Source organism: Vibrio sp. 704 (assembly GCF_033339295.1).
Map to the genome: position 1 here is coordinate 57672 of NZ_JAWOUH010000014.1, position 56727 is coordinate 114398.

Genomic DNA, 56727 nt, shown 5'->3' on the forward strand with positions numbered 1-56727 from the left:
CACTTACCACTCCCTTGTGCATTGGTAACGGCCAATGCTTCAAATTCGAAGCTCTATTGTGCTCGAATTTGCTCGTTGTGAGAAGTAAGCGAGTTCAGGAATCGGGGATAAAGCGCAAAAAGAGCGCACAAATGGCGCTCTTTTTTTCTTATGGAGATGAGATTAATCTTCTTCGTCGTGAAGTTCAGACCAGGTTTGTGCACATTTCACTGCACGTTTCCAGCCCTTGTAACGACGATTGCGTTTTTCTTCATCATCGTGTGGCTCAAAGGTGCGATCAAGTACCGCTTTATTCTGCAACTCATCAATGCTATCCCAGTAACCAACTGCGAGGCCGGCAAGGTAGGCTGCACCAAGAGCGGTAACCTCAGTTACTTGAGGGCGGTGTACTTCTGTGTTCAATACATCGGATTGGAATTGCATTAGGAAGTTGTTCGCTACTGCACCACCATCGACGCGAAGGTTCGCAAGCTTAATGCCTGAGTCAGCTTGCATCGCATCCAGTACGTCACGAGTTTGATAAGCGATGCCTTCCAATGTTGCACGGATGATATGGTTTGAATTCACACCGCGAGTAAGGCCGACAATCGTGCCACGTGCGTAGGCATCCCAGTATGGAGCGCCTAAACCAGTAAATGCAGGCACGACATAAACGCCGTTTGATGTATCCACTTTTGTCGCGAAGTATTCAGAGTCTTCTGCACCGTTTAGGATTTTCAATTCATCGCGTAGCCATTGGATAGAAGCTCCACCCATGAATACGGCGCCTTCAAGTGCATAAGCTGGTTCGCCTGCAGGACCACAAGCCAAAGTAGTTAGAAGGCCATGTGTCGAAGTGACTTTTTCTTGGCCCGTATTCATTAGCAAGAAACAACCCGTACCGTAAGTGTTTTTCGCTTGACCCGCTTCAACACACATTTGGCCGTAAAGCGCCGCTTGTTGGTCACCTGCGATTCCAGAAATAGGAATACGAGTACCGCCTTTACCACCGATGTTGGTTTTACCGTAAATTTCCGATGAGCGCTTCACTTCTGGCATCATAGATGCTGGAATGCCAAGCTCATCTAACATTTTTTGATCCCAACATAGATCGTTGATGTTAAACAGCATGGTACGCGATGCATTAGTGTAGTCGGTTACGTGAACGCGACCTTGAGTCATCTTCCAAACTAACCAAGTATCGACAGTACCAAACAACAGCTTGCCTGCTTCTGCGTCTTCTCGTGCGCCTTCAACATTGTCCAGAATCCATTTAACTTTGGTACCTGAGAAGTAAGGGTCAAGCACCAAACCAGTGTTGTCACGTACATAGTTTTCGAGACCGCGTGCTTTTAAATCTTCACAGATATCAGCAGTACGGCGACATTGCCATACGATCGCATTGTAAACGGGTTTACCTGTTTCTTTGTTCCAGACGATGGTCGTTTCACGCTGGTTAGTAATACCGATAGCCGCTAATTGGTCGCTACGGATGCCAGACTTAGCTAGAGCTTCTACTAAAGTAGAGCTTTGTGTTGCCCAGATCTCCATTGGATCATGTTCAACCCAACCAGCTTCTGGATAAATCTGAGTAAATTCGCGTTGCGCGACGCTTACGATGTTCGCATCGTGATCAAGAATCACTGCGCGAGAGCTTGTTGTACCTTGGTCCAGGGCAACAATGTATTTTTGCTCAGTCATGGTAAGAATCCTTTTGTTTCGTTATTTATATTTTAGTAAATGTTCGAGTTACGTCAGTTTTAAGCTCTAGCTTCTTCTGTTTCTTCTTCCGTCTCACATTGGTTTGGAATCGTACAACCGTGGCCTTGTTGTGGAAGGTAAGCGGCAATCGCTTTTGGATACAACCAACCACCAAAACACGCACCTGCAATCGGAGCAAGTAAAGGCACGATAAAGTAAGGAATGTCTTTAGCACCTGTCAGAGCGTAATCCCAACCTGCGAAGTAAGCGAACAGCTTCGGTCCAAAGTCACGAGCAGGGTTCATCGCAAAGCCTGTTAGTGGGCCAAGTGAACCACCGATGACGGCAATCAAAATACCGATCAATAGAGGGTTCATTGCGCCACGTGCTGCGCCGTTATTTTCATCGCCCAGAGCCAGAATCGCAAACATCAGCACAGCAGTGATAACGAATTCCACAGCAAAAGCACCAAAGAAAGAGAGGGAGGCATGCGGATAGGTTGAGAAGATACCAGCAGTTGCTAGTGCATCTTGGCTGCTGCGAACGAAGTTATGAGCGATTTCGTAGTCGGTGAAAAGGTTGCTGTATAAGCTGTATACCAATGCAGCAGAACAGAATGCCCCAAGCATTTGAGCGATAATGTATGGCACCACTTTCGCCTTATCAAAACCATGGAACATAGCAAGTGCGATGGTAACGGCAGGGTTGATGTGTGCACCAGAGACGCCAGCCGTACAGTAAATAGCGATGGCGACACCGAAGCCCCATACAATACTGATTTCCCATTGTCCAAATGATGCGCCTGTTAGAACTAAGGCTGCAACACAGCCTACGCCGAAGAAAATAAGTAGTCCTGTACCGATAAACTCGGCCAAACATTCTCCGAGCAGAGAGGGGTGTTTGTTCGTTGTCATGTTAAAAGTCCTTTGATCATTTTTGCCTGTCTAGCACGATACTATTGTGCATATATAAACGTTTGCGAAAACAAACGAACGTTAAAAATGAGCGTTTGAGCATAAATTTGTTAATCAAAGTCTTCGTTTTTGTTAAATGGCGCATCTTTTAACCGGAAAAGAACACAACGAAAATAATTTATTTGTCACGAGGCCAGTGTTGAGAGCGCTCAAATTACCGATGTGAAAAAGAATGCACAACTGGTAAGAGGAGTTTTGTGAAGCTGCTACGTGCTTGGAGATTTATTACACAGAACTTGTGTAGCAGTTAACCCTAAAGGAGTAGGAGGATGTCAAATGTATCAAGGGCTAGCAGTGATATAAAAATACGCAGTCATGTTTGGACTTTTAGAAAAAATCGTCATCCCATTGATACCAATAGGATGAGTTGAGAAGAGAATAAACGCTGTTAATGTCTTGTGTTTGTGAATCATTGCTTCGGCTTGTATTCAAATAAAAAATTGTTTTTTTTATTTCGTTTGATGCTAAACGTGATCGTTTTTCAGCTTTTTAGTTATTAGTTGGTTCGGAGCGAGTAGGGCAGGCGTAAATCGCCCTTTTTACGGTTAGTTTATGTTCTAATTCGAGCCTTTGTTTCAAAGGTTTCGAATTGGAATGCTAAAGTGAGGGGTTTGAACATCAGTTTAATATTAACGAATCTTGAGTAAAGTTGAACGATGATCTAATTAATGCTCATATAATTTACTGTATTTACTTATATTTAATTCATGTGCAACATTTGTCACAGAAATAAAATCCTAACTCCATACAATTCATGAACTTTCGAACGAAGATTTATTTTGTTTCGTTCGCTCCTTTTGTGTTTTTACCATCGCATACAAAATAATGAGGTTCCTATGTTTGGAATATTCAAACCTAAGGCGCACATTGATCGTCTGTCCCCTGGCAGCATCGATAGCACCTACTCTCGCCTCCGTTGGCAACTCTTTATCGGTATCTTTGTTGGCTACGCCGGTTACTATCTAGTTCGTAAAAACTTCAGTTTGGCGATGCCTTATCTTATCGAGCAAGGCTTTAGCCGCGGAGACTTAGGTGTCGCCTTGGCAGCTGTTTCCATTGCATATGGTCTCTCTAAGTTTCTAATGGGCAGCGTTTCAGACCGCTCCAACCCTCGCTATTTCCTTAGTGGCGGCCTATTGATGTCTGCATTAGTGATGTTTTGCTTTGGCTTTATGCCATGGGCGACTGGTAGCGTCACTGCGATGTTCATTTTGCTTTTCTTGAACGGTTGGTTCCAAGGGATGGGGTGGCCTGCTTGTGGCCGAACCATGGTGCACTGGTGGTCACGTAAAGAGCGTGGTGAGATCGTTTCGGTTTGGAACGTGGCGCACAACGTGGGTGGCGGCTTGATTGGTCCACTATTTATTCTTGGCCTGTGGGCATTTAACGATGATTGGCGCACTGCATTTTATGTTCCTGCATTTTTCGCCACGTTGGTTGCTGTGTTTGTTTGGATGACGGTTCGCGATACCCCTCAGTCTTGTGGTCTGCCTCCTATTGAAGAATACAAAGACGATTACCCAGATGACTATGACAAGTCCCATGAACAAGAAATGACAGCGAAGGAAATCTTCTTCAAATACGTCTTCAATAACAAACTTCTTTGGTCGATTGCAATTGCAAACGCATTTGTTTACCTAATTCGTTACGGCGTACTGGACTGGGCACCTGTTTACCTAAAAGAAGCGAAGGATTTCTCGGTAGATAAATCGTCATGGGCTTATTTCTTATACGAATGGGCTGGCATTCCAGGAACACTATTGTGTGGTTGGATCTCTGACAAATTGTTCAAAGGTCGTCGTGCACCTGCTGGTATCTTATTTATGGTGTTAGTGACAGTTGCAGTGATGGTTTATTGGTTTAACCCTGCGGGCAACCCAACAGTAGATATGATGGCGCTTATTGCAATTGGCTTCCTAATCTATGGTCCGGTTATGCTGATCGGTTTGTACGCACTTGAACTCGCTCCGAAGAAAGCGGCAGGTACTGCCGCTGGTCTTACTGGTTTGTTTGGATACCTAGGTGGGGCAGTTGCCGCAAACGCGATTTTGGGCTACACCGTAGACCACTTTGGCTGGGATGGTGGCTTTATCATCTTAGTGGGTTCTTGTATTACTTCTATCGTGTGTTTGATGTACGCCTTCTTAGGTGAACGTGCGCACCACGAGCAAAAAGAGCGCGAGAAGGAAGCGCTAGCGTAATATTTATTTAAAGAGGCAGTGGAATACTGCCTCTTCGCTTTATCAAGGAAATAACAATGAAAACAAAGTCAGTATGTCTTACTTTTTTAGCACTTAGCCTCTCTGCTGGTGCGATTGCGAAGCCGCTTGTCATTGCGCATCGTGGTGCATCGGGCTACTTGCCTGAGCACACGCTAGAAGCCAAAGCACTTGCTTACGCAATGAAACCTGACTACATAGAGCAAGATGTGGTAATGACGAAAGATGACCAGTTGGTCGTGTTGCATGACCATTATCTCGATCGCGTAACGGATGTTGCGGAGCGTTTTCCTGATCGTGCACGTAAAGATGGTCGTTATTACGCGATTGATTTCACTCTGGCGGAAATCAAATCCTTGCGAGTAACTGAAGGCTTTAATATCGATGAGAAAGGCAACAAAGTAGCGGGCTATCCAACCCGATTCCCTATGTGGAAATCTGATTTCACCGTGCCGACATTTGCTGAAGAGATTGAGCTGATCCAAGGCTTAAACAAAACGCTGGGTTATGACATAGGTATTTACCCAGAAATTAAAGCGCCTTGGTTCCATCGTCATGAAGGTAAGGACATTTCTAAAGCAGTGCTTAAAGTCTTGAAGCAGTACGGTTATGGCTCTCAAGACGACAAAGTCTACCTTCAGTGTTTTGATGCGAATGAACTTCAACGCATCAACAGTGAACTCATGCCTGCAATGGACATGGACTTAAAGCTCGTTCAGCTTATGGCTTACACGGACTGGAACGAAACTATGGTGTACAAAGGCGACAAGGCAACACCATACAGTTATGACTGGATGTTCGAAGCCGACGGAATGAAGAAAGTAGCGAGTTACGCGGAAGGAATTGGACCTTGGAAGCCGATGCTGGTGGATGATAAGTCAACCAAAGATAATATCATCATCAAGCCGTTGATGAAGGCTGCAAAAGACGCTGGCTTGCAAGTGCATCCATACACGTTCCGCGCCGATCCAGGACGCATTCCAGCGTACACTGACAGCTTTGAAGGCATGATGGATGTGTACTACAACCAAGTAAAAGTGGATGGTTTGTTTACTGATTTCCCAGATAAAGCGGTCAGCTTTTTAAATCAGTAATCACGCATTTTGCTGTAAGCTAAAAAATCCCCCAACAGTTTCCTGCTGGGGGATTTTTCGTAGGGCTAATTCACGAATGAATTAGTTGTTTTTATGCAGTTCGCTGTTCAGTTCAACCGCGCTCTTGTTAGCAAGACACTCGATTTGACCTGTTACAGAGTTACGACGGAACAGTAGGTCAGAAACACCTGCAAGATCGCGTGCTTTCACTACTTCTACTTCTTGGCCTGCAGAATCTAGCATGCGCACTTTAGAGCCAGCGGTTACGTATAGACCTGATTCGATAGTACAACGGTCACCCATTGGGAAACCAAGACCTGCGTTTGCGCCTAGTAGCGAGTTTTCACCGATAGAAACTACAACTTTACCGCCGCCAGATAGTGTGCCCATGATAGATGCGCCGCCGCCGATGTCAGAGCCGTTACCAACCACTACGCCAGCAGAGATACGACCTTCAACCATGCTCACGCCTGTTGTACCCGCGTTGAAGTTGATGAAGCCTTCGTGCATTACTGTTGTGCCTTCGCCAACGTGTGCGCCAAGACGTACGCGAGAAGTATCAGCGATACGAACGCCAGTTGGTACCACGTAGTCCACCATTTTAGGGAACTTGTCTACGCAATCTACGCTTAGTGCACGACCCGCTAGGCGAGCTTCGATTTGACGCTCTGCTAGTTCAGGTAGATCGATTGGACCTTCGTTAGTCCATGCGATGTTGTGCAGTAGACCGAAGATCCCGTCTAGTACTGTGCCGTGTGGCTTAACTAGACGGTTAGAGATAAGTTGAAGTTTTAGGAAGCCTTCAGCAACACTTTGTGGCTGCTCGTCAGTGGCAAGGATAACCAGTACAAGTGGTTGTGCTGATTCTGCTGCTTTTGCTGCGAAAGATGCGTTTGCTGCATCGCCGTTTGCTTCAAATGCTGCTGCTAGTTCTGCGCTTTGTGCTGCAGAGATCTCGATAGCTTGGTTGCCTTGCTCGTAACCTGCTACTGCTGCTAGTGCGTTAACAAGCGCTTCGCTTGGGTTAAGAACTGGGTTTGGGAAAAACGCTTCGATGATTTTGCCGTCGCGGTTTTTAGTTGCCGTACCAAAGGCTAGAGAGAAGAAAGCCATAGTTGATCTCCATGTGTTGAGTCTTGTGTCTCGTCTGTTCACTGACAAGAAATAATTAAGTTGTCAGTCATCATAATGAGAGTGCTAGGGAGTTTAAAGAGGGGAAATAGATAAAGTCTGTAGATGGATACCTTTTGTCTTTTTAGAGATATGTTTGTCTGATGAGAAATGTGTCGCAAATCATTGATTAACTATCAAGGCAACAAAAATAAGGGGAGGACCGAAGTCACTCCCCCTACACTGGGTTTGTTGGATTTACTGGCTTTAGATAGTAAAGCGATAAATCGATTTAGAGACTTAGCTCACCGACCTCTACTGCAAGTGCAACCGTTGCACCTACCATTGGGTTATTACCCATGCCGATGAAGCCCATCATCGCTACGTGTGCAGGTACTGAAGAGCTACCCGCGAATTGTGCATCGGCGTGCATGCGACCCATGGTATCGGTCATACCGTAAGAGGCAGGACCTGCCGCCACGTTATCTGGGTGTAGAGTACGACCAGTACCACCACCTGATGCCACAGAGAAGTAAGGCATGCCTTCACGGTTACGTTCCGCTTTGTAGATACCTGCTACAGGGTGTTGGAAGCGAGTCGGGTTGGTTGAGTTACCTGTGATGCTCACATCCACTTGTTCTTTATGCATGATAGCCACGCCTTCACGCACATCGTCTGCACCGTAACAAAGGATCTCACCACGTGGACCTTGCGAGAATCGACGACGTTCTACTTCCACTAACTCACCAGTTTGGTAGTTGTATTGAGTGCGTACGTAAGTGAAACCATTGATGCGTGAGATGAGGTAAGCGGCGTCTTTACCCAAACCATTTAGGATAACTTTCAACGGATTTTTACGTGATTTGTTCACGTTAAGTGCGATTTTGATTGCGCCTTCTGCCGCTGCGAATGACTCATGACCGGCAAGGAAAGCAAAACAGCCACTTTCTTCATTCAATAGACGAGCCGCCAATGCACCGTGACCGATACCCACTTGGCGCTGCTGCGCTACGCTGCCCGGTTTTGTGCAGGCTTGAAGACCTTCACCGATGATGTTTGCCGCTTCTTCTGCTGTTTTTGCACCGCGGAAAATCGCCAAAGCAGTGCCCAGTGTGTAGGCATCGGCAGCGCTTTCAAACGCGATAGGTTGAGTGTCCATCACCAATGCTTTTGGGTCGATACCACGATCCATACAGTATTGGTAAGCCTCTTCCAGAGAAGATAGTTGCATTTCGTCTAATGTGCGACGTACAGATTCAGTAATCGGAGTGTTCATAATCTCTTCCCTCTTGGTGGCAATTATTGTTGGCGTGGGTTGATGGTCGTTACGGCTTCGTCAAAACGACCGTAAGTCCCCGTTGCTTTGTCTGCGGCTTCTGCAGCAGATACGCCTTCGTTGATGGCTTTCATCATCTTGCCGAGGTTGAGATATTGGTAACCAATCACTTCTTTGTTTTCGTCTAGCGCGAGTTTTGTTACGTAGCCTTCAGCTAACTCCATGTAACGCACGCCTTTTGCTTTAGTTGAGTAGCTAGTACCCACTTGGCTGCGTTGAGTTTGACCAAGGTCTTCCAGTGCCGCACCAATTTCCAAGCCGCCTTCAGAGAAAGCAGATTGAGTACGACCGTAAACAAATTGAAGGAAGATTTCGCGCATCGCGACGTTGATAGCATCACATACCAAGTCGGTATTCAGTGCTTCCAGAATAGTTTTGCCTGTTAGGATTTCTGCGGCCATCGCGGCTGATTGAGTCATGCCTGAACAGCCGATCGTTTCGATCAAAGCTTCTTCGATGATGCCGTTTTTGACGTTAAGAGTCAGTTTTGCTGCACCTTGTTGAGGAGCACAAGCACCAACGCCGTGGCTAAGACCAGAAATCGCGATAACGTCTTTTGGATTGATCATTGCGCCTTCGACAGGGATCGGTGCAGATGCATGAAGATCGCCGCGTTGAATCGGGCACATTGATTGGATTTCGTGTGAGTATTGCATAGTGTTTTCCCAGTGTACGATATCCAGCCTATTTGTCAGACTCAACGGCGTTGACTGCTCTTATTCGCTCCATCAAATAGAAAACTATGTTCAGGAGGTTCATGCGTTTGTTGCCTTGTTGAGTTAACAACTATTTTGGATATCTTTTTAATTTTTGAGAAAACAGGAGCGGGGTTGGAGAAGAGTTGAATTGCTCACTACAGAACTCTCGCTTTCACAACATAAGCGAAAGCACTTCCAACAGGGCTGACCTGTTTTCGTTTCTGTAGGAGTCATTAGCTTTAACAGCGGTTCGAATCTTTCGATTCCGGTGGTACCCCATCACCGAACCCATTTAGACTAGATCTAAGTCACACTAATCTGCAACATGAAATTTAGAGCAATTTGGGATATTAAATCGGTTCTTTATATTCTCAGAGATATATGGAGATAAACGGAAGGAATAAAAAAACGCCGCATAATGCGACGTTTTTTCTAAACAAATGAGAGGCTTATGCAGCGTCTTCTTGCTCGCTATCTTCTTCAACAGCTTCAAGCTTCTTTGCTTTTTTTGGTGCAGGTTTACGTTTTGCACCAAGAGCGTAAAGCACTTCTTCTTTGTTTTGCGCAAGGAACATTGCAAGATCTTCTTGCTTACCTTCGTCTTCTAGAAGTTCACTTTTACCCAGCAGTGAGAATAACTCGTCTGCCATATCCAGCATTTTGTCGTATGCGTCAGCTTCCGCTTTAGAGGTAAAAGTCATTTTCTCTTCTCCATTGCGTTCTACCACGTACTTGACGATTACAGCCATGGTTGGTCCCCTAATTTGGTGTATTGATACTGGCTTTTTATACAGTTTTTGACCAATCAAGTCTAGCGACAAGCCTCAGAATGAGAGACACGTACAACTAACTGACTAGCATTTAAACTATCTTGGTTTCACTTTGCGGATTTGTCCGCCAAAGGAAGGTTTGTTGGTCGCTCCCAATCTTGGCAAAATTCGATAAACGTTCTGAGCAATGGGCTTTGATATTTCTCTTTATGAACCAGTAACCAGAAGCGACGTTTCATATCTAAAGGCATGTCGAGCAGTTTTACGCGGCCGTCACGAATAGCAGGTTCTGCAGACAAACGTGACAAGCAACCTAAGCCTAACCCCGCCGATACTGAGTTGATCAACGCTTCGGTGGTATTGAGCTGAAAAGCTTCATGCCAATGTTCCAAGCGCGGTGCGACAACGCGCATAAAAAATTCGCGTGAACCAGATCCTGCCTCTCGCAATATCCATTCACTGTTTTCTAGCTCGGTTAAGTTTACTGGCCCTTCGTGCGCGGCTGGGTAATCGGGCGCGCAAATCACGCACATTTCATCTTCGCTAAACTGGGTAGACTGCAATTCAGGGTGAAGTGTTTTGCCCTCAATGAGGGCTATGTCTAACTCGTAATCGGTCAGCATGTCGCAGATTTGTGCGGAGTTAGAAATGAACAGGCTTTGAGAACGATGGTTCGTTTGCTGACGAAATTCGCTAAGCAAATAGGGCGCGACTTGGTTGCCAATGGTGTCGCTGGCACCAATGCGAAGTTGGCCCGATAGCGCTTGGTCACCATCGAAAATGCTCTCGATGTCTTTGGCTCGGTTGAGTAACTCATCCGCCAGTGGTAGCAGTTTTTGACCTTCTTGGTTCAAAATCAGTCGGTTATTAACACGATCAAACAAGTGATGGCCGATCTGTTTTTCTAATTCTGAGAGTGCCATGCTCACTGCGGCTTTCGATAAAAAGAGACTATCAGAAGCCGCTGTGAGCGTTTTGTGCTGCGTGATCGTCGTAAACACTTTCAGTTGTTTAAGAGAAATGTGACTTGCCATACCCCACCGTTAAGTAATTCTGAACGTTTGTTTTAAATAATTAGATATATCGGAACGAAGTGCAAGCGTATTATACGTCCCATCAAGAGTGAGTCTGGTTGAGGTCATCATGATTCAAAGAACAAAAGCAAAAGTAATGGGAGCGCCAACTCCAATGGCGGGTTTGGCTCTTGGTATTGCAAGCTTGGGCTGGAGTTGGGAAAACTTCGCCGAATTACATGGCTACGGACAGTGGATTAGTGCGGGTATCGCAAGCATATTGTTGGCTATATTGGCAACCAAGTTTTTGCTACATAATCATCTGTTGAGACAAGATCTTGCTCATCCGGTTGTGGGCAGCGTGGTTCCGACATTTGCGATGGGCACTATGGTGGTATCGAACTCTCTCGGCCATTTTTACCCATTAGCTGGCGATGCGCTTTGGCTGATTGCGGTGGTTTTGCACATCGTGTTCTTGGTGAGCTTTGTTTACCATCGCGCCAAAGATTTTGAATTGCACCACATGGTTCCTAGTTGGTTTGTACCGCCAGTGGGTATCATCGTTGCGGATGTGTCTTTCTCTGGCAACCCTATGTTAGCACCAGTGGCACAAGGTGCATTGATGTTTGGTATGGTGGCGTACGCGATCATGTTGCCGATGATGATTTACCGTTTCATGTTTACCCATGAAATTCCGGATGCAGCAAAACCAACCATGGCAATTATGGCGGCGCCAGCAAGTCTATCATTGGCAGGGTACTTAACGGTCACTGCGACACCATCACCAGTGATCATCGCTATGCTATTTGGTATCGCGGTATTGATGACAGCCATCATTTACCTCGCATTCTTTAAATTGCTTAGACTGCCATTTAGCCCAGGCTATGCGGCGTTCACTTTCCCGATGGTGATCGGTGCGACGGCGCTGTTTAAAATGGCGAATTGGATGGAGTTGCAAGGATTGGCTGCGCACTATGTTCAACAAGTGCGAGGCTTAGCTAGTCTTGAGTTGATTGTGGCAACATTTGTTGTCTCTTATGTGGCCTTACAATACATCAACAACTTGTTGATTCAGCCACGCTTGATGCACGCTCATCACGCTTGAATAGCAGATAGGAAAAAGCCTCTTGGTCTTACAACCAAGAGGCTTTTTTATTTCAATCGGCGTCGATGTTGGACGCTAGCCTTTTTTGTAAAATCGCGACATCTCATCCAGAGAATGACGAATGATATCGACAGGAACTTTCTGTTCTTTCTCGACTTTTAACTGGCGATTCAGTTGCTGAGAGTGCCCGCCAGGGTTGACCACAAGCATCAGCTCTTTGCCGACCAATGCATAGTTGTAGTAGCTGCCTGCAATATACCAATCGCGAGAGGCTGAGCTATCAAACAAGTTATGACCAACGCTGTATGAACTCGTTGTGCCTTGAACGTCAAACAGCGTATTCATCATGGTTGGCACGACGTCAAAATGGGTCGTGCGGTAATCAACTTGCTCTGGCTGACGATTTGGCATGTACACGTAAAGAGGCACATGTACTTGAACGTCACTGTAGTTACCCGTGTGGCCCCAATAGTTCATCTTATGGTCATTAAACTCTTCACCATGATCTGATGAAATCACCACAATGGTATTGTCTAAGTCGACGTTTTTCAGCACATCACCAATCAAGCTATCGATGTAGTACAACGAGTTCTTGTATCGATTATGGTAAAGCGAAGCGTCAAAATCGTTGTTGAGCAAAATGTGGTCAACGCGTTCCCAGTATGGTTTGAATTTCGCAAATTCAGGTTCGGGAAATACTGTGCCATGGGCGGCATCGTAGAACAGAAAACCAAAGTACGGCTTGTCGCTATCCTGCTTTTGGAACTCGATGAACTTGTCTGTTATCTGCTGATCGCGCTCGACAGCTGTTTCCCCAGTTTGTTTCAGGGTCAAGTCCGACACTTTTTTGAATACCGTGCGAGAAAGTGGCGGGCTGGTGAGCGGTGCCGAGCCAAAAATGCCCATGCGGTAGCCTTCTGCTTGCAGCGTATCCATAAAAACAGGAGAGCGTTGACTTGCGTAAAAGCTTTCCCAGTAGGTCGCTGGCAAGCTGTAAAACAGGCTGAAAATACCCGCTTGAGTTGAGTTGCCGCCGCTCATATGTTGTGTGAAATTCACTGTTTTTTCGGCGAACTTGCTGACATTTGGCATGACTTCCGGCGTCGCATCACTGTAGCGCCACGCATCAACCAAGATAAACAAGACATTGGGCTGTTTCTCTTTGCTTTGCACTTGAATCGGCGCAAGCGGATAGTTGAGTGAGCTACGTTCAATGTTGGTTAACTCTACGCGGTTCTTCGATGCAATGTTCTCATCCACTAGGTCGTGTTTGTAAATAAATTTACGAGCCGTCAGCGGGTAGTAAAGTGGCCAGTTATTCGAAAACTGACTGACTTCATCGTCGTAAAGTGCGTTTTTGTACGCATGAATCATCTGCGTGCTAAGCAATACAGCAAACCAGACGCTGATCAAAACGAACTTAGCTCGGCTTTGTGCCAGTTGATTACTTACCCAAACGGTACAAGCGAGCCCGATCACCAGAACGGAAATTTCACTGATGAAGATTAGCCAACTCATCCACGAAATATCGAAGACATCACCGCCACCTTCGAAAAACATACGGATTAATAGGGCGTTGATGTGAAGTTTGTATTGCTGAAAAACGAGGATATCGACTTTAAACATGATCAATAGACAGATCGCGATAGCGATCACGATACCTTTGAATGCTCGAGTCGGTAGAAAAGAGAGCAATAAACTCAACAACATAAATGGAAGAGCGATCAAGCCCAGCCAGCCATATTGAGTCGAAACCAAATAGTAACCTTGCAACAAGGTTAGCGGTTCATTCTGATTGTTAGACAACACAAAAGGATAACAAGCGATCGACAGGTACACTGCAAAGCAAGCAAAAAAAGCAATCAGCCAAGCGCTGTTGGAAGACAGTTTGCGAAACATACTTTTTGTTTGTTTATAAATTATGGGTAGAGGGAGTATAAAACAGTGTTTTTTATTATGGAATAGTTGCGACGAATGTCACATTTTGTATGGAAGTGTCAGACTTGATTGACATGTGAAAATTCAGAAGATTCATACTCTATTTGAGTGATATATAACCTTTTGTTTTTTCCGAACGCGAGATCACTGCGGGTTTAAATGGGGCTGTGCTAAGCTAGCTAACAGTTTCAATCGGCGCTCGGTATTCCCAATTTGTTTACTGTTTATCACTCCAACCAAGTTGACGTTCTTAAATCACTCCTTGTCGAACTGATTCGAATCAGTCCGCTGGAAAACCCGTTCGAAAAAGAACAAATTCTGGTTCAAAGTCCGGGCATGTCCCAGTGGCTAAAAATGGAATTGGCCAAAGAGTTTGGTGTTGCCGCGAACATTGATTTTCCGCTCCCTGCTACTTTCATTTGGGAAATGTTTACGCAGGTGTTGCCAGACGTGCCAAAACGCAGTGCGTTTAACAAAGAAGCGATGACGTGGAAGTTGATGCATCTGCTGCCGGGGCTTCTCAACCAAGAGGTGTTTTCGCCGTTAGCGCAGTACCTCAAAGATGACATTGACCACTCTAAGCTGTATCAGCTGGCTGAGAAAATTGCCGATATTTTCGATGGTTACTTGGTGTATCGTCCGGAATGGATCGCAAGTTGGGAAGCTGGGCAGAGTGTGCCAGAGCTGGAAGATGAGCATCCGTGGCAGCCGATCTTATGGCAAGCGTTGTATGATCACACTGTGTCATTAGGGCAGTCTCCTTATCACCGTGCCAACCTTTATGAGCACTTTATCGACACGTTAGAGAGTTTTAACTGCAATTTTGACCATTTACCCAAGCGTTTGTTTGTTTTTGGCATTTCTTCGTTGCCGCCTCGCTATATGGATGCGCTAAAAGCAATTGGTGAACACATCGACGTGCATCTGATGTTCACTAACCCTTGTCGTTATTATTGGGGTGAAGTTCGAGATCGCAAATATCTGGCTCGTTTGGCGGCGAAACATCGTCAGCACGTTGTGTGGCAGGACGATCACTCGGAAGTGCAAGGTGAAACTGAGCAACTGAAAGGTTCATTGGAAGATAATGTGATCGATGAGCTGCACACCGATGTGGTCGGAAACAGTCTGTTGGCGTCCATGGGTAAACTCGGGCGCGACAATATGTATCTGTTGTCTCAGCTGGAATCTCATGAAATCGAAGCCTTTGTTGATGTTGAGCGCGACAGTCTGCTCCATCAATTGCAAGCGGATATTCTCAATCTTGAAGAACATCAAGATGACCAACAGATTGAAAACAGTCATCACAAACAAGTGGTTAGCTTGGGTGATAAATCACTGAGCCTACACGCTTGTCACAGCCCGATGCGCGAAGTGGAAGTGCTGCATGATCAACTATTGGCGATGTTCGATGCTGACCCAACGTTAAAACCGCGCGATATTATCGTGATGGTCGCGGACATCAACGCTTACAGCCCTGCGATTCAGGCGGTCTTTGGTAACGCGCCGGGTGAGCGTTTTATTCCATATTCGATTTCTGACCGAACCGCCGATCAAGAGAGTCCAATTCTGGCCGCATTTATGCAGTTGGTGAACTTACCCAATACGCGCTGTTTGGCATCAGAACTACTCGAACTTCTGGAAACTCCGGCGATATTAAAGCGTTTTGAACTCAGCGAAGATGATTTTTTACAAGCCAAACAATGGGTTGAGGAATCGGGGATTCGCTGGGGATTGGATGCCAATACCGGACGCGAATTTGAACTGCCGGAAACCCGTCAAAACACATGGCAATTTGGTATTCAACGCATGTTGCTTGGCTACGCGATGCCAGAATCCGCAGGTTTGTTTGAAACCGAGCAAGGCAGTTTGTCTCCGTACAACGAAGTGCAAGGCATGGGCGCAGAACTTGCTGGTAAGTTAGCCCATTTTATTCAACAAATTAGCCAATATCGCCGCAAACTTTCTCATGTTCAGTCGATTGATGCATGGCGTGAAACCTTGGTGGTGATGTTGGATGACTTCTTCTCTGTTGAGCTAGAAGGGGAAATGGCGCTTAAGTCGATTCGAGATACCCTGAGCCAACTGAAAGAACAGCTAGCTGATGCGGCATTTGATGATGCGTTATCGCCGTCGATCATCAGCCAATACCTTCAAAATAAATTATCTGGAACACGAGTTAGCCAGCGCTTCCTGGCTGGTCAAGTGAACTTTTGTACCCTGATGCCGATGCGATCTATTCCGTTTAGAACCGTATGTCTGCTGGGGATGAATGACGGCGTGTACCCGCGTTCTATGCCGCCAGAAGGCTTTGACTTGATGACGGGAAGAACCAAGCCGGGCGACCGTTCGCGCCGAGATGATGACCGTTACCTATTCCTCGAAGCAATGCTATCGGCACAGCAAACGCTCTACATCAGTTATGTTGGCCGTTCAATCCAAGACAACACCGAGCGAGTGCCTTCGGTTCTGGTTTCTGAGCTGATGGAATACTGCCACCAAAACTATTGTTTAAGTGGTGATGAAGCGTTGCCCGTTGATGAGTCTGGCGACAACTTATTAAATGCGTTGGTGAATACCCACGCCATGGTGCCGTTTAGCCCAAGTGCGTTCCAAGGCACGCACGCCAGCTACGCGAAAGAGTGGATTCCAGCGGCATTGACTCAAAGTAGTCAATCGCAAGGCTATGTTCGTCGTGATTTTAATCGTGCATTAGACGACTATCTGTTAGGAGCGACGTTCCCACTTGAGCTCGACTTAGTCGAGTTGCAACGTTTCTGGCGCTTACCGGTGCAGTATTTTTTCAATCGTCGCTTAAAAGTAATCTTTGAGCCGCCACTGCCGGTGATGGAAGACGACGAACCCTTTGTTTTAGGTGGTTTGGAAAGTTATCAAATGCGTGATGAGCTGTTAGAAACCTTGCTTGAAACGACATTGATGCAGCCTGAGAAAAAAACAGAGGTGCTTAAACACTTTATGAGTCAACAGCGCGCGCAAGGCAAACTGCCGGTGGGGGCGTTTGGTGATATCGAGTTTGAAACCAACCGAGTTCAGGCGGAAGAGCTGGTGGACAAACTGGCGTTTTTATCTGGTGCGCCTCAAGACGATTTGGAAATCGACCTGACGTTTGACTCCTTATTTGAGCGAAATGAAGGCGAAGAGAAAAACGTTCGCCTGACTGGTTGGCTAACTCAATGCTACCAATCCGGTTTGATTCGCTATCGAAGCGGTAAGATTCGCTCGCAGGATTACCTTGCAGCGTGGATCGATCACCTTGCCATGTCGGCGTCGGGTCATGCTAAGAAAACCCACATCATTGGTTACGATCGTAAAGAAGGCGCGCTGCATTTGATCTACCCAGAAATTGCCGATGTGCATTATGCCAAACATCTACTGACTGAATTAGTTCGCTTATTCTTCGAAGGCATGACTAAGCCTTTGCCTTATTTCCCGAAAACGGCGTTGGCTTGTGTTGAAGCGGGCTTTAGCCGTGGTCAGTGGGTCGATGACGAAGAGAAATCTTTGAAGAAAATGGCTGACGCATTCAATGATGGTTTCATGAGCCCGGGCGAAGGCAATAATGCGTACATCTCTCGAATTTGGCCTGCTTGGAATGATGAGTTGGCCTCAGAAGTTCGTGTGCTGACAGCATTAGTACTGCAAGGTGCGCGCTTAGCGGTTCAAGACGCTGATGATGTAAAAGCGTGATAAAGAAAGTTGGATAAAGAGAAGGAAGAGTAGGGTGGCCGCCAGAAAATCATTATTTTTTGTAGGGCGTTTGCTGTACGGCCACAAGGTCAGAGGGACCATGATACTTTTGTTTAATTCATTTGAGTTGTGCCGCCAAAAAGGTTTGGCTTATCTCGTGGGGCGCATACTAACGGTACGTCTTATGGATAACCGTGAGAAAGATCTCACAAAGCTCTAAATTATCCAACTTGTTAAACATATTAATAGAATTTTTAACTATAGATCACATTTATTAGGTGATACGTCCTAGTAAATAATCCGGAGAGATTCAGCGTTATGGATCAAATGTCAGGTGCAGAGTGTCCTCTACATACGTTAGACCGCACAGAGCAACCTCAACCAACGCCACTAGAACCGATGACGTTTCCTCTGCATGGCGCGAGGTTAATCGAGGCATCAGCAGGTACAGGTAAAACCTTCACTATTGCAGGTTTATATCTGCGCCTTTTGCTTGGTCACGGCTGCGAGGAAACTCGACATCGCGTACCGCTTACAGTCGACCAAATTCTGGTCGTAACCTTTACCGAAGCGGCAACTGCGGAATTACGCGATCGTATCAGGGCAAGGATCCATGACGCGCGAATCGCGTTTGCGCGTGGACAGAGTTCCGATCCGGTGATCCAACCTTTGCTTAATGAGTTTGACGATCACAAGCAAGCCGCAGAAATTTTATTGCAGGCAGAGCGTCAGATGGACGAGGCGGCGGTCTACACCATTCACGGTTTTTGCCAACGTATGCTAACGCAAAATGCGTTTGAATCTGGCAGCCGATTTAATAACGAGTTTGTGACCGATGAAAGTCACCTAAAAGCGCAAGTTGTAGCCGATTACTGGCGCCGCAATTTCTACCCGTTGCCATTTACCTTGGCTGGAGAAATTCGCCAGCTATGGGGCTCTCCATCTGCGTTATTGTCTGACATCAGCAATTACTTAACTGGTGCGCCGTTAAGCCTTTCTGTTCCGGCAATGAAAGGCAGTTTGGCTGATCTTCATACTGAAAATCTGAAAAAAATTGATGAATTAAAAGCACAGTGGCGAGAAAGCCAAGATGACTTCTTAACGCTAATTTCAGATTCAGATATTAACAAACGTAGCTATACCAAAAAGTCTCTGCCGACGTGGTTGGAGGTGGTAAACACTTGGGCGGCAACGGAAACTACAGGTTACGATTATCCAGACAAGCTGGAGAAATTCGCGCAAAACGTCTTGTTGGAAAAAACACCGAAAGGCAGTGCGCCGCAGCATGCGGTATTTGAAGCCATTGAAACATTTCTTACCAATCCAATCAGCTTAAAAGCGCCACTGCTTGCGCATGCGATTGAGCATTGTCGAGTGATGCTGGCCAACGCGAAAAATCAAAAACAGTGGCTCTCTTTCGATGATTTGCTGACGCAACTTTCTGCTTCTATCGATACGGACGAAAGCGAGCTTTTAGCGGCGCGTATTCGTACTTTGTATCCTGTCGCAATGATTGACGAGTTTCAAGATACCGACCCGCTTCAATACAGTATTTTCAGCCGTATTTATCTGAACAACCCGGAATGTGGTTTGTTTATGATCGGTGACCCCAAGCAGGCGATTTATGGCTTTCGTGGCGCAGACATTTTCACCTATATCAAAGCGCGTAACCAAGTAAGTGCCCACTACACGTTAGGAACCAACTGGCGTTCTAGCGCAGATATGGTGCAGGCGGTGAACCAAGTGTTTGCCTTGCCCGATAGTCCATTTATCTATGATTCGGATATTCCGTTCTTACCCGTTAAGTACAGTCCCAATGCCGAAAAACGCATTTGGACTATGGGTGGCCAAAAGCAACCGGCGCTGACTTATTGGTTGCAAGAAGCGGACGATAAACCGCTACCAAAAGGCGAGTATTTGACTCGAATGGCAGAGGCGACCGCAAGCCAAATCCAAACCATTTTGACGCAGGCTCAACAGGGGCAAGCGTGTCTGGTGAATGGCGAAAAACAGAAAGCGGTTCAAGCGGGCGATATCGCGGTGTTGGTTCGAACAGGTAGTGAAGGTCGAATGGTCAAACAAGCCCTGGCAGACCAAGGCATTGCCAGCGTGTACCTGTCTAACCGAGACAGTGTGTTTACCAGTTCAGTGGCGCAGGATTTACAGCGTTTGCTGCAAGCGGTGCTGACTCCAGAAAATGATCGTGCGCTGCGTGCAAGTCTTGCCTCTGAGCTGTTTGCCCTCGATGCAGCAAGTTTGGATGCGCTTAATAACGATGAAGTCGTGTGGGAAAACGCTGTTAACGAATTCAAAGAATATCGCAAACTTTGGGTTCAACGTGGTGTGCTGCCGATGTTGCGCGCGGTGATCAGCAAACGCCATATTGCTGAGCGATTACTAGAAGAGGGTGGAAGCTCACAGGGTGAAAATGGTGAGCGAGTACTTACCGATTTAATGCACATCGGTGAACTGCTTCAACAAGCCAGTAATGAATTGGATAGCGACCACGGTCTGCTGCGTTGGCTCGCTCAGTCTATCAGTGATGCGGAAAACGGTTTGGGTGGCAGTGATGACCAAATCCAACGTTTAGAATCGGAACGTAACTTAGTGCAGATCGTAACTATTCACAAATCAAAAGGCTTGGAGTATGACCTCGTATTTCTGCCGTTTGTGTTCAGCTATCGAGAAGCCAGTGAAGCCAAATATTACGATGCAGCCAATGACTGCACGGTACTGGATATCACTGGCAACGATGCGTCCATGAAGCAAGCGGACAAAGAGCGTTTGGCGGAAGACTTACGCTTGATATACGTGGCACTAACGCGTGCTGTTTATGCGTGTTTTATCGGTGCCTCACCGTTGCGCAATGGCCGTTCGACCAAAGAGCCAACTGGTGTACACCGCAGTGCGATTGGCTATTTGATTCAAAATGGTCAAGAAGGTGGCATTAACGATTTGCACCAAGGTTTAACAAAGCAACAAGACGAGCTTGATTGTGTCGTTGTGGCCGATCCGCCGCAGCAACTCGAAGAGAAGTACGTAGCGCCACAAGAAGAAATATACGATCTTAGCGCGAAAGAACTGCAAAACCCTATCGACAGAAACTGGCGCATCACCAGTTATTCTGGCTTGGTCAAGCAAGGCTCTCATCACGCCGAGCATGATGCCACGATTGAGATTACAGGTTTTGATATCGACTCATCTGAAGAACAAGACGAAGCGGATTTGGTGGAGCCAGAGCGTTCTATTTTTACCTTCCCTCGCGGTGCGCGTCCGGGGACGTTCCTGCACAGCCTGTTTGAGGAAATTGAATTTACTCAGCCAGCCGCGACGGAAGAGAATACACAAATCATCCTTGGCTTGATGGAAAGCGAACAGCTCGATGAAGAGTGGTTGCCCATTTTACAGCAATTGATTGATACCGTACTCGCAACGCCGTTGGATGGTAAGTCTTTGCTGCTAAATCAAAAAGCACCGTCGCAACGTTTGGTGGAGATGGAATTTTTGCTGCCGATTGAAGTTTTGTCTGCACCGGCGTTAAACCGAGTCATTCAACGTCACGATCCGTTGTCGGCGAAAGCGGGGGATTTAGGTTTCCAAACCGTGCAAGGTATGCTCAAAGGTTTTATCGACTTGGTGTTTGAACATCAAGGTAAATACTACGTGCTTGACTGGAAATCGAATCATCTTGGCGACGATGTGACGAGCTACCATGGTGAGGCTCTGAAATCGGCGATGGCGGATCACCGCTACGATTTGCAGTATCAGATTTATGCGTTAGCACTGCATCGTTTCCTAAGCAGCCGATTGGCGAATTATCAATATGATCATCACTTCGGTGGCGTGTATTACTTGTTCTTGCGCGGCATGGATGGGCAGAGTGACCACGGCATTTTTGCCGCGAAACCAACCTTAGACTTCTTACAAGAGATGGATCGTTTGATTGATGGTCAAGCACTTGAAACGCGCTCAACTCAAGCCGGGCAGATGGAGCTACTTTAATGACGACAAATCACAATCTTCATTCTGACCAAGATAGTCTATTGGTAGTGCTGGAACGCTTGGCGCACAAAGGTGCTATTCGTCAGCTCGACTACCAATTCGCCTGTTTTATTGACTCTCAAACGCATGATGAACAGTCGGATAGCCAAGCACTGGCGTTTATCGCGGGTGTTGTCAGTAGTGAGCTCGGCAAAGGACATATCTGTCTGTCTCTGTTCGATGCACAAGGGCAATCTACGGATTTAGCCAGTAAGCTAGGGCTGTTTGGTGAGTCGGCATTGGCGCTCAATACACAGTTGCAAGGCATAGACTGGATTCAAGTATTACAAAATTCCAACTTGGTCGGCGCGCAAGGAGAAGCCTTGCCGCTGATGTTCGATGGCGAGCGTCTGTATCTGCACCGCTATTGGCATTATGAAGTGACACTGGCGGAAAAGCTCAATCAGTTGGGCGCCGCAGTTAACTTGCAACCACAAGAGTTTGTGCGATTATCGGAGTTGCTCAACCATTTGTTTGCACGCCAATACCATTTTCTGTTTAACGCGTTAGGCAAAGCAGTAGAAGCGGGAAGCAGCAACCAAGTGTTGCGCCAGCAATTGGTATGTGATCACCTTGATGTGGTCGCAAGCGAATCGTTGGATTGGCACGCCATTGATGCAGTGCTTAGCAATGCGCGCAAGGTTCAGGACTTGCAAACACTGAATGAACTTGTGCCACTCTCAGCTTGTGTGAACTGGCAAAAAGTCGCGGCGGCGGTTGCGTTAACTCGTCGATTTGCTGTGATTTCTGGTGGCCCAGGTACGGGTAAAACGACGACGGTAACCAAATTGCTTGCTGCTTTGATTGAACAGGCGACACACGAGAAAAATCTAACCATCAAGTTGGTGGCCCCGACGGGGAAAGCGGCGGCGCGATTAACCGAGTCCATTGGTAAAGCAGTGCAAGAACTGCCAGTTTCTCCAGAGCTAAAAGCCAAAATTCCGACTGAATCGAGCACCTTGCATCGATTGCTGGGCGCGATTCCTAATAGCGCAGAATTTCGTCACAACAAACAAAATCCACTGCATTTGGATATTTTGGTTATCGACGAAGCGTCGATGGTCGATTTGCCAATGATGTACAAAGTGGTCGATGCCTTACCGAAACATGCGCGGCTGATTTTGTTAGGTGATAAAGACCAACTTGCCTCAGTTGAAGCAGGGGCTGTGTTGGGTGATATCTGTTCGTTCCATGCATTGGGTTATGGCAAAGAGCAGGCGTCAGCCATCGCAAAACTGACGGGTTTCGATACTTTAGCCCATACGGGGAACAGTGCCTCCAGCATTGCCGATAGCTTATGTATGCTGCAAAAGAGCTACCGATTTGACGCTCGCTCAGGCATTGGTCAGTTGGCAAAAGCGGTTAACTCAGGTTCTGCTGCGAGCGTAGATAACGTCTGGGCGCGTGACTTTTCTGACATCGAACATTTCGCGCTAAGTAGTCAACATTACAACCAAATGATGCAGACGTTGGTGCAGGAATACGGTCGTTACCTCAAACGCATTGGACAACAGGAAACTGATCCTAAAACCGGAGAGCCAGAGTCGCTAACGCACAAAGCCAAAGCGGTGTTAGATACTTTCAACCAATGCCGACTGCTGTGCGCGATCCGTGAAGGTGACTTTGGTGTGGCTGGGCTAAACCAGCGCATCGAGAAAGCGCTCGCGGCGCGCAAGTTCATTCAAGTTCAGGATGAAATTTGGTATCACGGCAGACCCGTCATGGTTACGCGTAATGATCACGGTTTAGGTTTGTATAACGGTGATATTGGTATTTGCATGCGAGATGACAGTGAAGAAGAACCGCGTTTGAAAGTCTTTTTCGAGTTACCTGACGGCAGTGTGAAATCAGTCTTGCCAAGCCGAGTACCTGAACATGAAACGGCTTACGCCATGACCATCCATAAATCGCAAGGCAGTGAATTTGATTACACCCTGATGATTTTGCCACCAGACTTTAGCCCGATATTAACCCGTGAGTTGATTTACACAGGCATTACCCGCGCGAAAAAGCGTTTAGCTCTTTACGCCGAACTTAATGTTCTGAAGCGAGGCATTAAGGTGAAAACCACTCGTGCGAGTGGGTTAGTAAAGCGGCTTACGAATTAATTTTTACTTGTGATTGTGACATTTTCGAAGATGATTCTTTGTGGCGGGTCTTATATTTGCCATTTCGTTTTCATGCAAAATGGATTGTTATTGAGTAAGGCTCTTTCTTAGCGATATATTTCTCCTTTCTCATTCACATATCAAAGGCAGCTGAATATGGGATTGCTCGACTCGTCTTTTCTAACCTTCTTTATCGCCGGAGGAGGCACGTTTTTATGGTTCGTTATTATCGGAGCAATTTTTATATTTTTTATACCACTAAAGGTGAAGCGGTTTGCTTTTAATCCGAAACATTATTCAGAAGTAGAGTTAGCTTTAGTCTCGGGTTTTCACTTTGGTGCTTTAGTACATGGTGTAGGCTTAGTTGCGGCGGTCGCTTTACCAACTTTAGCGAGGAGAAGGGGCTTTGCTGATATTCATCAAGTTTGCTCCGGTCTATTCATCGGAATTTGCCGTATTTATATAAGCGTTTTATTGCTTCTAGCTATGATCACTTTAGGCTCAATGGTGGTTTGGATGTCTATTACTTGAGAGCTGGAATAGAAGGTCGGTGAAGTTTGCAGTTATTAGAAGTTTCTTTTATTACATTTTTTGTTGCAGGTGCTTTGTTAGTTTTTTGGTACCTGATAGTAGGTATTTTGCTTATTGTTATCACGCCGCAAAAAGTAAAGCACTATGCGTATACTAGTGAGCACTATACAGATATTGAGCTTGCTTTAGTTTCTGGATTTCACTTTGGGGCCTTAATACATGGATTAGCTCTTGTTGCCGCAGTTGCATTTCCTAAGTTGGCCAAAAAAAGAAAGCTAACAGATATTCGTAGAGTTTGCCCAAAGTGGTTCATAAGTATTGGGCTAGTGTACTGGACTATTTTAATCTTTATCGTAGTCACTATTTTTGCATCTTTGTTAGCTATGATTTTGTTTTGAATTAATTACGTACGTAAAAGAAGACCGAGCTTATGGCTCGGTCTTCTTTTATGCATGTTTTGCAAACGCATTGGTAAAAGACACGCTGCGTATTTTGTATTGCTGTTGATAAGCAAGAATAAAATCTCGGATAGCGTCATTTACGGGGAAAACACAGTGGACGTCTAGGCCTTCTAAAAACTGATTGTCAGCCATATCCCAGAAGCTTTGAAGCGAATTACAAATGATTGTTCTCATAACAGTGCTCGTCTCGGCTTATTTAAAGTCAGATTAACAACTGTCCTTGGTGTGCAATACGGAGCTAACTAGTTTTTCAATTGCCCAGTATTTTAGGGTGAAGGCTACATTACATCACCTAGATCCATTTCGTATTGGTTAAAAACCAATCACTAGCGAGCAGAGTATAGCCAACCAAATGTATATTTAAAAGATAAAATTGGAACAAAAATCAAGCAATGGTTTGCGCATTTCTAAGTTGGGTTTACATGATGACCCGCTAGTCCGGAGTAGGGTTTATGTGTGGCCTTATTCCTCAACAAACTCGTTCCTAAACAAGCTCGATGTGCAGGGTTGAGCGTGAATGAACTGAATCCCGCACCTTGAGGTTTTGGTATAGCGGAACGTTAAGTTTCGCTCCCTGATTTAAGGTTAAGCTATAAATCTAACGCTAAGATTTTTGACTTACGCTGGAAGTTATATAACCCTTGTTTGGCTCCAGGCAAATAGTCGACACTGACTTCGTAAAAACCTTGCTCTCTAAACCAATGCAAACTGTGTGTCGTGAGGACAAAAATCTGATCAATGGTTTCGGATTTAGAACGATGTTTCATGTAGTTGAGCAGTAACAAACCTCGGTTTCCATCACGATAGTCAGGGTGAATCGCTACGCAAGCCATCTCAGCTTTGCGCTCTTCTGGGTATGGATAAAGGGCAGCACAGCCAATAATCAAGCCGTCTTTTTCGATGATGGTAAATTTTCCAATCTCTTGCTCTAGCTGCTCTCGAGAGCGCCTAACGAGTACACCTTGTTCTTCTAAAGGACGAATGAGGTCTAAGATACCGCCAATATCGTCAATATTAGCTTGCCTCACTTGTTCAGCACTCGCCATAACAACTTGGGTTCCGATGCCATCGAAAGAGAACAACTCCTGAATTAAGGCGCCATCTACTTTATAACTGATCAAGTGGCTACGAGGTACTCCGGCACGGCAAGCGGCAATAGAGCCTTTAAGAAAGCGCAGTGTTCCTGTGTTGTAATCTAGATCAGGAGACGTATTTTCAGAGAGCGTTTTGATGACATGCTCCGCCTCAATTGGCAGTAATTCGGCGACAGCATTGCCGTTGTCATCAATGACACCTTGTTCGGAGCAAAAACCAATCAGCTTATCCGCACCCAGCTTTATCGCCAGTTGTGTCGCGACTTCTTCAGAAAGTAAGTTAAAACACTCGCCAGTCACAGAGCTCGCAATGGGGCCAAGTAGCACAATAGAGCCTTGGTCGAGCGTGCGATTAATCGCGTCGGTGTCAATGCGGCGAATACGTCCACTATGGCAATAGTCCACACCATCATCAACGCCGAGTGGTTGGGCAATGATGTAGTTTCCGCTAACGACATTGAGCTGGGTGCCTGCCATCGGAGTGTTGTTGAGGCTCATTGATAGGCGCGCAGTAATCGCAAGTTGAAGTTGTCCGGCAGCTTGCATAACAACAGATAAAGCCGATTCATCCGTAATGCGGATATTTTTGTGGTAAGGCGTAGTGAGGTCTTGTTTTTCTAGCAGCTGATTAATTTGAGGACGTGCACCATACACCACCACGACTTTGATTCCGAGGCTGTGCATGAGTGCGATATCATTAATAATATTGCCAAAATTTTTGTGTGCGACGGCTTCTCCGCCCAGCATGATCACCATGGTTTTTCCGCGGTGAGCATTGACATAAGGTGTTGATTGACGGAATCCTTTTACGAGAGCAGTACTACGAATTTTCACTACAGCCATTCCTTTGTTTAATTATGTTAAAATAATGCCTTTTTATTCACTTGGTGGCAAGGTGAAATTTTGGAATAAAGCACAAACATATTGAGGTAGGTTCTTGGTCCCGTTAAGAGGGAAGGTTACAATGGTGGCGTCTTTCCTCAATACGTGAACCTCATGTCTTCTGCTGTTAATAAGAATGCTGCGATCACTGCTTCAAATTTGTCAAAAACGTCATCTAAATCAATGCTTCGTAAGTGGCTAGAGCGTTCTCTCATGCTTATAGCGATAGTTGGAACCGTTGTCGTGTGCATGCTGTATAGTGATTTGATTACTCGAACCATTAATCCGCCCATTCCCAAATCGACTATTTATGGTCGCTGGGTTGAGCAAGATGTTGCGCCTTATGCTCGTGAAGAATTTGTGTTGAGTGAGCGCGGTGTTACCGTAAATGGTTCTACAGTGGCGACCAGTTTTGAATTCGATGGGGATTCGTTTTCGTATCGAGTGGGTTCAAATGAGCGGCACTTCAATTTTGTGGGTAAGCAGCATGCAGAAATGAAGCTGGATGCTAATGCACATTATCTACCTGTATTCCGTTTAGAGGGGCGTGCAAGGATTGCGGTAAGATAGTCGTTTTTATCTTTGTCTGTTAAGCAGAGATCTCTTGCGTCTGTGAGTCACATGGATGATCACAATTTCATCTCTCAATCAGTAAATCTTACTTTCAAACATAATCCGGACAATTCCGTAATTCTTCCGCTGCTATCATGTTGCATTAACTGAATGAATTCACAACGAGTAAACGGATTGGCTTAGCGTTGAAACATTTTGTCGTTGCTTTTCAATTGCACCGTATGCATTTGTTTGCCATCCTTTTGCTATTCTCTTTTACGGAAAAGACACGTGTTAAAAAAACTCCTTCCTATTATCTCTTTGAGCCTACTCTTTGGCTGTGCTCAACAAAATGATCGTGCTCAGCAATATCTTGATGGTGAGTTTCCTCAGATCCTCAATAAAGTGGACGTAGTTGAGTCTAACAAACCACGCGATTTTACTGAATTTAACAAGCAAGCTGAGCAAGTGGTGATAAAGTCACCATCCATGGCGAAGATATACCAACCGCTATATCAACGATTAAGTGAGTGGGCGCAACAGAGCGGAGATACCAGTGCGTTGAGTGCGTTTGGCATTCAAGCCGCGCAATTGGGTGGTGGTGATAAAAAAGGTAATGTGCTGTTTACCGGATACTTTTCTCCCGTGATGGAGCTGCGTCATACACCAAACGACATTTTTAAGTACCCAGTTTATGGCAAGCCAAACTGCTCATCAGATTGTCCGACTCGTGCGGAGATCTACAACGGGGCATTAGATGGCCAAGGTTTAGTGCTAGGTTATGCGCCTAACCGTATTGACCCGTTTATGATGGAAGTGCAGGGCAGTGGCTATGTGCATTTTGAAGATGATGATACGTTGGAGTACTTCGCGTACGCAGGGAAAAATAATAAAGCTTACGTTAGTATTGGCCGCATTTTGATTGAACGTGGTGAAGTGCCGCGTGAAAAAATGTCTCTCAAAGCGATTAAAGAGTGGGTAATGGACAACGACGACGCAACAGTACGCGAGTTGTTGGAGCAAAACCCTTCTTACGTCTTCTTTGCGCCAAAAGCGGAAGCGCCAGTAACGGGATCGGCTGGTATTCCTTTGTTACCAATGGCCGCGGTCGCGGGTGACCGTTCTATCTTACCAATGGGCACACCAATCTTGGCGGAAGTACCATTGCTGAATGCGGATGGTACGTGGAGCGGTGCTCATCAACTGCGAATGCTGATCGTTTTAGACACTGGTGGTGCGGTAAAACAGAACCATTTGGATCTGTATCATGGCATTGGTGCGAGAGCAGGAACGGAAGCAGGGCACTACAAGCATTTTGGTCGAGTTTGGAAACTTGGGCTGGAAAACTCACCAACTCAAGCGCCTTGGGCTTTGCCGCCAGAAAAGCTACAATAGCGACCCAAGAAAGAGGAACCGCCTCTTATCTAGACATTTCATCAAAGAGTGCGTATAAATCGCACTCTTTGTTTTTCTATCGATCATCTGGACTTCAATATGCGTGAACTCGATACCCCAGCATCTGACAGCTACAATCAACGCTTTGGCGGCACTCGTCGTCTTTATGGCAACAGTGAAGTGGACATTCTTCGCGCTGCACACGTTTGTGTTATTGGTATTGGTGGCGTGGGTTCATGGGCGGTCGAAGCGCTGGCCCGTACTGGGATCGGTGAGTTGACTCTGATTGATATGGATGATGTTTGTGTCACGAATATTAACCGCCAAATTCATGCGATGACGGGCACCGTTGGCCAAAGCAAAATTGAAGTTATGGCCGAGCGTGTCAAATTGATCAACCCAGAGTGTAAAGTCAATCTGATTGATGATTTCATCACGCCAGACAATCAACATGAGTACTTAAGCAAAGAGTTTGATTACGTGCTAGATGCGATTGACAGCGTAAAAGCGAAGGCGTCTTTGTTGGCGTATTGCCGCAGCAACAAGATCAAAGTGATCACTACGGGGGGCGCTGGTGGTCAGGTTGACCCAACGCAGATCATGGTCGCTGATTTAACGAAAACGATCCAAGATCCTCTAGCGAAGAAAATCAAAGACACCTTGCGTCGTCATCATAACTTCCCTAAGAATCCGGCTCGTAAGTTTGGTATTGATTGCGTGTTTTCAACCGAGCAGCTGAAGTACCCTCAAGCAGACGGTTCAGTGTGTGGTGTGAAGTCGACAGCGGAAGGCCCAAAACGTATGGATTGTGCTAGCGGTTTTGGTGCGGCGACTGTTGTAACTGCAACGTTTGGCTTTGTCGCGGTATCGCGAATCGTTGAGAAGTTGATTTCAAAATATAAGAAGTAAACTAGAAGAAGAGCGCATCATGACAGATTTTCCCGTTTCTCCATTTGGTACAGATATCACCAGCGAAGACATTGTAGCGACTATGCAGCAATTTCAAGGCTGGGAAGATCGCTACCGTCAGGTTATTCAGTGGGGTAAAAAGCTGCCACAAATGCCAGAAGAGCTGAAATCAGAACAAGTTACCGTTTCGGGTTGTGAAAGCTTGGTGTGGTTAGTGAGCCAAGAGCAAGATGGCGTTTGGCATTTTTGTGCGGACTCCGATGCGCGTATCGTCCGTGGATTGATTGCCTTGGTGATGGCGGCTTATGACGGAAAAACGGCCGATCAAGTTCAAGCATTTGATATTGATGCTTATTTTGATCAACTGGGGCTTGTCTCCCATTTAAGCCCGTCACGTGGTAATGGCTTGAAAGCTATTGTAGAGCAGATTAAGCAAACCGCCGTGTAACGAGTCATTTTCCCAATTCTTAAAAACGCCGAATAACCTAGCTGTTTGGCGCTTTTTTGTATCTGAGTTGAGACATTTTTTGCATATGGATAAAAAGTATGCAAATGGTCGACTATTTTAGCGTTAATTAACCTTTCTATTGATCCTGGTTCATTATATTGCCCACTTGGTTTTTATAAACTCAATTGTATTTAAAATTTGTCTATATTAGATAGTAGACATATGCCTCATTCGCTCCTGTTCCCCAATGCTGACACGCATTTGGAGGCGATTGGGATATTTAGGTACAAACGCTAGGAACCTCCCTATATGCAATTCACCTTGGAACATGCGCAAGACGTATTATCCGGAATGCCAGACCCCACTTTTATTCTGAGTGAAGATGGTATCTATATTGATGTTTTTGGAGGAACAGATAAAAAAGCCTATCACGATGGAAGCAATTTGATAGGTAAGACACTTCACAGCGTACTTGAAAAAGATAAAGCCGACTGGTTTATCGAGCAGATCAGTCGATCACTGAAACAAGACAGTATTGTGACGATCGAGTACAAGATGTGCGCCGACAGCATTCAGGGAATAGATGCCAACAGTGGACCAAGAGGCGACCTATACTACGAAGGCAAGATCTGCCCACTCGCTATAAAATACCGGGGTCGTCGCGTTGTCCTTATTCTTACACGCAACATCTCCAATCGCCACCGAGTTGAAACCCTTCTTCGCCATCAAAGCCAAATAGATGCTCTCACCAATATCTACAACCGACGTGTTTTTTTCGAAAAGCTCACAGAAGAAGTTATTAAATCCCAAGCTCCAGATTATCACTCCGCGTTGTTATTGTTTGATTTGGACTTTTTTAAAGTCATCAATGATAAACGTGGTCATGATGCGGGGGATTATGTCTTAGAGACGTTAGCTGATTTGGTTTCTCATTTACTCGTCAAAGACGAAATTTTCGCAAGAGTCGGAGGGGAGGAGTTTGCGATTATTTTGCCAGAAACTTCTCTGTCGGCGGCGAAAGAGGTAGGAGAGGAAGTACGTTCCCACATTCAAAATTGTCAGTTCGAATTTGAAAAGATTGAAATTCCGGTCACGGTGAGTGTAGGCGTGGTGGAAATAGGCAGAAATGAAACCACCAAACGTTTGTATGCGCATGCAGATAAAGCGCTTTATGCTGCGAAAAGAAATGGCAGAAATTGCGTGGCGACTCTGGATAGGCAGATGGAGTAACCTTGTTGGTTACTCCAAATCAAACCGTTGGCGTTATAGCATGTCGACGGCTTTTTCAACGGCGGCGATGAGTCTTTCCACATCGCTCGTCGTGTTATAAATACCAAAAGAGACGCGTACCGTGCCTTTCACATTTAGCGCATCCATCAATGGGTGAGCGCAGTGGTGTCCTGCTCGTACCGCAATGCCTTGTTGATCGAGCAGCGTCGCAATATCTTGGTGATGAACGCCGTCCATTACGAAGGTCAGTACAGAGGCATTCGGTTGATAGCCTAGAATATGGATGTCATCCAAAGCGCTTAGTGCTTGGTAGGCCTTATCCTGAAGCGCATGGAGATGAGTCTCTACTTCGTGATGGTCAAAACCTTGGTACCACTCAATGGCTTTCGCTAGAGCAATCGCGCCCGCAACGTTTGGTGTGCCCGCTTCAAATTTTCCAGGAAGTGCAGAAAACGTCGTTTTTTCGAAAGAAACGCGTTCAACCATTTTACCGCCGCCGTGCCATGGTGGCATGGCTTCCAAAAGTTCAAGCTTGCCGTATAAAACCCCAATGCCTGCTGGTGCATAAAGTTTGTGACCTGAGAAAACGTAGAAATCGATATCTGATGCCGATAAATCAAGTTGCTCATGTACGATGCCTTGCGCGCCATCAACTACAATAACCGCGCCAACGTTGTGCGCCAGTTCAGTGATTTTTTCTATAGGTTGGCGTGTGCCTGTTACGTTGGTTATTTGCGCGCAAGCAACAATTTTACAGCGGTCAGACAGAAGCGCCTCAAATGCACTGATGTCGAACTGGCAATCTGATGTCATCGGAACTTTAATGACTTTAGCACCCGTTTGCTCTGCCACGATTTGCCAGGGCACGATGTTGGCGTGGTGCTCCATCTCGCTAATCAAGATCTCATCACCTGGTTGTAACGTGCTACGGGCGTAGGTTTGAGCAATTAAGTTCAGTGCTTCGGTTGCGCCCCGTGTCCAAATGATCTCTTTAGAGCTGTTTGCACCAATAAAGCTTGCCACTCGTTCTCGTGCCGCTTCAAATTGGCTGGTGGCATTAGCCGTTAAACTATGGCTGCCACGGTGAACATTGGCATTTTGCGCACTGTAGTAATGACTGATGACATTAATCACACATTGCGGTTTTTGCGTTGTCGCTGCGCTATCTAGATACACTAAGGGCGTATCGTTGACGGATTGGTTTAGAGCAGGAAATTGCTCGCGTACAGCATTTACGTCAAACATTATTCCTCACCAAGCTTGTGGTAGTGCAGAGTAGGCAGAGGGATCATTGGTTCAGCAACTGACCATGCGTGTTTTTTACCTGAGAGTTGAATGATTACTTCCATCGCGAACTCTAAAGCTGTACCCGGACCTTGACTGGTGATCAGGTTGTGGTTGATATCAAAGGTCACGCGTTTGCTGCGCCACTTCTCTTCCGGGATATGTGACTGAAAGCTCGGGTGACAGGTCATCAGTGATTGTGGGAAAAGATCATGGTGTTGCAATACCAACGCCGGTGCTGCGCAGATAGCAGCGACCAATTTTCCCTCGTAGATGTGCTGCTTAAGGATTTCTATCATCACCGTGCTATCACGAAAAATTTCTGCACCACCAACACCACCAGAAAGCGCTATGGCGTCAAACTCATCATCAGCGATATCGACTAGCTTACAATCGGCAGTTAGTGTGACTCCGCGAGAAGCTTTCATCGTCAATGAGCCATCAAAAGCAGCACTCGCTACTGTAACGTCATAACCCGCGCGAACCATCATGTCGATAACGGTGACGGCTTCCATTTCTTCGGTGCCTGGAGCTATTGGCACTAAGATTTTCTTACTCATTGTTCTGTCCAGCTTTGTTCTATTTGTTTGATACGTTGGTAAAGTTTTAAATTCTCAGGCGTATTGATACGATGTTTCTCGGCAGCCTTTAACAAGTATCCGGTTATAAAATCAATTTCCGTTCGACGTTGATGGAATACGTCTTGCCTCATTGAAGAATAGTTCTCAGCTGTGGCGTTCACCACTTGCATTACCGTATCGAAAAGAGAGCGAAACTCGATAGCAATACCTTCTTTACTCATTACTTCAACCAGTTCTTGAGTGATGCTTTCGAGTTGTATCTTAAACTCGGGCTGCGCAAGCTCACCATTCTTACACTGGTGAATCGCAGTCAGTGGGTTAATCGCGCAGTTAATTGCTAACTTAGTCCATAACGCAGATTGGATGTGTGGATTCCAAATGACCTCTGGAAGAGCATGATGCATAACATCTTGCAGAAAAGCGCACTGCATTCCTTTGTCATTATAACCACCCGCTTGCGTTGTTCCGTGACCGGTATGCAATACGTGTTGGTTATCTGGTTTGTATGCGCCGTGCGTCGTTGTTGCGAGCACTATCGGATTGTTTGGCACAACCTTCTCCAAGGCAGAGGCAGTACCCATACCATTGTGCATCAGCATGATAATCGTGTCTGTATTGATATGAGGGAGCAAAGGCTGAATGGCGTCTTCCACTTGCCAAGCTTTTACCGTGATCAAAATGAGATCTGCTTTATTTACGGAGGAAATATCTTGATTACTGAATACGATTGCGGGTTTGTCATCCAACTGAAGTGATTGTTGGCTTTCAGAACTTCTTCCCCACAATGAAACATTGTGCCCGGCAAGCTTAAATTTTGTTGCCCAGAGTGAGCCCACCGCACCTGGACCGAGGATAAGGATATTCACCAAACGCTCTCATTAAAAAGGTTTGCTGCAAGGATAATGAGGGAAAAAAGGAAAGCAAATAAAAATGGCGCCGAAAGGCGCCATTTTTGAGCAAACTTAGTGGTTCAATTAGAACTTGTAAGTTACAGCAAGGTAGTGGCCAAAGCCAGTTGACTTGAACCCATCAGTATCTTTGATACCGTACACGTCTTTGTAACCTTTTAGACCGTAACCCACTGCGAAGCGGTCTGAGTGCCAGTAGATACCGTTGAACATTGCACCACCGTTTGACGCGGTTGAACCAAACTTGTTACCAGCATCATCATCCATACCGAATTGGTAATCGATGTAGCCTTGGTAAGAAATGAATGAACCGTTCTCGAAGAAGTAGAATGGTTTGAACCAGTTAGTCGAGATTTGGAAACCGTTCCAATCCTTTTTGTTGCCGTCGTAAGTGCCGTATAGGTTAACACCAACTTTACCAAACCAAGGAACCATTACGTCAGAACCTAGACCGATTTTTTGAGAGTTAACACCAGAGTTACCACCCCACTCGATTAGAGTTGCAACGTATAGCTCTTGAACTGGACCGAAAGATAGGTCTTTACCAGTTACCGCATCTAGAGACATACGTGGAGCGAATTTCATAAAGATCTTCTCTGCGCCAGCTTTGTCGCTACCTGGATCAGAAGTTAGGTTGAATACATCAACGTAGCCGTAAAGGTCGAAGATACCAGAGCGGCCGCCGAATTCCATTTCTAGGTAGTCGTGTGAAGACTCACCTGGAAGTTCGTCAAATGCACCCATTAGGTTAAATTGCATCCACTTGTAATCGTTTTTGTGAATATCGCCGTCAGAGTAATCTGCCGCCATAACTGGAGCTGAAGTAGCCGCTAGAAGGCTAAGAGCTAAAAGTGATTTACGCATAAGGGGACTCTCTATGTTTGTAATGATTCAGAACACGCAATCTGTGCTGCGCTTTCCAATTGGCGGGAATAATAGCGATAAAAATCCCAAATGAAAGTGATAAAGGGTGCAAAATGAAACGTTTTTGGTGAGTTGCATCACGAAATTATCTTTATTTACGGAACTTTTTGTTTGTTGCATTTTATTGCAATAAATGTGTGATTTGGATCGTTTGCGTGAGCGATTTTATGACTTTTTAAGCCAGTCGATTAACCAACATAAATCGTTAGTGATCGGAGTGATAAGGGATTCGTATGTATCCGTGAATCAAAGAGGACGTTTGAATGAAAGAAGTCATGTTATTCCCACTCACTTCAGTTGTACTCCCTGAAGGTAAAATGAATCTGCGCATTTTTGAGCCACGATATAAGCGAATGGTAAAGGAATGCAGCCTACAAAATGTGGGTTTTGGAGTTTGCCTAGTAGGAAGTGAAGGTGACCCTAAAGACGTGGGTAACGTTTCATCTATCGGAACTTTGGTCAGGATTGTTGATTTTGAAACACTCAGTGATGGTCTTCTTGGTATTACAGTCGCTGGTGAGAAACGCTTTGTTGTCAAACGAGTTCGTGCAGATGCGGACGGCTTACGCCATGCAGAGGTCGAATGGTTAGACAATTGGCAACATCCAGACAACTCACCAGATTTCTTCTATTTAAGCCAGCAGTTATCCCATGTTTATGAAGAGTTTCCTCAACTTGGAAACCTCTACCAGCATCGTTTTTACGATGACTCAGCTTGGGTGACCCAGCGCTGGCTTGAATTACTTCCTTTAGACTGCAATCTGTTCGAACAGCTCGTTGGCGCAGAGAACTGCATTCCTGCGTTGCAATTTCTGACAGAAGCCATAGAAGCCCCGACTAACAAAGAGGCAAGGATATGAAAGGATTTGGCAGAGCTGCGCTAACTATGGTGGCGGCATTAGGACTGGCGGCGTGTGGCTCCGACAGTGACACTATCGAGTATTCCAATTTACAAGCAGTGCACGCGTCTTCTGACGCGCCGCTTGCAAATGTGTGGATCAACGATAAACCATCATTAACGAATGTTGATTATGGTGTGGGATCTGGCTACGTTAAATTGCGAGAGGGGATGAATTCGATTCAGGTCGATGTTCAGCTCCCAGGTAATGAAACCGCGACCGTAATACCTAAAACAGAACTAGATCTTGATTCCGACCTCAATTATAACGTGTTCGTTGTTGGCGATGCCGATGGTTCGCCAAACCCAGTTGAGCCTTTAGTTGTGACTCGCAGCGCCGATTCAATGGCTGATGCCAATAGTCTAGATGTTCAAGTTGTTCATGCAGCTTCAGGCGTTCCTGCTGTTGATCTTTATGTCACTGAGCCAGGTGTTGCTCTTGCTAGCGCGACTCCAATAACTAACCTTGCTTACAAAGCTTCTACCGACGTATTGAACATCCCAGCTGGTGAGTATCAAGTTCGACTTGCCGTAGGAGACAGCGTTGCTTTTGACTCCGGCACAGTACCTCTTGCGGCTAATTCCAACTTGACGATTGCCGCTATCGGCACAGGAGATTCGAATAGCACGTCACCTGTCAAACTCTTGGTGTTGGACGGTTCGGGCTCTTCTATAATTGAAGATATGGGCAGCCAAGCTGAAGTAAGAGTCGGACACCTTGTCGATGGAGCGCCAGTCGTCGATGTTAACGTTAACGGGGCGGCCTTCGCTCCTCTTGCCGACTTAGCGTTCAAAGAGATTCGTGGTTATTTGGATCTTGCTGCTGGCGCTTACGATATTGACGTTTACGTGGATGGCACAACAACCAATCCGATCATAGATGTTGACGGGTTAATGGTTGCAGGTGGAATGGATTACAGTGTTTATGCAGTCGGTGTTGTTAGCCCAGCGATTGATATCGAAGCTCTGGTTGTTGAAGATATGAGACGCGCTGTGGCGACTAGCGCGACATTGAATGTGACACACGCTGCGGCTAATCCTATAGCGGAAATGGTGGATATTTACCTCACTACGAGTGCAGGAATAGATGGAAGTGATCCAACTATTGCTAATTTTGCGTATAAAAATAGCGTACAAGGATTATATGTCGCTGAAGGTACATATTATGTAACGGTAACAGTGGCTGGTAACCCAAGTATTGTTGCGGTTGACTCAGCACCAGTCAATGTAATGAACGGTGTTGTGTACCAAGTCGTTGCCATTGATGATGGGAACAACGGTGGTTTCAACTTGTTGGTCGATGACGTGACCGATTAGGACGAATGGGAGGAGGAGACTCCTCCCACAAATTAAGGCCGATTATGATGAGTGATAGCCCGAAAAAACTGGGGCGCAGTGATTGGAACGATTACATGGATAAAGTGAAGGCTCGAGACAAAGATGCGTTCGCTTTTGTATTCCGTTTTTACGCACCCAAGCTGAAGCAATTCGCTTACAAACATGTTGGTAATGAGCAAGTTGCTATGGAGATGGTGCAAGAGACCATGGCGACAGTTTGGCAGAAAGCGCACCTCTATGATGGTGAAAAGAGCGCGTTATCGACTTGGATATATACCATAATCCGAAACCTTTGTTTTGATTTGCTGAGAAAACAGAAAGGTAAGGAATTACACATTCATTCTGATGACATTTGGCCGTCAGAGTATTATCCACCTGATCTTGTTGATCACTATTCACCAGAACAAGATATGTTGAAAGAACAGGTGGTTAAGTTTTTAGATATATTACCGAAAAACCAGAGAGATGTTTTACAAGCGGTATATCTTGAAGAGCTACCTCATCAACAGGTCGCGGAATTATTTGATATACCCCTCGGTACTGTAAAATCCAGGCTGAGGCTTGCAGTAGAAAAGCTAAGGCATTCAATGCATACGGAGCAACTATGAACAAACACCCAGATAACAGCTTGTTAGAAGCATACGCTTCGGGAAGCATTGATGCGGTTTCTGGTCTTGTGGTCGCAACCCATTTAGAAACATGCACCAAGTGCCGAGCTTATGTGAACCAAGTCGAAGCAAGTCAAGCGAACATCGTAAGTGACATACCTTCTGAGTATGTTTCTGAATTTGACGACATGTTTAATGACATCATCAATGCGGAGCCAGCGACTGATAATATCGTGATCCGCGACTCTGCTGCTGTTAATGTCGCAGGAAAAAGTTTCGCTCTTCCTAAAACTCTAGCGCGTTTCTCTGACCTCGTAGGGTCATGGAGAAGTTACGGAGGCAAGGTTTTTAGTGCTCAGATTGACCTAGGGGAAGACGCTCGTGTCAGCTTAATGTACATCGGGGAAGATGTGCAAATTCCTCAACATACGCACAAAGGCCTGGAGTCTACATTGATCCTGCATGGCGGATTTAGTGACGAGGATGGCCAATATGAAGAGGGCGATTTGATGATTAGAGACGCATCAGTGAAGCACAGCCCTTACACTAAGGCCGGAGAAGACTGCTTGTGTTTAACCGTATTGACTGAGCCGATGATCTTTACTCAAGGCGTGGCACGTATATTTAATATGTTTGGTAAAGGGTTATACCCATAGACCTCTTATCTTATATCTCGCAAAACAAAAACCACCGAATTCGGTGGTTTTTTATATGTTTCGTTAATGCTTGTGACGTGCTTTTTCCAATAGAGCATCAAAGTAATGTCGTAGCGAGTACAACATAATCAAGCTTGGCACGACCATGACAGCGGTAAGCACGAAGAATGTGCTCCAATCATTAAGATAATCCACTAGCTCGCCACTGAAAGAAGCAAGAGTCGTCCGTCCGAAGTTTCCTAGAGAAGCAAGCAACGCATACTGAGTTGCCGAAAATGCTTGTCCGGTTAGAATCGTCAAAAATGAAACAAAAGCGACAGTTGAGAAAGCAGTCGTAAAGTTATCGACAATAATCGTGGCTAAGTACAAGTGCTCGTTTGGGCCTACCGAAGCAATCCAAGCAAACATCAAGTTACTGGCAGACATAGCAATACCACCGATCATTAATCCACGTACAATACCAAACCTAACGTTGAACATGCTTCCGACAAAAGTAAAGAAGATGGTGGCTCCCCAACCAATCAGTTTGGAGTAATAGCCAATTTGTTCATTGCTAAAACCAATATCTTTGTAGAACGCGATCGACATCCTGCCCAAAAACGCTTCGCCAATTTTAAATAGGAAAACGAACAGCAACAGAGTAATCGCGACACGGACACCATTGCGATTAAAGAAATCAAGGAAAGGTTCCACAACAGTCACGGTAAACCAAGCTACGACTTTCGAACCAACCACTTCTTTGTGGCGTTGTTCAGCGGCAGACTGAAGTTGTTCGCGTTGAGTCTTAGGTTCACCGACTAAAATCGTAAAGACCATTAGAATGCCGACTATCACCGCCATCCCGTAATACACACCATTCCAACCGACACTGTCAGCATTAACAAACGCTAAATAACCCGGTAGTGAATAACCTGTCCACCAGCCAATGACCGCCATTGCAGAAGCTTGAGGCAGTTTAGACTCTTCTGACTTTGGGAAAGTATCAATACGAAAAGCATCAATTGCGATGTCTTGTGTCGCTGAAGCCGTTGCAATACACAAGGCGAGTAGTGACGCAAACACCAAGTTTTCCGCTGGATTAACACCGGCAATAAATAGGGTAGCGACGAGTACGATACTTTGACAAAAGAAAATCCAGCTACGTCTTTGCCCCAGCAGTCTAAAGAGGACTGGCAGCTTCACGCGGTCAACCAGAGGTGCCCACAGAAAGTTGATCGCATAGACCGCAAAAACGCTACCAAAATAGCCAATTGCGGAGAGGGTCAAGCCGGCATCTTTTAGCCAACCTGACATGTTTGAACCGATAAGAACCCACGGAAAGCCGCTAGAGCAGCCCAGCATGAAAACCCACATGAGTCGTTTATCGAGGTAACTTTTTACCGTTTCCAACCAAGTGATGGAAGGTAATGAAGACATAAATCAATCCAATAAAATGAAGCCGTTGAAAGAGAAAGCCCTTCGATTATTCAAAGGGCTTATCGTTTTGGCTATTTAAGTAGTGTAGCTTTGGTGATGACGATTTGCGTCTCTGGTACATCACGCATTCGGCCTACCGTCGTGGTCGGCTGCTGAGCCATTTTCTGGATAACGTCGAACCCCTCAGTAACCTCACCAAATACAGCATAACCTGGTGGTCGAGCGCCATAGTTGAGAAAGTCATTGTCGACTAAGTTGACGAAAAACTGACGAGTTGCAGAGTTTGGTGCATTGGTTCGTGCCATGGCGATGGTAGCACGGTCATTGTTTAGACCATTATTTCCTTCGTTTTTGATTGGCGCGTATGTTTTCACCATCTGCATATCTTGGTTAAAGCCGCCACCTTGTGCCATGAAGCCTGGGATAATACGATGAAAAATAGTACCCTCGTAGCTCCCATCTTCTACATATTTTAGAAAATTAGCGACAGTGATAGGTGCTTTCTCTTCGTTTAACTCAACCGTAAATGAACCAAGTGTCGTTTCAAACGCTACTTTTGGTCCAGCCCAAACGCTGCAGCTGAGTAGTGCTAAGGACAGAATCGCTTTGCGTAACATTAGAAACGCTCCTGCATGTATTGACGAAGCTCAGGGTCATTGGCAATCTCTTTAAGCGTCAATGTCACCACATCATTCAATGTCTCTTCAATATCGGCATCAGAAGCACTCAATGTGCCAGATCGCTTTGCTGTACCTGTATAAGTTTTGACTAGCTTGCCCTCAGGTGTCTCTGCTGTGATTTCCAGCACAACTTTAGCATCCATCTCATTTTCCATCACCGAATGCTTCACGTTGACCAACGCTTCTTGAACGCTCAATTCAATCGCGTTGTTGCTGTTTAGATCCGCATGGAAACCTTGAGATGAGAATTGCTTCTCTAATGCTTCTTCTAACGCAATACGTAAATTCTGTTTAGCATGAAGAGGAAGAATGTTCGAACGGCCGTTATCCACCAACGCCACGTACTGCGCTGCACGTACATCTTTGCTGGTCAAACTGTAAGTCTTGCCTTGAACAATTGGATTGGTGCTCAATGTGCTTTCTGGCATCAGGTTCAGCTGAGGTTGTTGAGGGGCTGAACACGCAGCAAGCAACGCAACCGAAGCCGCAAGTACCAATTTTCTCATTTTATTATTCCTTTTAACTATTTTGCTAAAGCTTATTTTGCGCTTAATTTAGCAGGATTTTTTGTAGCCTGTAAAATCACAAACTTATTGTTGGAAGCGATAAGTTTCACATTTTTATCGCCAAACAGACGTTTGAGTTTTGCGTCGTACCCGAGGTGACGATTTCCGATAACCAGTAAACGGCCATTTTCACTTAATACTTGTTTAGCATCGCAGAACATTTGCCAAGCAATATGATCGGTGATTGCCTGTTGTTGATGAAACGGTGGATTACACATAACCATAGAGCTGCTGCTGTGTTTAAAACCGTCCAAGCAATTGTTCGCTATGCACTGTATGTCTCTATTTTCACCAAGGTTGTCGCGTAGGTTCTGTTTTGCCGACTCAAGCGCCATAAAGCTTTCATCAACACATGTTAGCCGAGCATTTGGATTCAACTGACCAAATTTAACAGACAGAACACCATTGCCGCAGCCGAGGTCGATGACATTGTCTATTGAAGGGTCTTGAGGCAGGTGCTGCAGCATAAAGCGTGCACCTAAATCTAAACTTTCTCCTGAATAGACATTTGGCATGTTCTTGAGTTCGATATCTTCGCCATCAACGCGCCAAGTCGTGAAAGGCATTACTTCAATCGTAGGCTCAACTGTTGCTTGAGAAAACACCAATCTGTGCTTTTTCCAGGCCAAAGATGTTTTTGTTTCGCCTAAGTATTTTTCAAACAGTTTTAGCGTCGAAGTATGAATGTCTTTCGCTTTATTGACTGCAATGACGGGGCAGGAAGCCGGTAGCGCCTTTCTTAATTGGCTTAGTATCCACACTAGATGGCGGTTACTTTTGGGCAGTTGCAGCAAGACGAGATCAATATTGGCAGGAACGAGGTCCATCGTGGTGGCAAACGCTACTTTATTGCACTGGTTTTGCTCGAGATTTTGCTGTGCACCTTTATGTGAGATGAATGAATCACTCATTAGCGTTACATGGTGCTTTTCCGAAAACCAGCAGGAGAGGGCACCAAAGCTGTCATTAATCACGAGGATGTTTTGATTGTCTGGCAAAGCAAGCTCTTCAACATGATTAATAAGATACTCATCACCGGCATCCCACGCTTGTAGCGTTTCGTTACTACGTTTTGGGAAACGATGAAGTGTTAAGCTTCGCTCGTGAAGGTTCAGTTCGGTTTTCATAGCTAAATGTAAGTTGATTTAGAAATTAAGTGTTATTGTCGCAAATGATGACGTGTCGAGATACAAAAAGCTGTCAAATTTTACGAGTTCAGTGATGGCTGCTCTTTAGACATGTTCGTGGAGTCAAGCGCCTTGAGACAATATGTCTACAAAGTGCGTCAATAATGAGAGTGACGTTTGAGTGATGCATGTCTGCTTTACTTAGGTATATACTTATGGAATTCGCATCAATGAGGAACGAATATGATCCAAGAAATCATAGAGAAGAAACTACACAGTGAGCTGCAACCCAGCTATCTCAAAGTCATTAATGAGAGCTACATGCATAATGTGCCACCAGGCTCAGAGAGTCATTTCAAAGTGATTGTTGTGAGTGATTCGTTCGCGGGACAGCGTTTGATTGGGCGCCATCGTCAAGTTCATCAAATTTTGGCAGATGAACTGGACAACCACATTCATGCATTAGCTATTCATACATACACTGATGAAGAGTGGAAGCGTGAACAAGATGGCGCCCCTGATAGCCCGATGTGTATGGGTGGTGGTCACTAAAAACGCAAGATATAAAGGTGCAGAGAAAAGGTGGCTTAAGGCCATCTTTTTTCGTTTTACATTCTTAAGGGACGTTAACGTGGAACAAATTCTGGTTAAAAAATGTGTTAACAGTGTTTCAACAAATGAATGGAAATTGCAGAATATTTCAGGCGATGAATATCACTTTTCCATAAGATATGTATGGAATATGGCATTTGTGCGATGGGTCAAAGTTATGACTATTCTTTGACCTTTTAGACCTGATTCTACCGAAATAACCCCTCTATTCTAATGATTGATCATGGCATCAAGTTCCTAAAAAATGCTAGACTACGGCACCTGATAAATCTCGCGTATTCCTTGTGACGAGGTTTTTAATAGGATGTTGCGATTTTGATGTTTAAAACAACATCAAAACCGGACACTGATGTCGTGTCTAAAAGTTACGCAATCAAAAGAATCTTTTTCCCGATAAAAGTAGTGCAAGTGCGTATGATTACAATAAAGAAGGGCTTGGATCTTCCTATCGCAGGAACTCCATCCCAGGTGATTAATGATGGTAAGACCATCAAAAAAGTCGCCTTGCTTGGCGAAGAGTACGTTGGCATGCGACCTACCATGCATGTCCGCGTTGGTGATGAAGTGAAAAAAGCGCAAGTTCTTTTTGAAGATAAAAAGAACCCAGGCGTGAAATTTACTGCACCAGCAGCCGGTAAAGTGATCGAAGTTAACCGTGGCGCTAAACGTGTCCTTCAATCTGTAGTGATTGAAGTGGCAGGTGAAGAGCAGGTGACATTTGATAAGTTCGAAGCCGCTCAACTTTCAGGTCTAGATCGTGAAGTGATCAAGACTCAGTTGGTTGACTCTGGCTTATGGACCGCTTTACGTACTCGTCCGTTCAGCAAGGTTCCTGCAATCGAGTCTTCTACTAAGGCTATTTTCGTAACTGCAATGGATACTAATCCACTAGCAGCTAAGCCTGAGTTGATCATTAATGAGCAACAAGAAGCATTCATTGCTGGTCTAGACATTCTTTCAGCCCTGACAGAAGGCAAGGTTTACGTATGTAAATCTGGCACTAGCTTGCCACGCTCTTCACAGTCTAACGTAGAAGAACACGTCTTCGATGGCCCTCACCCAGCAGGTCTTGCTGGCACCCACATGCATTTCCTATACCCAGTAAATGCAGAGAATGTGGCATGGAGCATCAACTACCAAGACGTTATCGCGTTCGGTAAGCTGTTCCTAACTGGTGAGCTATGCACAGATCGTGTTGTGTCTCTAGCTGGCCCAGTTGTGAATAACCCTCGTCTAGTTCGTACCGTAATGGGTGCAAGCTTAGATGACCTAACAGATAACGAGCTGATGCCTGGCGAAGTTCGTGTGATCTCTGGTTCAGTACTAACAGGTACACATGCAACTGGTCCACACGCATACCTTGGCCGTTACCATCAACAGGTTTCTGTATTACGTGAAGGCCGTGAAAAAGAACTATTTGGCTGGGCAATGCCTGGTAAGAATAAGTTCTCGGTAACTCGCTCTTTCCTTGGTCACGTATTCAAAGGTCAGTTGTTCAATATGACAACGACGACCAATGGTAGTGATCGTTCAATGGTTCCAATTGGCAACTACGAACGCGTAATGCCTCTAGATATGGAGCCTACTTTGCTGCTTCGTGATCTATGTGCCGGCGACACAGACAGTGCTCAAGCACTGGGTGCGCTTGAACTGGATGAAGAAGATCTAGCATTGTGTACCTTTGTATGTCCAGGTAAGTACGAGTACGGTACGTTACTTCGTGAATGCCTAGATACTATCGAGAAGGAAGGGTAATTTTCATGGCTCTTAAAAAGTTTCTTGAAGACATCGAGCATCATTTTGAGCCTGGTGGCAAACACGAAAAATGGTTTGCCCTGTACGAAGCTGTAGCAACAGTTTTTTACACGCCAGGTATCGTAACAAATAAAAGCTCGCACGTTCGTGATAGCGTTGACCTAAAACGTATCATGATCATGGTTTGGTTTGCGGTATTCCCAGCAATGTTCTGGGGTATGTACAACGCAGGTGGCCAAGCTATTGCAGCACTTAACCACATGTACGCTGGTGACCAACTAGCGACAGTTATCGCAGGTAACTGGCACTACTGGCTAACAGAAATGCTTGGCGGCACTATCGGTGCGGAAGCGGGTGTTGGCAGTAAGATGCTACTAGGTGCGACTTACTTCCTGCCAATCTACGCAACAGTATTTATTGTTGGTGGCTTCTGGGAAGTGTTGTTCTGTATGGTGCGTAAACACGAAGTTAACGAAGGTTTCTTTGTAACTTCTATCTTATTCGCACTTATCGTTCCACCAACGCTACCTCTATGGCAAGCGGCACTAGGTATCACATTTGGTGTTGTTGTAGCAAAAGAGATCTTCGGTGGTACAGGTCGTAACTTCCTTAACCCTGCACTTGCAGGTCGTGCATTTCTATTCTTCGCTTACCCAGCGCAAATTTCGGGTGACGTAGTATGGACTGCAGCTGACGGCTTCTCTGGTGCAACTGCTCTTAGCCAATGGGCTCAAGGTGGTAACGGTGCTCTAGTTAACACAGTAACTGGCGCTCCTATCACTTGGATGGACGCGTTCATCGGTAACATCCCTGGCTCTATTGGTGAAGTATCGACTCTAGCTCTAATGATCGGTGCAGCGATGATCGTTTACATGCGAATCGCTTCATGGCGCATCATTGCGGGTGTGATGATCGGTATGATCGCAGTATCGACTCTGTTTAACGTGATCGGTTCTGACACTAATCCAATGTTTAATATGCCATGGCACTGGCACCTAGTTCTAGGTGGTTTTGCATTCGGTATGTTCTTCATGGCAACGGACCCAGTATCAGCGTCATTTACTAGCAAAGGTAAATGGTGGTACGGCATCCTGATTGGTGCAATGTGTGTGATGATCCGTGTAGTTAACCCAGCGTACCCAGAAGGTATGATGCTGGCGATTCTATTCGCGAACCTATTCGCACCTCTGTTCGACCATGTAGTGATTGAGAAGAACATCAAGCGGAGACTAGCACGCTATGGCAAGTAATAACGACAGCATTAAAAAGACGCTGGGTGTTGTTATCGGGTTGAGCCTTGTTTGTTCAATCATCGTATCAACAGCAGCAGTAGGTCTGCGTGATAAGCAAAAAGCTAACGCTGTCCTAGATAAGCAATCAAAGATCGTTGAAGTTGCAGGCATTGACGCAAACGGTAAGAAAGTACCAGAGCTATTTGCTGAGTACATCGAACCTCGTCTAGTAGACCTTGAAACAGGTAACTTTACTGAGGGTAATGCATCTACGTACGATCAACGTGAAGCATCAAAAGATGCAGAACGTTCAATCGCATTGACACCAGAAGAAGACGTAGCTGATATCCGTCGTCGCGCGAATACAGCAGTGGTGTACCTTGTAAAAGATCAAGATGAAGTCCAAAAAGTTATCCTGCCTATGCACGGTAAAGGACTATGGTCGATGATGTATGCCTTTGTAGCCGTTGAAACTGATGGTAACACTGTGTCTGCTATTACTTACTACGAGCAAGGTGAAACTCCTGGACTTGGTGGTGAAGTAGAGAACCCTTCATGGCGCGATCAATTCATTGGCAAGAAATTGTACAATGAAGATCACCAGCCAGCGATTAAGGTCGTGAAAGGCGGCGCACCGCAAGGTTCTGAGCACGGTGTTGATGGCCTATCAGGAGCGACGCTCACTAGTAATGGTGTTCAACACACATTTGACTTCTGGTTAGGTGATATGGGCTTTGGTCCTTTCCTAGCAAAAGTTCGTGACGGAGAACTTAACTAATGTCTAGTGCACAAAACGTTAAAAAGAGCATCCTAGCGCCAGTGTTGGATAACAACCCAATCGCGCTACAAGTTCTTGGTGTATGTTCTGCTCTTGCAGTAACAACTAAACTAGAAACAGCTTTTGTAATGACACTAGCGGTAACATTTGTAACTGCGTTGTCTAACTTCTCTGTTTCATTGATCCGTAACCACATTCCTAACAGTGTGCGTATCATCGTTCAGATGGCAATCATCGCATCGTTAGTAATCGTGGTAGACCAAGTGCTAAAAGCTTACCTATACGATATCTCTAAACAGCTATCTGTATTCGTTGGTCTGATTATCACTAACTGTATCGTAATGGGTCGTGCTGAAGCATTCGCAATGAAGTCTGCGCCAGTACCATCTCTTATTGACGGTATTGGTAACGGTCTAGGTTACGGCTTCGTTCTTATCACTGTAGGTTTCTTCCGTGAGCTATTTGGCTCAGGCAAACTATTTGGTCTAGAAGTTCTACCTCTAGTGAGCAACGGTGGTTGGTACCAGCCTAACGGCCTAATGCTACTAGCACCATCAGCATTCTTCCTAATCGGCTTCCTTATCTGGGTAATCCGTATTCTGAAACCAGAACAAGTAGAAGCGAAGGAGTAAGGACGTCATGGAACATTACATTAGTCTGTTAGTTAAATCGATTTTCATCGAAAACATGGCTCTGTCTTTCTTCCTAGGTATGTGTACTTTCCTTGCCGTATCTAAGAAGGTTAAGACCTCTTTCGGCCTAGGTGTTGCAGTTGTGGTAGTTCTGACTATCGCTGTTCCTGTGAACAACCTGGTATACAACCTAGTTCTGAGAGAGAACGCGTTAGTTGAGGGCGTGGACCTTAGCTTCCTAAACTTCATCACCTTTATCGGTGTAATTGCAGCACTTGTACAGATTCTAGAGATGGTCCTAGACCGTTTCTTCCCACCTTTGTACAACGCGCTAGGCATCTTCCTACCGCTGATCACAGTAAACTGTGCAATCTTCGGTGGTGTATCTTTCATGGTACAACGTGACTACAACTTTGCTGAATCGATCGTTTACGGTTTCGGCTCTGGTGTGGGCTGGATGCTAGCAATCGTTGCTCTTGCAGGTATCCGTGAGAAGATGAAGTACTCTGACGTACCTCCAGGTCTACGTGGTCTTGGTATCACATTTATCACTGTAGGTCTTATGGCGTTAGGCTTTATGTCTTTCTCTGGTGTTCAACTGTAAGTCGGGTAAACCGCAACAATTAAGGAATAGTCAATGGACATTATTCTTGGTGTAGTGATGTTTACTCTGATCGTACTAGCACTAGTACTAGTGATTCTTTTCGCTAAGTCTAAGCTTGTACCAACAGGTGACATTACAATTTCTGTGAACGATGACCCTTCTCTGGCGATCGTTACACAACCAGGTGGTAAGCTACTGAGTGCTCTAGCAGGTGCTGGCGTATTCGTATCTTCTGCTTGTGGTGGCGGTGGCTCATGTGGTCAGTGTCGCGTAAAAGTTAAATCAGGTGGTGGCGACATCCTACCAACCGAGCTTGACCATATTACTAAAGGTGAAGCGCGTGAAGGTGAGCGTCTAGCGTGTCAGGTTGCAATGAAAACTGACATGGATATCGAGCTTCCTGAAGAAATCTTCGGCGTTAAGAAGTGGGAATGTACTGTTATCTCTAACGATAACAAAGCGACATTCATCAAAGAGCTTAAGCTACAAATTCCAGATGGCGAATCAGTACCTTTCCGTGCTGGTGGTTACATCCAGATTGAAGCTCCTGCTCACCACGTGAAATACGCAGACTACGATATTCCTGAGGAATACCGTGAAGACTGGGAGAAGTTCAACCTTTTCCGTTACGAGTCTAAAGTTAATGAAGAGACCATTCGTGCATACTCTATGGCTAACTACCCAGAAGAGCACGGTATCATCATGCTTAACGTTCGTATCGCAACTCCGCCGCCGAACAACCCAGACGTACCACCAGGCATCATGTCTTCGTACATCTGGTCTCTAAAAGAAGGCGACAAGTGTACTATTTCTGGTCCATTTGGTGAGTTCTTTGCGAAAGATACAGATGCAGAAATGGTATTCGTTGGTGGTGGTGCTGGTATGGCTCCAATGCGCTCACACATCTTCGACCAACTTAAGCGTCTGCACTCTAAGCGTAAGATGTCTTTCTGGTACGGCGCACGTTCTAAGCGTGAAATGTTCTACGTAGAAGACTTCGATATGCTACAAGCTGAGAATGACAACTTCGTATGGCACTGTGCACTGTCTGATCCACTTCCAGAAGATAACTGGGATGGTTACACTGGCTTTATTCACAACGTTCTTTACGAGAACTACCTACGTGATCACGAAGCGCCAGAAGACTGTGAATACTACATGTGTGGTCCACCTATGATGAACGCTGCTGTAATCGGCATGCTAAAAGATCTAGGTGTAGAGGATGAAAACATCCTACTAGATGACTTCGGTGGTTAATTCCTCCAAGTGATTGAATCTATGGCTAGCTCTCCAAGAGAGCTAGCCATTATTTTTTATAGACATAAAACTGATACTCAACAGTTGATATAGGTAATCGGATTGAAAGGATTGATCCTATTTCCCATATCAATTCAACAACATTGGGAGTTAACAAGTGAAAAAGTGGCTTGTTGCATTTGCTTCTCTATTGATTTTGGCTGGCTGTGAGCAGCCTGCCGATCAAATTCATTTAAGTGGCCCTACCATGGGGACTTCTTACAACATCAAGTATATCGAGCAAGATGGTATTCCAACGCCAAAAGCGATGCAGACAGAAATTGATCGCTTATTGGAAGAGGTTAATGACCAAATGTCGACCTATCGTGACGACTCAGAGTTAAGTCGTTTTAATCAGCATCAAACGAGCGAGCCATTTACAGTTTCGACACAAACTGCAACGGTAGTGAAAGAAGCAATTCGCCTTAACGGTCTTACTTTAGGTGCATTGGATGTGACGGTCGGCCCTCTAGTTAACCTGTGGGGGTTTGGTCCAGAAGCTCGTCCAGATGTAGTTCCAACCGATGAAGAACTCGCTGCTCGCAAAGCAAATACCGGTATTCACCACCTATCTGTTGATGGTAATACACTGTCCAAAGACCTTCCTAACTTGTACGTCGACCTATCGACGATTGCGAAAGGTTGGGGGGTTGACGTGGTTGCTGACTACCTTCAATCTGAAGGGGTACAGAACTTTATGGTCGAAGTTGGCGGTGAAATGCGTCTCAAAGGTGTCAATCGTGAAGGTGTGCCTTGGCGTATCGCAATTGAAAAACCGACCGTTGATGAACGTTCAATTCAAGAAATTATTGAACCAGGCGACATGGCAATTGCAACAAGTGGTGACTATCGTAATTACTTTGAGAGTAATGGTGTGAGATACTCTCATATTATTAATCCACGAACAGGCAAACCAATTCATCATAAAGTGGTGTCTGTAACGGTATTAGATAAATCGTCGATGACTGCTGATGGTCTTGCAACTGGTCTTATGGTGCTAGGTGAAGACAAAGGCATGGCAATTGCGAACGAAAATAATATTCCTGTTTTCATGATTGTGAAAACGGAAGATGGTTTTAAAGAGTTGGCTTCGGAAGCATACAAGCCATTCATGAAGAAATAACAACAGAAGTGAGCATGTTTTTATGAATACATTTCTAATTACCTTTGCTGTGTTTGTCGCGGTAATCACTGCAATGGCTGTCGGATACATTTTCCAAAAGAAAGTCGTGAAAGGTAGCTGTGGTGGCTTAGGGGCAGTTGGCATCGAAAAAGTGTGTAATTGTCCAGAACCCTGCGATGCGCGTAAAAAACGTGAAGCGCGCGAGGCTGCGCGTGCTGAGAAATTGGCTGCGTGGGAAAAAGATAGAATTGCTTAGTATTGGTTAATCGTACTAAGAAAGTGATAAAGCTCAGCGTTCTGCTGAGCTTTATTTTTAGGCAGCTAACCAAAGCTCAGATGTCCGAGAAAGAGCCCAATACCGTGTTTTGTTGTTTCTTTCTCTCATGTTACAGAGCAAGACCACACTGATAGTCATTAGGACGAAGAAATGATTTGGTTACGTCCGTTCTCTTTGGCCATGTAAAGTCGCTCATCCGCCACTTTTATTTGTTGTTCCAGCTCCCCCTCGATGTTGCTTACACCAATACTCGCGGTCACAAGAATGTTTTTGTCCAAATAAGTTATTGGCGTTTTTTCTATGCGCTGTCTCATTTGTTCTAAGCGTGTTAGAAAGCCGTCATAGTCGCCACTGGCTTGAATACAAAACTCCTCGCCACCAAGCCTAGCGACAATATCATTTGGAAAATAGATTTTTAGAATATTCGCTATCATGACTAACACTGCATCGCCGCCCTCATGTCCGTGTGTATCATTTACTTGCTTAAAGAAATCGATATCAAGCATCGCGATGTTTCTTTGAGCGTTTTCTACATGGGGTTGCTCAAACAGAAAGCGGCGGTTCCATAAGCCCGTTAGCGCATCTTGATTTGCCATTTTAAACAGTTCAGATGTTGCGTCTTTGATATCTAACAGTTGGTGAATACGGCAAAAAAATTCTTCTTGATTAAATGGCTTGTATAAAAAGTCATTGGCCCCTGCTTTTAGAAACCTAGCCGTCATGGTCTTAGAGTTACTACCCGACAAGCCGAGAATGGCTAATTGATTTTTATCCCACTTCCGACGTAATTCACGCACCATAGTAATGCCATCTTTAACGGGCATATCATGGTCGGTTAAAACGAGAGTGATATCTGGATTTTGCTCGACAAGCTCTAGGGCTTTTTGCCCATTGTCAGCTTCCAACGTCTGAATATATTGATGCTCCAAAAGTTGGGCAATGTGTCTTCTTACGGTGTGTGAATCATCAACGACTAAACATTTGTGTTGTTGATTGTTGGTTAGTCGCTTGAGGAGTGGTAATAGATAGGAAACGGACGCCATGCTGTCTTTCAAAATATAGTCGAGGACACCTTTTGCAAGCATCTTTTCGCGAGTGTCTTCTTGAAATCGAGCCGTTAAAACAATGACACGATGACCATGTTCCAAAACGAGGTCAATAATCTCGCCATCTTGAGCATCCGGTAAACAATAGTCTAAAACCGCACAGAAGAGGTCCTGTGCTGAAGATAACAAGTTCTTTGCCTCCGCGTAGCTTTCCGCTGCGATGACCTCATAACCAGCTTGGCTTATTGTTTGGCAAAGAAAGTTTTTAAATGCACGACTATCTTCAACAACCAGAATCTTATTACTCAAGCGCAGTCCCCAAAATTAATTGTTTAAAATCAATGATAACTAAAATTAAACTTATCGCCATCAAAAAACACATGTCAACCAAAAGTAGAACAACTACTCAAATGTTTGACACGCATCCGTTAACATCACATCATTATTCCTGTCTTAGTTATATAATTATGTTTAGCTAACGTAGGGAGAAAGTAGTATGGAAATGCATCAACATGGTATGGCTGAGCTATTTCAACAACTGGGCCTCGGTAGCTCTCCTCAAGAAATGAAAGATTTTATTAATCAACATCGACACAAAAGAGATTCTGCGCCTTTACATGAAGCTAGCTTTTGGACGATGTCACAGGCGAACTTTCTAAAACAAGCCATCGAAGAAGATGCAGATTGGGCCGAATTGGTCGATCAATTGGACGTAATGCTTCGAGATTGACGTTCGTTTAAACACGCCCATTTCTCTTAAGGTAGATTTGATTTATACTGTTTTTTTGAACAGTGCTTTGATGGCTATGTCAGATCGAATTAGAAAAATTATTCATGTCGATATGGATTGTTTTTATGCTGCCGTAGAGATGAGAGATAACCCCAGTTACCGTGGCATTGCACTCGCTGTTGGCGGACATGAAAAGCAGCGTGGAGTGATTAGCACCTGTAATTATGATGCGCGTAAATATGGTGTTCGCAGTGCAATGTCAACGGCGCGCGCGCTGCAACTCTGTCCTCATTTGTTGGTTGTGCCCGGTAGAATGCATGTATATAAGCAAGTCTCTCAGCAGATTCGTGCTATTTTTGAGCGTTATACGCCTATCATTGAACCTCTCTCATTGGATGAAGCATACCTCGATGTCACGGACTCGACAGCTTGCCGTGGCTCCGCTACGTTGATCGCAGAGTCAATTCGCCGCGATATCTGGAGTGAACTTGGGTTGACGGCATCGGCGGGCATTGCTCCGATAAAGTTTCTTGCCAAGGTCGCGTCAGACATGAACAAGCCCAACGGTCAGTTTGTGATTCCGCCAGAGAAAGTCCAAGAGGTTATCGATAGTCTTCCGCTAGAGAACATTCCTGGTGTGGGGAAGGTGAGTCTTGAGAAGCTCCACCAAGCCGGTTTTTATCGATGTGAGGACATTAAAAACAGTGACTATCGAGAGTTGTTGAGGCAGTTTGGTCGTCAGGGTGCCTCCTTATGGCAGCGAAGCCATGGAATTGATAATCGAGAAGTCGTTGTTGAGCGCGAGAGAAAGTCCGTCGGTGTGGAAAGGACATTCAGCCAGAACATCGCAACCTATGATGAATGTTGGCAAGTGATTGAGGAGAAACTTTATCCTGAACTCGAGAAACGTTTAGAGCGTGCAAGCCCAGATAAGTCGATTATTAAACAAGGTATTAAAGTCAAATTTGCCGACTTTCAACTGACAACAATTGAGCACATCCATCCGCAATTAGAGCTTGAGGACTTCAAGATCTTGCTAAGAGATATTCTTAAACGCCAAAATGGACGGGAAATTCGCCTTTTAGGCTTGAACGTGATGCTCAAGCCCGAAGACCAAGCGCGTCAATTGAGCTTTTTTTAGGCCCTTACCGTTTCTACCTGCGTTAATACCTGCTCAAAACTTACGTTTGCCATTGCACCATAACCTGCTAGCTTTGAGGCTTTTAGCTGGCTAATCAAAGGAGTGCTGATTCCGCACAAGAAGCGAGCAACGGCATCATTACTGATGGCCGATGGGGAAAGCTGAATAAACTCCTGCGCCCATATCGATACTTGAGATTGTTCAATATCTTCAGGTTCTGGTGCTGTGAATGTGGCGACGTGACCACGACACACGGAGCAGTGACCACATTGCTTTGGTGCATCGTGATCCGCAAAGTAGTTCGCCAATTGTGAGCTCAAACAGTGCTCGGACTGGAACAAGTGCAGCATGGTGTGGATTCTTTCGATATCTTTGCTTTCTTTGGATTGGAACAGTTCAGACAGTTGTTGGATTAAAACATCCGAGCTCTGTTTGGTTGGCATAACTGAGTACACGTCCGTCAGTTGTTTGCTCTCTAGTTCTATCCAGCCGTTCTGGTGAAAATAGTCGAGCGCTGCGACAACTCGGCTGCGTTCCGATTGATAGTTCATCCATAGCGCTTCTAGATCAACTTGGCACCACACTTTGGCTTTTTGTGAGCAGGAAAAAATAGCCTCCACAAATTGACGTCGCTCGCCTTGAAATTGATTCACAATAAATTGCTGATCGTGCAAAAACTTAAACCGATATTCTGCAAAGTAACTGTACTTTGCTTCAATGACGTTATGTAGCTCCAAATAAACCAACAAGGTTTTGAGTGGCAATTGGCGGATATTACTTTCACGCGACAAACGCAGTGGCACTACCTCCCATTGTGGAGCATGTTCTTTCGCTTGCTCGACTACATAGTTAATTGACGCAAATTCTGGTGTGTCACCATAGACAAAATTCTCCAACACCGTTAAGCCGGACGTATTGCCTAGCAGAATGCACTCAGAGCGTTTCCCGTCCCTGCCTGCACGTCCAATCTCTTGTGCGTAGTTCTCGATTGATTTGGGTAAGTCGAAGTGAATGACGCGGCGAATATCAGATTTATCGACCCCCATACCAAATGCAATCGTTGCAACAATACAGTCAATTTGGCCATCCATGAACTGCTGTTGGATTTGTGCACGAACGTCGCTTTTCATGCCAGCGTGGTATGCGTGAGCGTTAATGCCAATATGGATTAATGACTTTGCTACTCGTTCTGCTGTTTGCTGCTGCGTCACGTATACGATGGTCGGAAGCTTAGGTGAAGAGGCGATGATCTCACTGAGCTGTTCTTGTTTCTTTGTTTCCTCACACGGGATCACCGATATATCCAGATTGGGGCGGTAGAAGCCTGTAACGGTAATATGTTCACTGGCAATATCGAACTTTTTTTGCATGTCTTCAATAACTGCAGGCGTTGCCGTTGCGGTGAGAAGTAAAGACTGTGGGATGTTCAGTTCACGTTGATATTGCGGTAGTTTGAGATAATCTGGACGAAAGTTATGCCCCCATTCGGAAATACAGTGCGCTTCATCAATGACCATCAAAGAAATCGGTACTTGGCGAACGAATTCACGAAAACGCTCGTTTTTTAGCCGCTCAACAGAAATCATCAAGATTTTGATTTGTCCATTCTTCACGCCAGCCATGACCTTTTGTGCTTCTTCTCTACTTTGACTGCTATCGATAGAAGCGGCAGCGATTCCTTTACTTTGTAAAAAGCTCAGTTGATCCTTCATTAACGCCAACAACGGAGAGATCACCAACGTAAGGTTGGGTAATATGGTTGCAGGTAGTTGATAACAGAGTGACTTCCCCGAGCCTGTAGGAAAGATAGCCGCAGCAGAGTAACCATTCATAACGGCTTCAATAACGGGTTGCTGACCTTGGCGTAATGAGTCAAAACCAAATACAGATTGAAGTGTTTGATGCAGCGAGTCACTTTGCATAATAGGGAAACCTTTCTTTGATGGTAAACTTGGCTACATTAACACACCCCGAATACTAAACGCGCGTCCTAAAAGTATGAACAAAGCTGACTTAGTCCAAATTATCATCCAACATCTGGAAGAAAAACTTCAAGTTGCCCATTCATCGGCTCAGCGAGCTATCGATGCCGCCACAGATGAAGAAACTGTTCCCGAGCACAAGTACGATACATTGGCACTTGAAGCCGCGTATCTTGCTCATGGACAAGCCATGCGAATTCAAGATAGTGAAGAGGAGTTGCGTCAATATCGTTCTTTAGTGACTCGTAACTTTAAGAATGCGCCTGTTGGTGTTGGTGCTTACGTTGTTCTCGCAGATGAGAATTTGATCGAAAAGCACTTCTTTGTAGGCCCTTGCTCTGGTGGTTTGACTGTTCAATATCAGACTCTGGAAGTCTTTGTCTTAACAGCCAAATCTCCTCTGGGTCGAGCGTTGTTCGGGAAAGAAGAGGGTGATGAGGTTGACGTGAAAATAGGAGATAAAACAACTTGTTACGAAGTCGTGACGATTTGCTGACATCTCATGTATCACTCAGTGTTATGTTTAACACGAGTAATGTTAAATAAAAGAGAATGACATGAAAAAGCTTTTTACACTCTCATTGCTGATGGTCAGTGCTACTGGTTATGCAGCGCAGTGTCGTGTGGACATCAATAATGAAGTCCGTATGGATGGGCAAAGCTTGGAAATTCGCCAAACGACAGGTGATAAAGCTGTCGTGGATGAGGATAACAACCTCTTCATCAAAGGTGAGCTAATTGAACTCAATGCCGACCAAAAAGCGGCAATTGAAGACTATCGCGAAAAAATGAACGCGTATATTCCACAAGCAAAGCAATTGGCGAGTGATGGTTTAGCGCTTGCGAATGATATTATTGATGATGTTGCGGAAAGCCTCGATGCACCTGGTGCGTTTGATAATGTAAAAGTCGCAGTAAAGGACTTTTTCGCTGATGTTGAATCACGTTACTACAAAGATGGTGATTTCATCCTGCCTGCGGAGAGTTTTGAGTCTATGACACAAGGGTGGACTGAAGACTTTGCAAAAGCACAAGAGATCTTCAATAAAGAGTTTTTAGCCAGTTCGTTGGATGCTTTATCGAAAAAAATGAAGGAAGAGGGAGGGATAAACCTCACTGCATTATCAGAGAGTATGGCTGAACTCAGCGCGAAAGTAGAAGAGCGTTTAGCCGAGCATTCAAAAGAGGTAGAACAACAAGCAGAAGACTTGTGCGATTCGCTGGATGACATGGCAGGGCA

Annotated in this window: 51 protein-coding genes and 1 riboswitch (1 of these 52 cut by a window edge); of the genes, 30 read left to right on the forward strand and 21 right to left on the reverse strand. The window is 45.3% G+C overall.

Going from position 1 to position 56727, the window contains the following annotated elements:
* The 3 genes from R7R24_RS17395 to R7R24_RS17405 all read right to left on the reverse strand — a co-directional run.
* Positions 1–3 carry the beginning of a DeoR/GlpR family transcriptional regulator gene (locus R7R24_RS17395; protein WP_005380192.1) on the reverse strand. It extends 789 nt beyond the left edge of the window, so 3 of the gene's 792 nt are visible here — the first part of the coding sequence; the start codon lies at positions 1–3; the stop codon falls past the left edge of the window.
* Positions 4–162: 159 nt separating this feature from the next.
* Positions 163–1680 (reverse strand): glycerol kinase GlpK, encoded by a 1518-nt coding sequence (gene glpK, locus R7R24_RS17400; RefSeq protein ID WP_005380193.1) that lies wholly within the window; start codon positions 1678–1680, stop codon positions 163–165.
* A 59-nt stretch (positions 1681–1739) separates the two neighbouring features.
* Positions 1740–2594: an MIP/aquaporin family protein gene (locus R7R24_RS17405; protein ID WP_005380195.1), complete on the reverse strand. Its 855-nt coding sequence runs from the start codon at positions 2592–2594 to the stop codon at positions 1740–1742.
* Between the two features lie 896 nt (positions 2595–3490).
* On the opposite strand from R7R24_RS17405, the gene glpT reads away from it, so the two are divergent.
* Entirely contained in the window at positions 3491–4855 is a 1365-nt protein-coding gene (gene glpT, locus R7R24_RS17410) for a glycerol-3-phosphate transporter (protein ID WP_005380199.1), read from the forward strand.
* Positions 4856–4911: 56 nt separating this feature from the next.
* A complete protein-coding gene (glpQ, locus tag R7R24_RS17415) occupies positions 4912–5967 on the forward strand; it encodes a glycerophosphodiester phosphodiesterase (protein WP_005380201.1) in 1056 nt (351 codons plus the stop codon).
* Between the two features lie 81 nt (positions 5968–6048).
* On the opposite strand, the gene dapD is transcribed toward glpQ, so the two are convergent.
* From dapD to R7R24_RS17440, 5 genes are all read right to left on the reverse strand, one after another.
* Positions 6049–7080 (reverse strand): 2,3,4,5-tetrahydropyridine-2,6-dicarboxylate N-succinyltransferase, encoded by a 1032-nt coding sequence (gene dapD / locus R7R24_RS17420; protein WP_042521367.1) that lies wholly within the window; start codon positions 7078–7080, stop codon positions 6049–6051.
* A 289-nt stretch (positions 7081–7369) separates the two neighbouring features.
* The gene (locus R7R24_RS17425) at positions 7370–8353 is read right to left on the reverse strand and encodes a GGGtGRT protein (RefSeq protein WP_054577569.1); all 984 of its coding nucleotides are present in this window, start codon (positions 8351–8353) and stop codon (positions 7370–7372) included.
* Between the two features lie 23 nt (positions 8354–8376).
* A complete protein-coding gene (locus tag R7R24_RS17430) occupies positions 8377–9069 on the reverse strand; it encodes an iron-sulfur cluster assembly scaffold protein (protein WP_005386501.1) in 693 nt (230 codons plus the stop codon).
* Positions 9070–9328: 259 nt separating this feature from the next.
* Positions 9329–9404: riboswitch (Fluoride riboswitch) on the reverse strand.
* 156 nt (positions 9405–9560) lie between these two features.
* Complete coding sequence (locus R7R24_RS17435) at positions 9561–9860, reverse strand: YebG family protein (RefSeq protein WP_005380208.1); 300 nt, start codon at positions 9858–9860, stop codon at positions 9561–9563.
* A 128-nt stretch (positions 9861–9988) separates the two neighbouring features.
* A complete protein-coding gene (locus R7R24_RS17440) occupies positions 9989–10915 on the reverse strand; it encodes a LysR substrate-binding domain-containing protein (protein WP_054577570.1) in 927 nt (308 codons plus the stop codon).
* Between the two features lie 109 nt (positions 10916–11024).
* Here R7R24_RS17440 and R7R24_RS17445 point away from each other — a divergent pair, with 109 nt between their 5' ends.
* The gene (locus R7R24_RS17445) at positions 11025–11999 is read left to right on the forward strand and encodes a TDT family transporter (protein WP_005391714.1); all 975 of its coding nucleotides are present in this window, start codon (positions 11025–11027) and stop codon (positions 11997–11999) included.
* A 75-nt stretch (positions 12000–12074) separates the two neighbouring features.
* Here R7R24_RS17445 and R7R24_RS17450 read toward each other — a convergent pair whose 3' ends face one another.
* Positions 12075–13898 carry a DUF3413 domain-containing protein gene (locus R7R24_RS17450; RefSeq protein ID WP_042521370.1) on the reverse strand — a complete coding sequence of 608 codons (1824 nt, stop codon included), beginning with the start codon at positions 13896–13898 and terminating at the stop codon, positions 12075–12077.
* Between the two features lie 252 nt (positions 13899–14150).
* On the opposite strand from R7R24_RS17450, the gene recC reads away from it, so the two are divergent.
* The 5 genes from recC (at position 14151) to R7R24_RS17475 (ending at position 24720) form a co-directional block, all read left to right on the forward strand.
* Positions 14151–17642 carry an exodeoxyribonuclease V subunit gamma gene (gene recC, locus R7R24_RS17455; protein ID WP_206946763.1) on the forward strand — a complete coding sequence of 1164 codons (3492 nt, stop codon included), beginning with the start codon at positions 14151–14153 and terminating at the stop codon, positions 17640–17642.
* A gap of 327 nt (positions 17643–17969) precedes the next feature.
* A complete protein-coding gene (recB, locus tag R7R24_RS17460; RefSeq protein WP_054577708.1) occupies positions 17970–21644 on the forward strand; it encodes an exodeoxyribonuclease V subunit beta in 3675 nt (1224 codons plus the stop codon).
* Entirely contained in the window at positions 21644–23791 is a 2148-nt protein-coding gene (gene recD / locus R7R24_RS17465) for an exodeoxyribonuclease V subunit alpha (protein WP_054577572.1), read from the forward strand. The genes recB and recD overlap by 1 nt, the downstream gene beginning before the upstream one ends.
* Positions 23792–23947: 156 nt before the next feature.
* Positions 23948–24322 carry a hypothetical protein gene (locus R7R24_RS17470; protein ID WP_054577573.1) on the forward strand — a complete coding sequence of 125 codons (375 nt, stop codon included), beginning with the start codon at positions 23948–23950 and terminating at the stop codon, positions 24320–24322.
* A 26-nt stretch (positions 24323–24348) separates the two neighbouring features.
* A complete protein-coding gene (locus R7R24_RS17475) occupies positions 24349–24720 on the forward strand; it encodes a hypothetical protein (RefSeq protein ID WP_031780957.1) in 372 nt (123 codons plus the stop codon).
* Between the two features lie 48 nt (positions 24721–24768).
* Here the strand turns inward: R7R24_RS17475 and R7R24_RS17480 are convergent, their stop codons facing one another.
* Together R7R24_RS17480 and argA are read right to left on the reverse strand one after the other, a co-directional pair.
* Entirely contained in the window at positions 24769–24957 is a 189-nt protein-coding gene (locus R7R24_RS17480) for a hypothetical protein (protein ID WP_005380230.1), read from the reverse strand.
* Positions 24958–25373: 416 nt separating this feature from the next.
* A complete protein-coding gene (argA, locus tag R7R24_RS17485; RefSeq protein WP_012841478.1) occupies positions 25374–26711 on the reverse strand; it encodes an amino-acid N-acetyltransferase in 1338 nt (445 codons plus the stop codon).
* Between the two features lie 162 nt (positions 26712–26873).
* Between argA and R7R24_RS17490 the strand changes: the two genes are divergently transcribed.
* From R7R24_RS17490 to R7R24_RS17510, 5 genes are all read left to right on the forward strand, one after another.
* Positions 26874–27329, forward strand: a complete 456-nt coding sequence (locus tag R7R24_RS17490) for a DUF2850 domain-containing protein (protein WP_005380234.1) — start codon at positions 26874–26876, stop codon at positions 27327–27329.
* Between the two features lie 273 nt (positions 27330–27602).
* The gene (gene mltA, locus R7R24_RS17495; RefSeq protein ID WP_054577574.1) at positions 27603–28706 is read left to right on the forward strand and encodes a murein transglycosylase A; all 1104 of its coding nucleotides are present in this window, start codon (positions 27603–27605) and stop codon (positions 28704–28706) included.
* A 99-nt stretch (positions 28707–28805) separates the two neighbouring features.
* Entirely contained in the window at positions 28806–29615 is an 810-nt protein-coding gene (tcdA, locus tag R7R24_RS17500) for a tRNA cyclic N6-threonylcarbamoyladenosine(37) synthase TcdA (RefSeq protein ID WP_005380241.1), read from the forward strand.
* A 19-nt stretch (positions 29616–29634) separates the two neighbouring features.
* Positions 29635–30063 carry a cysteine desulfurase sulfur acceptor subunit CsdE gene (gene csdE / locus R7R24_RS17505; protein ID WP_054577575.1) on the forward strand — a complete coding sequence of 143 codons (429 nt, stop codon included), beginning with the start codon at positions 29635–29637 and terminating at the stop codon, positions 30061–30063.
* Between the two features lie 309 nt (positions 30064–30372).
* On the forward strand, positions 30373–31293 hold the full coding sequence (locus R7R24_RS17510; RefSeq protein WP_054577576.1) for a sensor domain-containing diguanylate cyclase: 921 nt from the start codon (positions 30373–30375) through the stop codon (positions 31291–31293).
* 33 nt (positions 31294–31326) lie between these two features.
* On the opposite strand, the gene csdA is transcribed toward R7R24_RS17510, so the two are convergent.
* The 4 genes from csdA to R7R24_RS17530 form a co-directional block, all read right to left on the reverse strand.
* The gene (gene csdA, locus R7R24_RS17515) at positions 31327–32538 is read right to left on the reverse strand and encodes a cysteine desulfurase CsdA (RefSeq protein ID WP_025768229.1); all 1212 of its coding nucleotides are present in this window, start codon (positions 32536–32538) and stop codon (positions 31327–31329) included.
* Complete coding sequence (locus R7R24_RS17520) at positions 32538–33137, reverse strand: DJ-1 family glyoxalase III (RefSeq protein ID WP_006742560.1); 600 nt, start codon at positions 33135–33137, stop codon at positions 32538–32540. Before R7R24_RS17520 ends, csdA begins: the two co-directional genes overlap by 1 nt.
* The gene (panE, locus tag R7R24_RS17525; protein ID WP_206946759.1) at positions 33134–34024 is read right to left on the reverse strand and encodes a 2-dehydropantoate 2-reductase; all 891 of its coding nucleotides are present in this window, start codon (positions 34022–34024) and stop codon (positions 33134–33136) included. Before panE ends, R7R24_RS17520 begins: the two co-directional genes overlap by 4 nt.
* 108 nt (positions 34025–34132) lie before the next feature.
* The gene (locus tag R7R24_RS17530; protein ID WP_005385292.1) at positions 34133–34930 is read right to left on the reverse strand and encodes an outer membrane protein OmpK; all 798 of its coding nucleotides are present in this window, start codon (positions 34928–34930) and stop codon (positions 34133–34135) included.
* A gap of 323 nt (positions 34931–35253) precedes the next feature.
* On the opposite strand from R7R24_RS17530, the gene R7R24_RS17535 reads away from it, so the two are divergent.
* The 4 genes from R7R24_RS17535 to R7R24_RS17550 are packed head-to-tail and all read left to right on the forward strand — an operon-like array spanning position 35254 to position 38490.
* Positions 35254–35850 carry an LON peptidase substrate-binding domain-containing protein gene (locus tag R7R24_RS17535; protein WP_005380253.1) on the forward strand — a complete coding sequence of 199 codons (597 nt, stop codon included), beginning with the start codon at positions 35254–35256 and terminating at the stop codon, positions 35848–35850.
* On the forward strand, positions 35847–37205 hold the full coding sequence (locus R7R24_RS17540) for a DUF4397 domain-containing protein (RefSeq protein WP_005380254.1): 1359 nt from the start codon (positions 35847–35849) through the stop codon (positions 37203–37205). The genes R7R24_RS17535 and R7R24_RS17540 overlap by 4 nt, the downstream gene beginning before the upstream one ends.
* A gap of 44 nt (positions 37206–37249) precedes the next feature.
* Entirely contained in the window at positions 37250–37834 is a 585-nt protein-coding gene (locus tag R7R24_RS17545; RefSeq protein ID WP_005380255.1) for an RNA polymerase sigma factor, read from the forward strand.
* Positions 37831–38490, forward strand: coding sequence for a ChrR family anti-sigma-E factor (locus tag R7R24_RS17550; protein ID WP_005380256.1), 660 nt, complete (start codon positions 37831–37833; stop codon positions 38488–38490). The genes R7R24_RS17545 and R7R24_RS17550 overlap by 4 nt, the downstream gene beginning before the upstream one ends.
* Positions 38491–38553: 63 nt before the next feature.
* On the opposite strand, the gene R7R24_RS17555 is transcribed toward R7R24_RS17550, so the two are convergent.
* The 4 genes from R7R24_RS17555 to R7R24_RS17570 form a co-directional block, all read right to left on the reverse strand.
* Positions 38554–39906 (reverse strand): AmpG family muropeptide MFS transporter, encoded by a 1353-nt coding sequence (locus R7R24_RS17555; protein WP_005380257.1) that lies wholly within the window; start codon positions 39904–39906, stop codon positions 38554–38556.
* Positions 39907–39977: 71 nt separating this feature from the next.
* Complete coding sequence (locus tag R7R24_RS17560; protein ID WP_005380258.1) at positions 39978–40523, reverse strand: peptidylprolyl isomerase; 546 nt, start codon at positions 40521–40523, stop codon at positions 39978–39980.
* Positions 40523–41092: a YajG family lipoprotein gene (locus R7R24_RS17565; protein WP_005380259.1), complete on the reverse strand. Its 570-nt coding sequence runs from the start codon at positions 41090–41092 to the stop codon at positions 40523–40525. The genes R7R24_RS17560 and R7R24_RS17565 overlap by 1 nt, the downstream gene beginning before the upstream one ends.
* Before the next feature lie 32 nt (positions 41093–41124).
* On the reverse strand, positions 41125–42279 hold the full coding sequence (locus R7R24_RS17570; protein WP_005380260.1) for a methyltransferase: 1155 nt from the start codon (positions 42277–42279) through the stop codon (positions 41125–41127).
* 243 nt (positions 42280–42522) lie between these two features.
* Here R7R24_RS17570 and bolA point away from each other — a divergent pair, with 243 nt between their 5' ends.
* The 9 genes from bolA (at position 42523) to nqrM (ending at position 50567) form a co-directional block, all read left to right on the forward strand.
* Positions 42523–42831: a transcriptional regulator BolA gene (bolA, locus tag R7R24_RS17575; protein ID WP_005380262.1), complete on the forward strand. Its 309-nt coding sequence runs from the start codon at positions 42523–42525 to the stop codon at positions 42829–42831.
* 474 nt (positions 42832–43305) lie between these two features.
* Positions 43306–44646, forward strand: a complete 1341-nt coding sequence (locus tag R7R24_RS17580; RefSeq protein ID WP_005380264.1) for a Na(+)-translocating NADH-quinone reductase subunit A — start codon at positions 43306–43308, stop codon at positions 44644–44646.
* A 5-nt stretch (positions 44647–44651) separates the two neighbouring features.
* The gene (locus R7R24_RS17585) at positions 44652–45896 is read left to right on the forward strand and encodes an NADH:ubiquinone reductase (Na(+)-transporting) subunit B (RefSeq protein WP_005380265.1); all 1245 of its coding nucleotides are present in this window, start codon (positions 44652–44654) and stop codon (positions 45894–45896) included.
* Positions 45886–46656 (forward strand): Na(+)-translocating NADH-quinone reductase subunit C, encoded by a 771-nt coding sequence (locus tag R7R24_RS17590; RefSeq protein ID WP_005380267.1) that lies wholly within the window; start codon positions 45886–45888, stop codon positions 46654–46656. Before R7R24_RS17585 ends, R7R24_RS17590 begins: the two co-directional genes overlap by 11 nt.
* Positions 46656–47288: an NADH:ubiquinone reductase (Na(+)-transporting) subunit D gene (locus R7R24_RS17595; protein ID WP_005380269.1), complete on the forward strand. Its 633-nt coding sequence runs from the start codon at positions 46656–46658 to the stop codon at positions 47286–47288. Before R7R24_RS17590 ends, R7R24_RS17595 begins: the two co-directional genes overlap by 1 nt.
* A 7-nt stretch (positions 47289–47295) precedes the next feature.
* Positions 47296–47892: an NADH:ubiquinone reductase (Na(+)-transporting) subunit E gene (nqrE, locus tag R7R24_RS17600; protein ID WP_005380270.1), complete on the forward strand. Its 597-nt coding sequence runs from the start codon at positions 47296–47298 to the stop codon at positions 47890–47892.
* 33 nt (positions 47893–47925) lie between these two features.
* Positions 47926–49149, forward strand: coding sequence for an NADH:ubiquinone reductase (Na(+)-transporting) subunit F (nqrF, locus tag R7R24_RS17605; RefSeq protein ID WP_005380271.1), 1224 nt, complete (start codon positions 47926–47928; stop codon positions 49147–49149).
* Positions 49150–49306: 157 nt separating this feature from the next.
* On the forward strand, positions 49307–50311 hold the full coding sequence (locus tag R7R24_RS17610; protein WP_005380272.1) for an FAD:protein FMN transferase: 1005 nt from the start codon (positions 49307–49309) through the stop codon (positions 50309–50311).
* Positions 50312–50333: 22 nt separating this feature from the next.
* Positions 50334–50567, forward strand: coding sequence for a (Na+)-NQR maturation NqrM (gene nqrM / locus R7R24_RS17615; RefSeq protein WP_005380273.1), 234 nt, complete (start codon positions 50334–50336; stop codon positions 50565–50567).
* 158 nt (positions 50568–50725) lie between these two features.
* On the opposite strand, the gene R7R24_RS17620 is transcribed toward nqrM, so the two are convergent.
* Positions 50726–51943: a response regulator gene (locus R7R24_RS17620; protein ID WP_005380276.1), complete on the reverse strand. Its 1218-nt coding sequence runs from the start codon at positions 51941–51943 to the stop codon at positions 50726–50728.
* Between the two features lie 187 nt (positions 51944–52130).
* On the opposite strand from R7R24_RS17620, the gene R7R24_RS17625 reads away from it, so the two are divergent.
* The gene (locus tag R7R24_RS17625) at positions 52131–52364 is read left to right on the forward strand and encodes a DUF2789 domain-containing protein (protein WP_005380277.1); all 234 of its coding nucleotides are present in this window, start codon (positions 52131–52133) and stop codon (positions 52362–52364) included.
* Positions 52365–52440: 76 nt separating this feature from the next.
* Positions 52441–53505, forward strand: coding sequence for a DNA polymerase IV (gene dinB / locus R7R24_RS17630; protein ID WP_025768236.1), 1065 nt, complete (start codon positions 52441–52443; stop codon positions 53503–53505).
* On the opposite strand, the gene R7R24_RS17635 is transcribed toward dinB, so the two are convergent.
* On the reverse strand, positions 53502–55427 hold the full coding sequence (locus R7R24_RS17635; protein WP_054577579.1) for an ATP-dependent DNA helicase RecQ: 1926 nt from the start codon (positions 55425–55427) through the stop codon (positions 53502–53504). The genes dinB and R7R24_RS17635 overlap by 4 nt on opposite strands.
* A gap of 76 nt (positions 55428–55503) precedes the next feature.
* Here R7R24_RS17635 and R7R24_RS17640 point away from each other — a divergent pair, with 76 nt between their 5' ends.
* Both R7R24_RS17640 and R7R24_RS17645 read left to right on the forward strand, forming a co-directional pair.
* On the forward strand, positions 55504–55983 hold the full coding sequence (locus R7R24_RS17640) for a GreA/GreB family elongation factor (RefSeq protein WP_005380280.1): 480 nt from the start codon (positions 55504–55506) through the stop codon (positions 55981–55983).
* Positions 55984–56044: 61 nt separating this feature from the next.
* A partial coding sequence (locus R7R24_RS17645; RefSeq protein ID WP_318119570.1) for a YggN family protein occupies positions 56045–56727 on the forward strand: 683 nt, incomplete at its 3' end.

Bases quoted from the DNA above. Each gene is read 5' to 3' on its own strand.
- glpK (WP_005380193.1), bottom strand. From the start codon at position 1,680: ATGACTGAGCAAAAATACATTGTTGCCCTGGACCAAGGTACAACAAGC.
- R7R24_RS17405 (WP_005380195.1), bottom strand. From the start codon at position 2,594: ATGACAACGAACAAACACCCCTCTCTGCTCGGAGAATGTTTGGCCGAG.
- glpT (WP_005380199.1), top strand. From the start codon at position 3,491: ATGTTTGGAATATTCAAACCTAAGGCGCACATTGATCGTCTGTCCCCT.
- glpQ (WP_005380201.1), top strand. From the start codon at position 4,912: ATGAAAACAAAGTCAGTATGTCTTACTTTTTTAGCACTTAGCCTCTCT.
- dapD (WP_042521367.1), bottom strand. From the start codon at position 7,080: ATGGCTTTCTTCTCTCTAGCCTTTGGTACGGCAACTAAAAACCGCGAC.
- R7R24_RS17425 (WP_054577569.1), bottom strand. From the start codon at position 8,353: ATGAACACTCCGATTACTGAATCTGTACGTCGCACATTAGACGAAATG.
- R7R24_RS17430 (WP_005386501.1), bottom strand. From the start codon at position 9,069: ATGCAATACTCACACGAAATCCAATCAATGTGCCCGATTCAACGCGGC.
- R7R24_RS17435 (WP_005380208.1), bottom strand. From the start codon at position 9,860: ATGGCTGTAATCGTCAAGTACGTGGTAGAACGCAATGGAGAAGAGAAA.
- R7R24_RS17440 (WP_054577570.1), bottom strand. From the start codon at position 10,915: ATGGCAAGTCACATTTCTCTTAAACAACTGAAAGTGTTTACGACGATC.
- R7R24_RS17445 (WP_005391714.1), top strand. From the start codon at position 11,025: ATGATTCAAAGAACAAAAGCAAAAGTAATGGGAGCGCCAACTCCAATG.
- R7R24_RS17450 (WP_042521370.1), bottom strand. From the start codon at position 13,898: ATGTTTCGCAAACTGTCTTCCAACAGCGCTTGGCTGATTGCTTTTTTT.
- recB (WP_054577708.1), top strand. From the start codon at position 17,970: ATGTCAGGTGCAGAGTGTCCTCTACATACGTTAGACCGCACAGAGCAA.
- recD (WP_054577572.1), top strand. From the start codon at position 21,644: ATGACGACAAATCACAATCTTCATTCTGACCAAGATAGTCTATTGGTA.
- R7R24_RS17470 (WP_054577573.1), top strand. From the start codon at position 23,948: ATGGGATTGCTCGACTCGTCTTTTCTAACCTTCTTTATCGCCGGAGGA.
- R7R24_RS17480 (WP_005380230.1), bottom strand. From the start codon at position 24,957: ATGAGAACAATCATTTGTAATTCGCTTCAAAGCTTCTGGGATATGGCT.
- R7R24_RS17490 (WP_005380234.1), top strand. From the start codon at position 26,874: ATGTCTTCTGCTGTTAATAAGAATGCTGCGATCACTGCTTCAAATTTG.
- tcdA (WP_005380241.1), top strand. From the start codon at position 28,806: ATGCGTGAACTCGATACCCCAGCATCTGACAGCTACAATCAACGCTTT.
- csdE (WP_054577575.1), top strand. From the start codon at position 29,635: ATGACAGATTTTCCCGTTTCTCCATTTGGTACAGATATCACCAGCGAA.
- R7R24_RS17510 (WP_054577576.1), top strand. From the start codon at position 30,373: ATGCAATTCACCTTGGAACATGCGCAAGACGTATTATCCGGAATGCCA.
- csdA (WP_025768229.1), bottom strand. From the start codon at position 32,538: ATGTTTGACGTAAATGCTGTACGCGAGCAATTTCCTGCTCTAAACCAA.
- R7R24_RS17520 (WP_006742560.1), bottom strand. From the start codon at position 33,137: ATGAGTAAGAAAATCTTAGTGCCAATAGCTCCAGGCACCGAAGAAATG.
- R7R24_RS17530 (WP_005385292.1), bottom strand. From the start codon at position 34,930: ATGCGTAAATCACTTTTAGCTCTTAGCCTTCTAGCGGCTACTTCAGCT.
- R7R24_RS17535 (WP_005380253.1), top strand. From the start codon at position 35,254: ATGAAAGAAGTCATGTTATTCCCACTCACTTCAGTTGTACTCCCTGAA.
- R7R24_RS17540 (WP_005380254.1), top strand. From the start codon at position 35,847: ATGAAAGGATTTGGCAGAGCTGCGCTAACTATGGTGGCGGCATTAGGA.
- R7R24_RS17545 (WP_005380255.1), top strand. From the start codon at position 37,250: ATGATGAGTGATAGCCCGAAAAAACTGGGGCGCAGTGATTGGAACGAT.
- R7R24_RS17550 (WP_005380256.1), top strand. From the start codon at position 37,831: ATGAACAAACACCCAGATAACAGCTTGTTAGAAGCATACGCTTCGGGA.
- R7R24_RS17555 (WP_005380257.1), bottom strand. From the start codon at position 39,906: ATGTCTTCATTACCTTCCATCACTTGGTTGGAAACGGTAAAAAGTTAC.
- R7R24_RS17560 (WP_005380258.1), bottom strand. From the start codon at position 40,523: ATGTTACGCAAAGCGATTCTGTCCTTAGCACTACTCAGCTGCAGCGTT.
- R7R24_RS17565 (WP_005380259.1), bottom strand. From the start codon at position 41,092: ATGAGAAAATTGGTACTTGCGGCTTCGGTTGCGTTGCTTGCTGCGTGT.
- R7R24_RS17570 (WP_005380260.1), bottom strand. From the start codon at position 42,279: ATGAAAACCGAACTGAACCTTCACGAGCGAAGCTTAACACTTCATCGT.
- bolA (WP_005380262.1), top strand. From the start codon at position 42,523: ATGATCCAAGAAATCATAGAGAAGAAACTACACAGTGAGCTGCAACCC.
- R7R24_RS17580 (WP_005380264.1), top strand. From the start codon at position 43,306: ATGATTACAATAAAGAAGGGCTTGGATCTTCCTATCGCAGGAACTCCA.
- R7R24_RS17585 (WP_005380265.1), top strand. From the start codon at position 44,652: ATGGCTCTTAAAAAGTTTCTTGAAGACATCGAGCATCATTTTGAGCCT.
- R7R24_RS17590 (WP_005380267.1), top strand. From the start codon at position 45,886: ATGGCAAGTAATAACGACAGCATTAAAAAGACGCTGGGTGTTGTTATC.
- R7R24_RS17595 (WP_005380269.1), top strand. From the start codon at position 46,656: ATGTCTAGTGCACAAAACGTTAAAAAGAGCATCCTAGCGCCAGTGTTG.
- nqrE (WP_005380270.1), top strand. From the start codon at position 47,296: ATGGAACATTACATTAGTCTGTTAGTTAAATCGATTTTCATCGAAAAC.
- nqrF (WP_005380271.1), top strand. From the start codon at position 47,926: ATGGACATTATTCTTGGTGTAGTGATGTTTACTCTGATCGTACTAGCA.
- nqrM (WP_005380273.1), top strand. From the start codon at position 50,334: ATGAATACATTTCTAATTACCTTTGCTGTGTTTGTCGCGGTAATCACT.
- R7R24_RS17625 (WP_005380277.1), top strand. From the start codon at position 52,131: ATGGAAATGCATCAACATGGTATGGCTGAGCTATTTCAACAACTGGGC.
- dinB (WP_025768236.1), top strand. From the start codon at position 52,441: ATGTCAGATCGAATTAGAAAAATTATTCATGTCGATATGGATTGTTTT.
- R7R24_RS17635 (WP_054577579.1), bottom strand. From the start codon at position 55,427: ATGCAAAGTGACTCGCTGCATCAAACACTTCAATCTGTATTTGGTTTT.
- R7R24_RS17640 (WP_005380280.1), top strand. From the start codon at position 55,504: ATGAACAAAGCTGACTTAGTCCAAATTATCATCCAACATCTGGAAGAA.